Annotated in this window: 51 protein-coding genes and 2 pseudogenes (1 of these 53 only partly in view); 26 read left to right on the forward strand and 27 right to left on the reverse strand. The window is 73.6% G+C overall.

What is annotated here, in order from left to right; all coding sequences use genetic code 11:
• Positions 1–432 precede the first annotated feature (432 nt).
• Together CFP66_RS26415 and CFP66_RS26420 are read left to right on the forward strand one after the other, a co-directional pair.
• Positions 433–651, forward strand: coding sequence for a helix-turn-helix domain-containing protein (locus CFP66_RS26415; RefSeq protein WP_094927867.1), 219 nt, complete (start codon positions 433–435; stop codon positions 649–651).
• A gap of 253 nt (positions 652–904) precedes the next feature.
• Positions 905–1,492: a dihydrofolate reductase family protein gene (locus tag CFP66_RS26420; protein WP_094927868.1), complete on the forward strand. Its 588-nt coding sequence runs from the start codon at positions 905–907 to the stop codon at positions 1,490–1,492.
• Between the two features lie 116 nt (positions 1,493–1,608).
• Here the strand turns inward: CFP66_RS26420 and CFP66_RS26425 are convergent, their stop codons facing one another.
• Positions 1,609–2,616 carry an RNA polymerase subunit sigma-70 gene (locus CFP66_RS26425; RefSeq protein ID WP_094927869.1) on the reverse strand — a complete coding sequence of 336 codons (1,008 nt, stop codon included), beginning with the start codon at positions 2,614–2,616 and terminating at the stop codon, positions 1,609–1,611.
• 177 nt (positions 2,617–2,793) lie between these two features.
• On the opposite strand from CFP66_RS26425, the gene CFP66_RS26430 reads away from it, so the two are divergent.
• The 3 genes from CFP66_RS26430 (at position 2,794) to CFP66_RS26440 (ending at position 5,184) form a co-directional block, all read left to right on the forward strand.
• Complete coding sequence (locus CFP66_RS26430; RefSeq protein ID WP_143517383.1) at positions 2,794–3,150, forward strand: YciI family protein; 357 nt, start codon at positions 2,794–2,796, stop codon at positions 3,148–3,150.
• Positions 3,129–4,376 carry an RNA polymerase sigma factor gene (locus tag CFP66_RS26435; protein ID WP_233159736.1) on the forward strand — a complete coding sequence of 416 codons (1,248 nt, stop codon included), beginning with the start codon at positions 3,129–3,131 and terminating at the stop codon, positions 4,374–4,376. Before CFP66_RS26430 ends, CFP66_RS26435 begins: the two co-directional genes overlap by 22 nt.
• A 106-nt stretch (positions 4,377–4,482) precedes the next feature.
• Complete coding sequence (locus CFP66_RS26440) at positions 4,483–5,184, forward strand: dihydrofolate reductase family protein (protein WP_094927870.1); 702 nt, start codon at positions 4,483–4,485, stop codon at positions 5,182–5,184.
• A gap of 39 nt (positions 5,185–5,223) precedes the next feature.
• Here the strand turns inward: CFP66_RS26440 and CFP66_RS26445 are convergent, their stop codons facing one another.
• Positions 5,224–5,685, reverse strand: a complete 462-nt coding sequence (locus tag CFP66_RS26445; protein WP_233159745.1) for a hemerythrin domain-containing protein — start codon at positions 5,683–5,685, stop codon at positions 5,224–5,226.
• A gap of 229 nt (positions 5,686–5,914) precedes the next feature.
• Here CFP66_RS26445 and CFP66_RS26450 point away from each other — a divergent pair, with 229 nt between their 5' ends.
• The 3 genes from CFP66_RS26450 (at position 5,915) to CFP66_RS26460 (ending at position 8,020) form a co-directional block, all read left to right on the forward strand.
• Positions 5,915–6,502, forward strand: a complete 588-nt coding sequence (locus tag CFP66_RS26450; RefSeq protein WP_094927871.1) for a TIGR03086 family metal-binding protein — start codon at positions 5,915–5,917, stop codon at positions 6,500–6,502.
• Between the two features lie 377 nt (positions 6,503–6,879).
• On the forward strand, positions 6,880–7,275 hold the full coding sequence (locus tag CFP66_RS26455) for a cupin domain-containing protein (protein WP_094927872.1): 396 nt from the start codon (positions 6,880–6,882) through the stop codon (positions 7,273–7,275).
• 85 nt (positions 7,276–7,360) lie between these two features.
• A complete protein-coding gene (locus CFP66_RS26460; RefSeq protein WP_094927873.1) occupies positions 7,361–8,020 on the forward strand; it encodes an RraA family protein in 660 nt (219 codons plus the stop codon).
• A 196-nt stretch (positions 8,021–8,216) separates the two neighbouring features.
• Here the strand turns inward: CFP66_RS26460 and CFP66_RS26465 are convergent, their stop codons facing one another.
• Entirely contained in the window at positions 8,217–8,816 is a 600-nt protein-coding gene (locus CFP66_RS26465) for a TetR/AcrR family transcriptional regulator (RefSeq protein ID WP_233159737.1), read from the reverse strand.
• A gap of 98 nt (positions 8,817–8,914) precedes the next feature.
• On the opposite strand from CFP66_RS26465, the gene CFP66_RS26470 reads away from it, so the two are divergent.
• On the forward strand, positions 8,915–9,427 hold the full coding sequence (locus tag CFP66_RS26470) for a PH domain-containing protein (RefSeq protein ID WP_094927874.1): 513 nt from the start codon (positions 8,915–8,917) through the stop codon (positions 9,425–9,427).
• The gene (locus CFP66_RS26475) at positions 9,424–11,130 is read left to right on the forward strand and encodes a PH domain-containing protein (RefSeq protein WP_233159738.1); all 1,707 of its coding nucleotides are present in this window, start codon (positions 9,424–9,426) and stop codon (positions 11,128–11,130) included. The genes CFP66_RS26470 and CFP66_RS26475 overlap by 4 nt, the downstream gene beginning before the upstream one ends.
• 155 nt (positions 11,131–11,285) lie before the next feature.
• Here the strand turns inward: CFP66_RS26475 and CFP66_RS50000 are convergent.
• Positions 11,286–11,456: pseudogene (locus tag CFP66_RS50000) on the reverse strand (TetR/AcrR family transcriptional regulator); the annotation flags it as partial.
• Between the two features lie 36 nt (positions 11,457–11,492).
• Here CFP66_RS50000 and CFP66_RS26485 point away from each other — a divergent pair.
• A pseudogene (locus tag CFP66_RS26485) lies at positions 11,493–11,993 on the forward strand (GNAT family N-acetyltransferase); the annotation flags it as partial.
• A 7-nt stretch (positions 11,994–12,000) separates the two neighbouring features.
• Here CFP66_RS26485 and CFP66_RS48040 read toward each other — a convergent pair.
• Together CFP66_RS48040 and CFP66_RS26490 are read right to left on the reverse strand one after the other, a co-directional pair.
• Positions 12,001–12,153: a hypothetical protein gene (locus tag CFP66_RS48040; RefSeq protein WP_158228225.1), complete on the reverse strand. Its 153-nt coding sequence runs from the start codon at positions 12,151–12,153 to the stop codon at positions 12,001–12,003.
• A gap of 50 nt (positions 12,154–12,203) precedes the next feature.
• Positions 12,204–12,953: an HAD-IIA family hydrolase gene (locus CFP66_RS26490; RefSeq protein ID WP_233159746.1), complete on the reverse strand. Its 750-nt coding sequence runs from the start codon at positions 12,951–12,953 to the stop codon at positions 12,204–12,206.
• Between the two features lie 107 nt (positions 12,954–13,060).
• On the opposite strand from CFP66_RS26490, the gene CFP66_RS26495 reads away from it, so the two are divergent.
• Positions 13,061–13,837, forward strand: a complete 777-nt coding sequence (locus CFP66_RS26495; RefSeq protein ID WP_094927878.1) for a hypothetical protein — start codon at positions 13,061–13,063, stop codon at positions 13,835–13,837.
• A gap of 37 nt (positions 13,838–13,874) precedes the next feature.
• Here CFP66_RS26495 and CFP66_RS26500 read toward each other — a convergent pair whose 3' ends face one another.
• A complete protein-coding gene (locus tag CFP66_RS26500; RefSeq protein WP_158228226.1) occupies positions 13,875–14,960 on the reverse strand; it encodes a winged helix DNA-binding domain-containing protein in 1,086 nt (361 codons plus the stop codon).
• Positions 14,957–16,114: an epoxide hydrolase family protein gene (locus tag CFP66_RS26505; RefSeq protein ID WP_094927880.1), complete on the reverse strand. Its 1,158-nt coding sequence runs from the start codon at positions 16,112–16,114 to the stop codon at positions 14,957–14,959. Before CFP66_RS26505 ends, CFP66_RS26500 begins: the two co-directional genes overlap by 4 nt.
• A 62-nt stretch (positions 16,115–16,176) precedes the next feature.
• Here CFP66_RS26505 and CFP66_RS26510 point away from each other — a divergent pair, with 62 nt between their 5' ends.
• Positions 16,177–17,172 (forward strand): YafY family protein, encoded by a 996-nt coding sequence (locus CFP66_RS26510; RefSeq protein WP_094927881.1) that lies wholly within the window; start codon positions 16,177–16,179, stop codon positions 17,170–17,172.
• On the opposite strand, the gene CFP66_RS26515 is transcribed toward CFP66_RS26510, so the two are convergent.
• Genes CFP66_RS26515 through CFP66_RS26530 form a run of 4 tightly spaced genes read right to left on the reverse strand, consistent with a single transcriptional unit; the run spans position 17,129 to position 20,585 of the window.
• Positions 17,129–17,797: an enoyl-CoA hydratase/isomerase family protein gene (locus CFP66_RS26515; RefSeq protein WP_094927882.1), complete on the reverse strand. Its 669-nt coding sequence runs from the start codon at positions 17,795–17,797 to the stop codon at positions 17,129–17,131. The two genes, CFP66_RS26510 and CFP66_RS26515, sit on opposite strands and share 44 nt — an antisense overlap.
• A 7-nt stretch (positions 17,798–17,804) precedes the next feature.
• Positions 17,805–18,707 (reverse strand): Fpg/Nei family DNA glycosylase, encoded by a 903-nt coding sequence (locus CFP66_RS26520; RefSeq protein ID WP_094927883.1) that lies wholly within the window; start codon positions 18,705–18,707, stop codon positions 17,805–17,807.
• Positions 18,707–19,207 (reverse strand): ribose-5-phosphate isomerase, encoded by a 501-nt coding sequence (locus CFP66_RS26525; RefSeq protein WP_094927884.1) that lies wholly within the window; start codon positions 19,205–19,207, stop codon positions 18,707–18,709. The genes CFP66_RS26520 and CFP66_RS26525 overlap by 1 nt, the downstream gene beginning before the upstream one ends.
• A gap of 49 nt (positions 19,208–19,256) precedes the next feature.
• Positions 19,257–20,585, reverse strand: coding sequence for an AI-2E family transporter (locus CFP66_RS26530; protein ID WP_094927885.1), 1,329 nt, complete (start codon positions 20,583–20,585; stop codon positions 19,257–19,259).
• Positions 20,586–20,678: 93 nt separating this feature from the next.
• Between CFP66_RS26530 and CFP66_RS26535 the strand changes: the two genes are divergently transcribed.
• From CFP66_RS26535 to glp, 4 genes are all read left to right on the forward strand, one after another.
• On the forward strand, positions 20,679–21,530 hold the full coding sequence (locus CFP66_RS26535) for an NTP transferase domain-containing protein (RefSeq protein ID WP_198961683.1): 852 nt from the start codon (positions 20,679–20,681) through the stop codon (positions 21,528–21,530).
• Positions 21,531–23,221: 1,691 nt separating this feature from the next.
• Positions 23,222–25,018, forward strand: a complete 1,797-nt coding sequence (locus CFP66_RS26540) for an aldehyde ferredoxin oxidoreductase family protein (RefSeq protein WP_094927886.1) — start codon at positions 23,222–23,224, stop codon at positions 25,016–25,018.
• A 188-nt stretch (positions 25,019–25,206) separates the two neighbouring features.
• Entirely contained in the window at positions 25,207–27,096 is a 1,890-nt protein-coding gene (locus tag CFP66_RS26545) for an ABC transporter ATP-binding protein (protein ID WP_369805168.1), read from the forward strand.
• Positions 27,097–27,794: 698 nt separating this feature from the next.
• On the forward strand, positions 27,795–29,078 hold the full coding sequence (glp, locus tag CFP66_RS26550; protein WP_094927888.1) for a gephyrin-like molybdotransferase Glp: 1,284 nt from the start codon (positions 27,795–27,797) through the stop codon (positions 29,076–29,078).
• A 61-nt stretch (positions 29,079–29,139) separates the two neighbouring features.
• Here the strand turns inward: glp and lepB are convergent, their stop codons facing one another.
• From lepB to CFP66_RS26575, 5 genes are all read right to left on the reverse strand, one after another.
• Complete coding sequence (gene lepB, locus CFP66_RS26555; protein ID WP_094927889.1) at positions 29,140–29,874, reverse strand: signal peptidase I; 735 nt, start codon at positions 29,872–29,874, stop codon at positions 29,140–29,142.
• 66 nt (positions 29,875–29,940) lie between these two features.
• The gene (locus CFP66_RS26560; RefSeq protein WP_143517384.1) at positions 29,941–30,177 is read right to left on the reverse strand and encodes a hypothetical protein; all 237 of its coding nucleotides are present in this window, start codon (positions 30,175–30,177) and stop codon (positions 29,941–29,943) included.
• Between the two features lie 50 nt (positions 30,178–30,227).
• Positions 30,228–30,434, reverse strand: coding sequence for a hypothetical protein (locus CFP66_RS26565; RefSeq protein WP_094927891.1), 207 nt, complete (start codon positions 30,432–30,434; stop codon positions 30,228–30,230).
• 57 nt (positions 30,435–30,491) lie between these two features.
• Positions 30,492–30,758 carry a hypothetical protein gene (locus CFP66_RS26570; RefSeq protein ID WP_143517385.1) on the reverse strand — a complete coding sequence of 89 codons (267 nt, stop codon included), beginning with the start codon at positions 30,756–30,758 and terminating at the stop codon, positions 30,492–30,494.
• Between the two features lie 281 nt (positions 30,759–31,039).
• The gene (locus tag CFP66_RS26575) at positions 31,040–31,306 is read right to left on the reverse strand and encodes a hypothetical protein (protein ID WP_143517386.1); all 267 of its coding nucleotides are present in this window, start codon (positions 31,304–31,306) and stop codon (positions 31,040–31,042) included.
• 459 nt (positions 31,307–31,765) lie between these two features.
• On the opposite strand from CFP66_RS26575, the gene CFP66_RS26580 reads away from it, so the two are divergent.
• Genes CFP66_RS26580 through CFP66_RS26590 form a run of 3 tightly spaced genes read left to right on the forward strand, consistent with a single transcriptional unit; the run spans position 31,766 to position 35,315 of the window.
• Complete coding sequence (locus tag CFP66_RS26580; protein ID WP_094927894.1) at positions 31,766–32,527, forward strand: ABC transporter ATP-binding protein; 762 nt, start codon at positions 31,766–31,768, stop codon at positions 32,525–32,527.
• Positions 32,524–33,747 (forward strand): ABC transporter permease, encoded by a 1,224-nt coding sequence (locus tag CFP66_RS26585; protein ID WP_094927895.1) that lies wholly within the window; start codon positions 32,524–32,526, stop codon positions 33,745–33,747. The genes CFP66_RS26580 and CFP66_RS26585 overlap by 4 nt, the downstream gene beginning before the upstream one ends.
• Entirely contained in the window at positions 33,744–35,315 is a 1,572-nt protein-coding gene (locus CFP66_RS26590) for an HlyD family efflux transporter periplasmic adaptor subunit (RefSeq protein WP_094927896.1), read from the forward strand. The genes CFP66_RS26585 and CFP66_RS26590 overlap by 4 nt, the downstream gene beginning before the upstream one ends.
• A gap of 6 nt (positions 35,316–35,321) precedes the next feature.
• Here the strand turns inward: CFP66_RS26590 and CFP66_RS26595 are convergent, their stop codons facing one another.
• A complete protein-coding gene (locus CFP66_RS26595) occupies positions 35,322–36,626 on the reverse strand; it encodes an FAD-binding oxidoreductase (RefSeq protein WP_094927897.1) in 1,305 nt (434 codons plus the stop codon).
• Between the two features lie 44 nt (positions 36,627–36,670).
• On the opposite strand from CFP66_RS26595, the gene CFP66_RS26600 reads away from it, so the two are divergent.
• Entirely contained in the window at positions 36,671–37,627 is a 957-nt protein-coding gene (locus tag CFP66_RS26600) for a YafY family protein (protein ID WP_198961684.1), read from the forward strand.
• 8 nt (positions 37,628–37,635) lie between these two features.
• Here the strand turns inward: CFP66_RS26600 and CFP66_RS26605 are convergent, their stop codons facing one another.
• From CFP66_RS26605 to CFP66_RS26620, 4 genes are all read right to left on the reverse strand, one after another.
• Complete coding sequence (locus CFP66_RS26605) at positions 37,636–41,052, reverse strand: ATP-binding protein (protein ID WP_094927898.1); 3,417 nt, start codon at positions 41,050–41,052, stop codon at positions 37,636–37,638.
• Complete coding sequence (locus tag CFP66_RS26610; protein ID WP_143517387.1) at positions 41,049–42,386, reverse strand: hypothetical protein; 1,338 nt, start codon at positions 42,384–42,386, stop codon at positions 41,049–41,051. Before CFP66_RS26610 ends, CFP66_RS26605 begins: the two co-directional genes overlap by 4 nt.
• Positions 42,387–42,478: 92 nt before the next feature.
• Positions 42,479–43,144 carry a response regulator transcription factor gene (locus CFP66_RS26615; protein ID WP_094927900.1) on the reverse strand — a complete coding sequence of 222 codons (666 nt, stop codon included), beginning with the start codon at positions 43,142–43,144 and terminating at the stop codon, positions 42,479–42,481.
• Complete coding sequence (locus CFP66_RS26620) at positions 43,135–43,815, reverse strand: sensor histidine kinase (RefSeq protein WP_158228227.1); 681 nt, start codon at positions 43,813–43,815, stop codon at positions 43,135–43,137. Before CFP66_RS26620 ends, CFP66_RS26615 begins: the two co-directional genes overlap by 10 nt.
• Positions 43,816–43,967: 152 nt before the next feature.
• On the opposite strand from CFP66_RS26620, the gene CFP66_RS26625 reads away from it, so the two are divergent.
• The 5 genes from CFP66_RS26625 to CFP66_RS26645 all read left to right on the forward strand — a co-directional run bounded on the left by CFP66_RS26625 (position 43,968) and on the right by CFP66_RS26645 (position 48,845).
• Positions 43,968–46,403 (forward strand): Hsp70 family protein, encoded by a 2,436-nt coding sequence (locus CFP66_RS26625; RefSeq protein ID WP_094927902.1) that lies wholly within the window; start codon positions 43,968–43,970, stop codon positions 46,401–46,403.
• Between the two features lie 143 nt (positions 46,404–46,546).
• Positions 46,547–46,786, forward strand: coding sequence for a hypothetical protein (locus CFP66_RS26630; protein WP_094927903.1), 240 nt, complete (start codon positions 46,547–46,549; stop codon positions 46,784–46,786).
• Positions 46,783–46,971: a hypothetical protein gene (locus CFP66_RS26635; protein ID WP_094927904.1), complete on the forward strand. Its 189-nt coding sequence runs from the start codon at positions 46,783–46,785 to the stop codon at positions 46,969–46,971. Before CFP66_RS26630 ends, CFP66_RS26635 begins: the two co-directional genes overlap by 4 nt.
• A 224-nt stretch (positions 46,972–47,195) precedes the next feature.
• Positions 47,196–47,384: a hypothetical protein gene (locus tag CFP66_RS26640; protein WP_094927905.1), complete on the forward strand. Its 189-nt coding sequence runs from the start codon at positions 47,196–47,198 to the stop codon at positions 47,382–47,384.
• Positions 47,385–47,411: 27 nt separating this feature from the next.
• On the forward strand, positions 47,412–48,845 hold the full coding sequence (locus CFP66_RS26645; protein ID WP_094927906.1) for a hypothetical protein: 1,434 nt from the start codon (positions 47,412–47,414) through the stop codon (positions 48,843–48,845).
• 21 nt (positions 48,846–48,866) lie between these two features.
• On the opposite strand, the gene CFP66_RS26650 is transcribed toward CFP66_RS26645, so the two are convergent.
• The 5 genes in view from CFP66_RS26650 to CFP66_RS26670 are tightly spaced (at most 33 nt apart) and all read right to left on the reverse strand, a layout consistent with a single transcriptional unit that may run on beyond the window.
• On the reverse strand, positions 48,867–49,619 hold the full coding sequence (locus tag CFP66_RS26650; protein ID WP_094927907.1) for a DUF1775 domain-containing protein: 753 nt from the start codon (positions 49,617–49,619) through the stop codon (positions 48,867–48,869).
• Positions 49,616–50,644, reverse strand: a complete 1,029-nt coding sequence (gene sbnB / locus CFP66_RS26655) for a 2,3-diaminopropionate biosynthesis protein SbnB (protein WP_094927908.1) — start codon at positions 50,642–50,644, stop codon at positions 49,616–49,618. The genes CFP66_RS26650 and sbnB overlap by 4 nt, the downstream gene beginning before the upstream one ends.
• Positions 50,641–51,630 (reverse strand): TauD/TfdA family dioxygenase, encoded by a 990-nt coding sequence (locus CFP66_RS26660; RefSeq protein WP_094927909.1) that lies wholly within the window; start codon positions 51,628–51,630, stop codon positions 50,641–50,643. The genes sbnB and CFP66_RS26660 overlap by 4 nt, the downstream gene beginning before the upstream one ends.
• A gap of 33 nt (positions 51,631–51,663) precedes the next feature.
• A complete protein-coding gene (locus CFP66_RS26665) occupies positions 51,664–54,198 on the reverse strand; it encodes a non-ribosomal peptide synthetase (protein WP_094927910.1) in 2,535 nt (844 codons plus the stop codon).
• A 13-nt stretch (positions 54,199–54,211) separates the two neighbouring features.
• On the reverse strand, positions 54,212–56,733 hold the 3' portion of the coding sequence (locus CFP66_RS26670) for a Pls/PosA family non-ribosomal peptide synthetase (protein ID WP_198961685.1). Its footprint extends 1,726 nt past the window's final position; the window shows 2,522 of its 4,248 coding nt (coding positions 1,727–4,248); its start codon lies off the right edge, out of view; the stop codon is at positions 54,212–54,214.

The raw sequence follows: 56,733 nt of genomic DNA on the forward strand, positions 1-56,733 counted from the left end.
GCCCTGATCACGCCGACAAGTACACCAGCGTCGTCGCACCCGCACCCACGTACTGATCAGATCGATCACCGCCGGCCGGGGCCCCTACCCGCAGCTCGCGGTGCGGGCCTGACCGGTTCGGCGACCAGCCTCCGTCACGGCCTCCCATGCTTCCGGCCGGGTGTCTGCCCACCCGCTCTCATCGCCCACGCACCAATGCCATCGGTCACCATGCCTGACCACCTCGCCGCGCTCGTGCACTTCGATCATTTCGCGTGCCTGGGCCTCCGTCTCGGTCTCGCCGAACGCGACCCCGCCACCTGGGAGGTTCACCACTCACAACGCCGTCACCGACCGAGACTATCGAACATCACGTCTGTTCATAACCGTTTCCGTCCGTTCTCGGCTTGTCTCAGCCGTTCGCGGTCGACGTGGTCGGGTAACCGATCGAACATGTCGAACGTGTCCGTGCTGATCACGACCGCCGAGCTCGCGGCGGAGCTACGGGTCAGCGTCAAGACGGTCCGGGAGTGGGCACGGTCCGGGCGCGTCACGCCTGCGGCGGTGACGCCAGGCGGCCAGTACCGCTTCCGGCTGGACGACGTCCTCAAGCAGCTCGAGGTCCGTAGGGCCTCGCAGGGAGATCACCCGCGACCACGCGACGAGGACTAGCAGCGCCCGCCTGGCCACGCTCATGGCTACGAGCCCGAGCCGGCGCGCCGCTTCCCCGGCCGCGCAGTGCGGAAGGGGATGTCGCGTCCCCGCCTCCTGAAACGCTGAACGCGCGCTCCGACGACGACCGCTGGTTCAGGTGTCGACCCGGTTCGGAACGCGGGAACCACCTGCGGACACTGACCGCACACCGATCAGGTTTCCGCGCCGCCCCCGTCTGTACGTGTGAGATTTACCCACGGGAGGCTGCACGATGCGGAAACTGATCTTCGGCATGAACGTGACCCTGGACGGCTACATCGCCGCGACCGGCGACGACATCGGCTGGAGCGCCGGCGACGCCGGCGCGCACGCCGGGCCGAGCGACGAGCTGTTCCAGTGGTGGCTCGACCAGGAGCAGGCGCACGAGATGTCGCTGTACGGACGCAAGCTGTGGGAGACGATGAGCTCCTACTGGCCGACCGGCGACCAGCAGCCCGACGTCACCCCGGCGGAGATCGAGTTCGCGCGGAACTGGCGGGACACGCCGAAGGTGGCGTTCTCCTCGACGATCGACGAGGTCGACTGGAACACCCGTCTGGTCACCGGCGACGCGGTCGCCGAGATCACCCGGCTCAAGGCCGGGGACGGTGGCCCGATGGGCATCGGCGGCGCCACGCTCGCCGGCGCGGCCATGCGGGCCGGGCTGATCGACGAGTACGCGGTGGTCACCCACCCGGTCCTGGTGGGCGGCGGCACGCCGTTCTTCACGGCGCTGGACAGCTGGGTGAACTTGAACCTCGTGGAGACGCGAACGTTTCCCGACGGCGTGGTGCTGGCCCGATACCGGACGAGGCGATGAGCACGGGCCAGCTGTTCGGCTCGTGAGGCTGGGTCGCGAGCTCACCGTGACCCACGGCCATGAGGGCGTGAAGATGCCCCGCCGGCAATGCCGGCGGGGCGGTGGCGTTCAGCTGATCACGGTGTCGGGGGCAGGCCCAGCCATGGCTTTTCAGTGGCGTCGAAGCCTGTGAGCTCGGCGATCTTCCCGTCGACGACGTGCAGGACCGCGACGGCGAACAACCGGTGCTCCGGGGCGTCGGGGGTGCGGAGGTACAGCACGGCGGCAGGCATGCGGTTGACCGTCGTGGTGAGACCGCGCCAATCATCGTGGCCGCGCTGGAAGAGCCCACCGGAGACCCAGCCGTCCACCGCCTCCTCGGCCGTCATGAGCACGGTGCCCATGCCGGGCAGCATCGCGAAGCGCAGCTCGTCGCGCAGCAGGGACATCAGCCCGTCGAGGTCGTTGCGCTCATGGGCGTCGATGTAGGACTGCACCACGCCGCGCTCGTCGTCCGACAGCTCGTGGGTGGCGGGGCTCCGCCAGTCGAGGCGGCGGTCGGGCAGCTGCTCGCGCATCGTCGCACGGGCCCGCTGCAGGGCGCTGGTCACCGACGCGACGGTCAGCTCGAGGGCGTCGGCGGTCGTCGACGCCGGCCAGCCGAGGACGTCGCGCAGGATGAGCACCGCCCGCTGCCGCGGCGGCAGGTGCTGGACGGCGACGATGAACGCCAGCTCGATCGTCTCCCGCGCCACCGCCGATTCCTGCGGGTCCTCGGGGAGCATCCGGTCGGGGTAGGGCTGCAGGTACAGCACCTCGGAGCCGGGGTCCGGCAGCTCGGACGGCACGGGTGTGCGGCCGGCCCGCTTCTCCAGGAGGTCGAGGCAGGCGTTCGTCGCGATCCGGTAGAGCCAGGTCCGCAGCGCGGCGTGGCCCTTGAACGACTCCCGCTTGTTCCATGCTCGCAGGAACGTCTCCTGCGTCATGTCCTGGGCGTCCTCGTAGTTCGCGAGCATCCGGTAGCAGTGCACCTGCAGCTCACGCCGGTGGCGCTCCGTGAGGAGTGCGAACCCCGCCGTGTCGTCAGCGCGGGCCGCCGCGAGGAACGCGGCCTCGTCGGCGCCCAGCGGTCGGGCCTCGGTCATGGTCATCGATCCTTCCAGCGGTGCGAGGGGGCTACCAGAACTGACGACGTGGCCCAGGATTTCTGATCGGTGATGCCGCTCCGGTCCCCGTGGACGTGGTCGTGCACTGAGATGGGGCTCGGCGTCGATGTCTAGGTTGGGCACCGGCGGCCCCGGGCACACCGCGAAGGAGCTGACGTGAAGTACCTGATGCTGATCTACGGCAACGAGCAGATCTGGAACAGCCTGCCCGCCGGCGAGCTGGAGGCGCTGATCGCCGAGGTCGACGGGTTCAACGAGAGCCTGCGCGCCACCGGTGAGCTCGTGGACTGCCAGGGCCTGGAGACGCGGTCGCGGGCGATCCGCGCCTCCAAGGACGGGCCGCTCGTCACCGACGGGCCGTACCTGGAGGCGAAGGAGCACGTCGGCTCCTACTCCGTGTTGGACGTCGACAGCGAGGAGCGGGCGCTGGAGATCGCGCGGTCGTACCCGGCGCTCGGGTTCGGCGGGACCGATCGCGGAGGGCTGGAGATGTGGCCGCTGATGGGCCGCTGAGCCCCGAGGGCATCGCCGGCCTGCTGCGCGATCTCGCGCCGCAGGTCCTGGGGGCGGTCGTGCGCCGCTACGGCGACTTCGTCCGGGCCGAGGACGCGGTGCAGGAGGCCATGATCACGGCCGTCGAGGCATGGACGGCGGACGGGCCGCCGGAGCACCCGGCGGGCTGGCTGATCACGGTCGCCGCCCGCCGGTACGTCGACCACGTGCGGGCCGACGCGGCCCGGCGCAGGCGGGAGACCGCCACCGTCGAGGCGACCCCGCGGGACGCGCTCGTCGCGCCGTCGCCGGACACGGAGCCTGCCCGCGACGATCTGCTGGAGTTGCTGTTCCTGTGCTGCCACCCGGCGCTGGGACCGTCCGCGCAGGTCGCCCTGACGTTGCGGGCGGTCGGCGGGCTCACCACCGGGGAGATCGCCGCCGCGTTCCTCGTGCCGGAGCCGACGATGGGACAGCGCATCGTGCGGGCGAAGCAGCGGCTGCGCGAGGCGGACGCGCGGTTCGCGATGCCGGCCGGGCCCGAATGGGAACCGCGGATGGCCGCGGTCCTGCACGTGCTCTACCTGATCTTCAACGAGGGTTACAGCGCCAGCAGCGGCCCGGCCCTGCGCCGGGTCGACCTCACCCAGCAGGCGGTGCGCCTGACCCGCCGCCTGCACGAGCAGGCTCCCCGGTCCGGCGAGGTGACGGGGCTGCTCGCGCTGATGCTGCTGACCGAGGCCCGCGGTCCGGCCCGCACCGGGGACGCCGGCGAGCTCGTACCGCTCGAGGAGCAGGACCGCACCCGGTGGGACCGCACCGCGATCGCCGAGGGCACCGCGCTGATCACCCGCAGCCTCGCCGAGGAACCGATCGGGCCCTACCAGGTGCAGGCCGCCATCGCCGCGGTGCACGCGGAGGCGCCGTCGGTCACCGCCACCGACTGGCCGCAGATCCTCGCCCTGTACGACCTGCTGGAACGGCTCGCACCCGGCCCGGTCGTGACGCTCAACCGGGCGGTCGCGCTCGGCGAGGTGCACGGCCCGCAGGCCGGCCTCGACCTGCTGGCCGAACTGGGCTCCGGCCCCCTTGCGGGCAACCACCGGCTGCTCGCCGTGCGGGCGTACCTCCTGCAGCGGACCGGAGACCGTGCCGCTGCTGCCGGGGTGTGGCGGGAGGCCGCACACCTGGCCGGCAGCGGTCCCGAGCAGCGTTTCCTGCGGCAACGCGCCGCCCGGCTGGAGTGACCCAGCTCACGCACGGCGGGTGTCGAAGGCGCACCTGACGGCTCCGATCCCCCCGCGAACGGGCACCGGCCGAGGTGCCCGGCACGAGACGCAGGGGTGATCAGGGATGACGAAGGTGACCGCGCAGATGTCGGTGTCGCTGGACGGGTTCTACGCAGGTCCCGCCCACACCGGTGACGGGAGCTGGATGGAGTCGGCGGAGGCCGCCGGGTTCTTCCGCGTCACCCGCTGGGCGACCGACGCGATGGCCTGGCGCGAGCGGCAGGGCTTCGCAGGCGGGGTGGACGACGCCAACTCCGAGATCATCGCCGAGACGTTCGCCGCGGCGGGCGCGTACGTGATGGGCAGGCGGATGTTCGACGGCGGCGAGGCGCCCTGGGGAGAGGAGCCCCCGTTCCGGGCCCCGGTCTTCGTCGTGACCCACCGCCCCCGCGCAACCCTGCACCGCGACGGCGGGACCAGCTTCACCTTCGTCACCGACGGCATCGCGAGCGCGATCGAGCAGGCCCGCGCCGCAGCGGGCGGCAAGAACGTGGCGGTCGCGGGCGGTGGCACGTTCGTCCGGCAGGTCCTGCGCGCAGGCCTGCTCGACGAGCTGGAGCTCCACATCGTGCCGGTCGTGCTGGGCACCGGCATGCGCCTGCTCGACACCGACCTCGACCTGGAGGAGAAGGAGGGCATCGAACTGGTCCCGTCCCGGGTCGTCCACGCCCCCGACGTCACCCACATCCGCTACGAGGTGACCGGCCGCGCCCCCCTCCTCCTCGACGACCGGGGCAGGGGCGGCGGCCCCACGGCCATTTCTTGATCCTGGCGGACGCGGAGCCGGGCCGTCGGGCGGCGCCGTTCAGGCGAGCGGCCCGTACAGCTCGGTCGGGCTCGCCGTGTCGTCGTCGACCGTGTCGAGGACGTCGAGGAGCTTGCGTTCCTCGTAGCGGAAGTGGGTCTCCATCACGGCCTCGATACCGTCGAGGTGACGCAGCTTCTCCTCCGTGCCCGCCCCGTTCTTCGCGGCGTGCTGGAGCTCGCCGATCAGATGGTTGATCATGCTGTGGTCCTGGCGCAGCCGGCTGATCACGGGGGCGAGGTCGGGGCGCAGCTCCACGAGGCGGGGGAACAAGCCCCCGTCCTCGCTGCGGTGATGGCCATCGAGGGCCGCGCAGAAGCCCCAGCAGTACAGCAGCGGGTCTCCGGCCGACAGGTCCGCCTCGCCCTCGTCCTCCACGGCCTCGCGCGCGAGGGCCAGCGCCGCGCGCAGCTTCCGGTGCACCTCGCGCATCTCCGCGCCCCAGGCGCGTACGCGCTGCACGTTCAACGGACCCCCTCCTCACGACCGCCGGCAGATCGTGGGGAGTCAGGGATGGTGGTGTCACGAGCAGGAGCAGCAGGAATGGCTGCAACCGTCCTTACGACTTCGGCGCCTCCATGCCTGACGCAGCCCGTCACCGGCACGCGACGCTGGCAACGACCCTAACCAACACCGCCCCCGGCCGATACCTCCACCGGAATCGTCGGGGTGCGCTCGTAGCTTCCCGGGCATGACGACGGTGCTACCGGTCCGTGATCCACGTCCGCTCTTCGCCCGCGCGCTGGATCAAGCCGAGCGGCAGGTCGCCGCCGTGTCCCCCGGCGAGCTGAGCTACCGCACCCCCTGCGCCGACTACGACGTCCGCGCGCTGCTCGGGCACGTGGTCGCGGTGCTCCACAAGCTCGCCTGCGTCGGCGCCGGAGCCGACGTGCGCGGGGCACCCGACGTGGTCCACGGCATCGACGACGACGGCTGGGCCGGCGCGGTCGGCCGGGCCCGCGCCGAGGTCGAGCGGGTGTGGGCCGACGACGAGACGCTGGACCGCATGATCACCCTGCCGTGGGCCACGCTGCCCGGCCGGGCCGTCCTCGACGCCTACACGCACGAGTTCACGGTCCATTCCTGGGACCTCGCGCACGCCACCGGCCGGGTCGCCGACCTCGACCCCGACCTCGCCGCTCGGGCGCTCGAGGCGTTCCCGGAGTTCGCGCCGCCGGAGGCGCGCAGCGACGAGGGTGGATTCGGGCCGGTCGTGCCGGCGCCCGTCGACGCCGACGTCTACACCCGGCTGGCCGCCTACCTCGGCCGCAGGCCGTGACGGGCCCCGACGGGTGGCGCGTTCACCTGACGCCCGGCACCCATCACGTCCTGGACGCACTCGAGCGCGACACACGCACACCCGAACCCCGACTCGCGGGGTGGGGGAGGCACCGAACCCCGCGAGTCGGGGTTCGGGTGCGGCCGTGTCGCGGCCGTGTGCGGAAACACCGGGGCCCGGCCGACGAACCGTGAGGGGGGCGGTTCGGCGGCCGGGCCGGCGTCGCAGTGCCCGTTGCCGGAGCTCCGCGCTGAGCACTGGGTAGACAGAACCGGGTCTGTCCCAAACCCGGTTCACCCGGTTGTCGTCGACGAGCCCCGGGCGACGGGTCGATTTTCGTACAAGACGTCCCCCGCACGGACGACGACGCTGGGGCGATGGCCACCGACCCGATCAACCTCACCACCGCTCTCGCCTCGTTCGACGAGGTCTACAGCCCGCGGATCGTGGCGCGGATGAACGACTACGACGTGCGGGTGGCCCACACCCTCGGGGAGCACGTCTGGCACGTCCACGAGGACACCGACGAGTTCTTCCTGGTCCTCGACGGGCGCTTCGACGTCGCGCTCCGCGAGGCCGACGGCACCGAACGCACCGTCGTGTTGCACCGCGGCGACACGTTCGTCGTGCCGAAGGGCACCGAGCACAAGCCGTCCTCTCCCGGCGGTTCGATCCTCATGTTCGAACCGGGCGGCACCTCCACGACCGGCGACCGGCACGAGGGCGAGGTGCCCGGGCACGTCGACAGCACCACCGGGCACGCGCTGACGTAGAGCGGTGATCACCGGTACGGTCGCCGGGCGGGGCTTCCCGGTCGGAGGCGCCCGTTGCACGGTTGCGGGAAACGGAGGCCCATCGATGGAGATCGCCGAGCTGGTCCGGCGCCTGGCGCGGCTGCAGGTGTCGTCGCTGAGCGACGCGGACAAGACGTTGCCGGTCTGCGATCCGGCGATCGGTCCGCTGCTGCCCGACGTCACGCTGGTCGGCACGGCGTTCACGGTGCGCTCCGACGGCGACCTGCTCGGCATGATCGACGCCATCGGGCAGGCCGGGCCCGGCACGGTGCTCGTGGCGGCCACCGACGGCAGCCCGCTCGCGGCGTCCGGGGAGCTGTTCGCCACCGAGGGCCGTCGGCGCGGCCTCGCCGGGATCGCGGTCGACGGCTGGTGCCGGGACCTGCGCGGGCTGCGGCGCGTGGGGCTGCCGGTCTTCGCCCGGGGCACGACACCGGCCGCGGGCCCGGCGGCCGGACCGGCGGTCGTGCAGGTTCCGGTGCGGTTCGGCGGCGTCGAGGTGCAGCCCGGTGACCTCGTCTTCGGCGACGACGACGGGCTGCTCATCGCCCCGCCCGAGCGGGTCGCGGCGGCGCTGGAGCGGGCGGAGGAGATCGAGCGCGTAGAGGCCGAGGTGGCCGCGGCGGTGGGCAGCGGGCGCAGCCTGCACGAGGTCACGAACGCCGCCGAGCACCTGCGCGCGGTGGCCGCGGGCGAGCCGAGCACGTTCCGCTTCCAGCCCTGAGCCCCGCCATGATGGCCGGCACGTTCCCACGCTGAACATCCTCTCGCCGCCGGCGCCCGGGCAGCCGGCCCGCATGATCGCGGGGAAGGGCCGAGCCGCACACCAGCGCGGTTCGTAGCACCACCGCGTACGGGTCGCGGCGATCATCGCCCGGCGTGGGGTCAGGCCCGGCCGGGCACGCGTGTGAGTCCGGGGATCAGCCGCGGAAGAGCCGGTCGAGGTGGTAGTCGACGGTGTCCACGGCCTCCGCCGCGGTGCGACCACCGAGGACGATGGCGGTGGCCTGGGAGTCGATGAGCGCCCAGACGATGGTCGCCTCCTGCCGCGGGTCGACGCCGCTCGGGAGCTCGCCCGCGCTGCGCGCGCGGTCGAGGTGCTCGGCGAAGAACTCGATCAGCTTCGGCCCGCCCCCGGCCACCACCGCGGCCATCCGGGCGTCCGACATGGCGCGGATGAAGAACGCGATGCCGGCCAGCCAGGCCGCGCGGCTCTCCTCGTCGGTGGGCAGGACCTCCATGATCGTCGTACGGAGGATCTCCCGGACGGTCGGCGGGCGGCCCGCCGCGCCCAGCTTCTCGGCGATCCGCTGCCCGTGCCGCTGCGACTGGTACTCGAAGGCGAAGGCGAGCATGTCGTCCTTGCTCCGGAAGTAGTGCTGCACCGCTCCCATGGAGATCCCGGCCTCGGCCGCGACGTGTCGCAGGCTCACCGACTCCAGGCCCTCGGTGGTGGCGAGCCGCAGCAGCGCGTCGGCGATCTCCCGCCGGCGCGCATCATGGTCGACCTTCCTGGGCACGGTCCTCCTTCGCCATGCAGCCCGCCCGTTGCCATGCATCCGCATTGCAACGCCCCTCCCCACGTTATACGGTGCGATCGCATTACCAAGGGGGAGAGATGACGACGACCACGGGCCGGCCCGGTGAGCTGCGGCTACGACCGCCGCGCCACCCCGTCGACCCGAGGGCGGTGAGCTGGTGGCGCACCTCCGTGGGGCTGGTGGTCGCCGCCCCGGTGGTCGTGCTCGCCGTGCTGGGACTGCTGATCCCGCCTGCACGGTTCTGGCTGCTGCTGCCCGCCGCGATCATTCTGCTCGTCGGGCTGCCGTTGGCGCTCGCCCTGCCGCGCTGGTGGTACCGGCTGCACCGGTGGGAGGTCACCGACGTCGCGGTGTACACGCGCTCCGGCTACTTCTGGCAGGAGTGGCGGGTGGCGCCCATGTCGCGCATCCAGACCGTCGACACCCAGCGCGGCCCGCTCGAGCAGCGCTTCGGGCTCGCCACCGTCACGGTCACCACGGCGTCGGCGAAGGGAGCCCTGAAGATCGAGGGGCTCGACCACGAGGTGGCGGCCGAGCTCGCCGAGCGGCTCACCGCCACCACCCAGGCCGTCCCCGGGGACGCCACGTGAGCACCCCCGAGGAGGGCTGGCAGGAGCTGGACCGGCGGACCGTCGCCGTCACGGCGCTGCTGGCGCTCGGCGGCTCGATCGCCGCCGGACTGCCGATCGGGATCAGCATCGCCCGCAACACCTCGGCCGGCACGGCCCTGCTGTGGGTCCTACCGGCCACGGTGCTGCTGGTGGTCGGGGCGAGCGTCCTCGACCTCGTCCGGTGGCGTCGCACGCGCTACCGGATCACACCGGGCCGGGTCGAGCTGCGCACCGGCATCCTCGTCGCCACGCACCGGTCGCTGCAGCGCGACCGCATCCGCGCCGTCGACGTCACGGCCGACCCGCTGCTGCGCGCCTTCGGGCTCGTGGCCGTCCGGGTCGGCACGGGCGAGCAGTCCGGCGCGGGCGAGGGGTCGGTCGCGCTCCGACCGGTGCCGGCGGCGGCGGGTGCGGCGCTGCGCCGCGAGCTGCTGGACCGGGCGCACACGACCGCGCCCGCCGACGGCGTGCTCGCCGCGCTCGACCCGGCCTGGATCCGCTACGCGCCCATGTCGTTCCTCGCGCCCGTTCTCGGTGCGAGCGCGTTCGCCGGCGCACTGCAGGTGTCGGAGTGGTTCGGCCTGGAGGAAGGCGTCATCGCGTGGGTGGGGAGCCTGTTCCACGGAGTCCCCATCGTGGCCATGATCGCGGTCCTCACCGTGATCGCGCTGGTGGTCGGCGCGGTCGCCGCCCTCGCGCTGTGGGTCGAGATGTGGTGGAACTACCGCCTGGAGCGCCAACCGGGCACGCTGCACGTGAGCCGCGGGCTGCTGACCACCCGCTCGATCTCGGTGGAGGAGGCGCGGCTGCGCGGTGTCGAGTTCGTCGAGCCGCTGGGGGTGCGGCTGGCGGGTGCGGCCCGCGTCGACGCCGTGGCCACCGGCCTGGGATCGGCGAAGCCCGAGGAGGACAAGACCGACCGCCGCACGCTCCTGCCCGCGGCGCCGCGCGCCGTGGCCCAGGGCGTGGCCGCCACCGTCCTGCGCGAGGCGGTGTCGCCCACCGACGCCGTCCGGTTGACCGGGCATCCCACCGCCGCACGGGGCCGGCGGCTGCGGTGGGCCCTGGGCGCCGTCGTGGTGGTGGAGGCGCCACTGGTGCTCCTCGGCGCGCTGCTCACCGACGTGCTCCTGCACATCGCCTGGATCAGCGCGGTCGTGCTCGTTCCGGTCGCCGTCGTGCTGGCCCTCGACGCCTACCGCAGCCTCGGCCACGGTCTCGGCGAGCGGTACCTCGTGACACGCAGCGGCAGCGTCCGGCGGACCACGGTGGCGCTGCAACGCGGCGGCATCATCGGCTGGACGTTCCGGCAGTCGATCTTCCAGCGGCGCGCGCACCTGGTCACCGTGATCGCGACGACGGCCGCGGGAACGGGCGCCTACGCCGTGCCCGACGCGGGCTCGGACGACGGGCTCGAACTGGCGGCCGCGACCGTCCCCGGGCTGCTGGTGCCGTTCCTCGAGCCGGTCGGCGAGGCCGTGCACCGGCGGACCGCGGCCGTGGTCCGCTCGACGTCGCCGGTGGCCAGCACGTCCAGTAGCGCTCCACGCAACGTCGCGAGCACGGCCGTCGGGTCGTGGTCGGGGCCCAGCACCTCCCCGAGCAGCGCGATCCAGTCCTCCACGCCCTGGACGGCGAACCCGGCCCACGGCCCGTCCGGCTCGACGAGCGAGCGGGCGTAGCCCTCCGCCCACAGCCGCAGCAGGTCGCGCCGCTGCGGGGAGGCGAGCCACTCCCAGAGCCGGTCGACGGCTTCGGCCGGCCCGCCGCCGGCCGCACGCACGTCCGCGAGCAGCGCGAGCTCCTCGGCGCGCGAGCGGCCCAACAGCGCCCGGACCAGCCCGTCCTTGGAGCCGAACAGGTAGAGCAGCACGCGCGGGCTCGACCCGACCGCCTCGGCGAGCGGCCGCAGCGACATCCCGGCCATCCCGTGCTGCAGCACGTAGGCGTAGGCGAGCTCCAGCAGCTCCTCCCGGCGCACGGAAGGGGGTTGCGGATCGGCAGGCATGCGGACAGTGTCTACTGAAACAGTCGTTTCAGTAGAAGGGGGCCCACGATGGGCGACGTGCGGATCCGGCAGCTCGGCGAACCGGGCGACCTCGGTTGGGTGGTACTCGCGCACGGCGAGCTCTACGCCGCGGAGTTCGGCTGGGACGCCTCGTTCGAGGGCCACGTCGCGCGGATCGTGGCCGACTTCGCCACGGACCACGACCCGGCGCGCGAGCGGGCCTGGATCGCCGAGCTCGACGGCAGGCGTGTGGGCTGCGTGTTCTGCGTGACGGGCGGGGAGCCCGGCACGGCGAAGCTCCGCATCCTGCTCGTGCACCCGGACGCCCGCGGCCACGGCGTGGGCAGCCGCCTGGTCGACACCTGCGTCGCGTTCGCGCAGGAGCGCGGCTACGCCCGCATGCGGCTGTGGACGACCGACGTGCTCGCCGCCGCTCGCCGCATCTACCTCGCCGCGGGCTTCCGGCTCGTGGCCCAGGAGCCGCACCACAGCTTCGGCGCAGAGCTCCTGGGCCAGGATTACGAGCTCGAACTGTGAGGAGCGGCTACGCCGCCGCCTCCCACAGCCACTTCTCGGTCATCGGTTGCGCGCAGTCCGGGCAGGGGACCTCGCAGCCTGCCGTCGCCGTGACTGGCAGCTCGGCCTCGACGCCGCACCCGGTGCAACCCCACCAGCCGGTCGTGATCGTCGTGTCCATGTCGGAGATGCTAAATCACACCTCTGTCATTCTCGGGACACGCGCCGGACTCAGACCTCCTCGACCAGGTCGGCGATCGAGGCCACCACCCGGTTGGGCCGGTACGGGAAGCGCTCGACCTCCTCGGCCTGGGTGATCCCGGTGAGCACGAGCACGGTGCGCATCCCGGCCTCGAGACCGGCGATGATGTCGGTGTCCATCCGGTCGCCGATCATCACGGTGGTCTCGGAATGGGCCTCCAGCCGGTTCAGGGCGGCCCGCATCATCAGCGAGTTCGGCTTGCCGATGAAGTAGGGGTCCACCCCGGTGGCCCGGCTGATCAGTGCGGCCACCGCGCCGGTGGCGGGCAGCACGCCGTCGCGCGAGGGGCCCGTCGGGTCCGGGTTCGTGGCGACCCACCGCGCGCCGTTGCGGATGAGCCGGACCGCCGTGGTCACCGCCTCGAAGCTGTACGTGCGCGTCTCCCCGAGCACGACGTAGTCGGGCGCGTTGTCGGTGAGCACGTAGCCGATCTCGTGCAACGCGGTGGTGAGCCCGGCCTCCCCCACGACGTACGCGCTGCCCTGCGGGCGCTGGTCGTCCAGGAAGGTGGCGGTGGCCAGCGCCGAGGTCCAGATCGACTCGACCGGCAGATCGATGCCGCTGGTCCGCAGGCGGAACTGGAGATCCCGCGGGGTGAAGATCGAGTTGTTCGTGAGGACCAGGAACGGTCTGCCGGTCTCGCGCAGCCGCGCGATGAACACGTCCGCACCGGGGATCAACCGCCCTTCGTGGACGAGCACGCCGTCCATGTCGGTCATCCAGCACTCGATCGGCTTCGGGTCGGCCACGACCGGGGAGCCTAGCTTGGGGGAACGCCGGCCCGCTGACATGCGTTGACCCGGGTGAGTCGTAGGGAGTGGTTCGAGTGACGGGCACGGTCGTGACCATCGTGGTCCTCGCCCTCATCGTGGTGGGCGCCGTCTGGCTGGTGCGCCAGCGCACGGCGGAGCGGGCGCGGGAGCTGGAGGACGCGAAGTCCGAGGCCCGCCGCTGGGTGGAGCGCCTCGGCGGCCAGGTGCTCAACCTGGTGGGCACCGACGATGCCTCCAAGCAGGCGATCGCCGACGCCGCGGAGCGCTACAACGCCGCCGGTTCGCAGATGGAACAGGCGGCCAGCGTGGCCCAGGCGCGGCAGGTCACCGAGACCGCCCACGAAGGTCTCTACTACGTGCGCGCCGCCCGCACCGCCATGGGCATCGACCCCGGGCCCGAGCTCCCGGCGCTGCCCGGCCAGCAGCGCGCGGGCGCCGTCAGCGAGGAACGTGACGTCGAGGTGGAGGGCCACGCCTACAGCGCCTCGCCGAAGCCCTCGCAGCGCAACTCGCACTACTACCCCGGCGGCACGGTGGCCGGGCGCCCGGTGCCACAGGGCTGGTACTCCGAGCCCTGGTGGCGGCCCGCGCTCGTCGCAGGGGCCTGGGGCATCGGCTCGGCCCTGCTGTTCAGCACGATGTTCTCCGGCATGGCGGGCGTGGCCTACGCCGACGGGTTCTCCGACGGCGCCGGCTACGACGACACCGGCGTGGGCGGCGACGACGCGCAGGGCGACGTCGGCGCCGACATGGGGGACGGCATGGGCGACGGCGGGTTCGACGGCGGCGGCTTCGACGGGGGTTTCGACGGCGGGTTCGGCGACTTCTGACCACGGCCTGGTCAGGCGGCGCCGCTCGGCACACCGGTCAAGCGGGCGCCTCGAAGCGCACCGCCCGCTCCGCATCGGGCCACAGCGCGTCCAGCATCCGCTCGCCCTCGGCCACCACCTCGGCCGCGGCCGCATCGGAGAGCGGCGCCAGCGGGCGGACGACCAGCCCGTCCGGTCCGGAGGTCCACATGCCGGCCGCCATCCCGTCCACCAGCAGCGGGCGCACCGGCTTGAACAGTACCCGGGAACGGTGCTCGGCGGCGAGGATCCGGGTGCGGTCGTCGTGGCCCAGCAGCGCGTTGTCGAACTCGCCGAGGAAGCGCGGCGGTGCGGGGGTGTCGAGATCGGGCAACGGCCCGTCCGGCACGTCGTAGAGCGTGCGGCCGCGTTCGTCGGTGAAGCGGCGCAGGTCGAGCCGGTCCACCACCTCGCGGATCCCGCCGAGACCGGTGAACGTCCGCACATCGGCCGTGCCGGCCGGGCCGAACGCGCGCAGGTAGCGCAGCACCAACCGGTCGGGGGAGGCGTCGGTGGCGATCGGGCGGCCCAGCGTCGCGCCCACCTCGGCCAGCCGCGCCCGACCGGTGCGCCCCCAGACCCCGCGGGGCGGCACCTGCAGCAGCGGCGCCCCGTAGACGACGGCGGCACCGAGGTGCACGGGCTCGCGCCCCGGCCACCGGACCGCCAGCTCACGGCCCAGCTCGGTGGCCATCATCGGCCGCTCGCGCAGCCGCTCCAGCCCCGCCGCGACGACGTCGGCGAGATCCAGCCCGGCAAGCCCACGCCCGTACTCACTGGCCCGGAACACCCGCTCGTGCAGCGGCTTGACGAGCGGCGGGAGCGCGAGCGCGTCGTCCGGCGTCACGAGGTGCATGGTGGCGCGCAGCGACGGCATCCGGACCAGCGAGAGCTCCGCCACACGGCGGCCGAGGTCGTGCGGGTCGAACCCGGCCACGCGCGACCACAGGCCCGGGTACGGCGCGTCCGGCACCTGCGCCTGCACGGCCACCAGGTGCGCCACCGCGTCGGGCACGCCGACCTCGGCACGCCGGAGCAACAGCTGGCGTTCGAGCAGCGCGCGGTTCAGCGCGCGCTGCCCGAGCAGCGGGAGACCGGACGTCACCGCAGGTCCGCGAAGAACGCGCGGACGTCGTCGACCAGCAGGTCCGGCACCTCCATCGCCGGGAAGTGGCCCCCGACCGCGTGCTCGGTCCAGCGCGTGACGTTGCCGTGGTCGATCGCCGACCGGATCGAGAAGTCGGCGGCGTACACCACCACCCCGGTCGGCACCACCGGACCGTCCCACACCTGTGGCGCGTCCTCCCCGAGCGACCACGCGTGCGGCCCGTTCATGCTCTCGTAGACGAACTGCGCGGACGCCGCGCCCGCACCGTTGAGCCAGGTGGCCGTGACCGTCGTCAGCAGCTGGTCACGGTCGACCGCGTCCTCGGGGAGCCCCTTCGCCGGATCGGTCCAGGCCTGGAACTTCTCGACGATCCACGCCAGCTGCGCCACCGGCGAGTCGTGCAGCGCGACGCCGATCGTCGAGGGCTGGTTGGCCTGCAGCGTGAGGTAGCCCGAACCGTGGGCGTCGAACTCGGCTGCGCGCTGCAGACGCTGCTTCTCCACGTCGGTGAGTGTCGCCTCGTCCGGGGCGGGGCCGAAGTTCGTCGGACCGTTCATGTGGATCCCGACGACCGCGCCCGGCGCCGCACCGGCGAGCATCCCGGCGACGCCGGCGCCGATGTCGCCGCCCTGGGTGCCGTAGCGCTCGTAGCCCAGCCGGCGCATCAGCTCGGCGTAGGCGCCGACGGTGCGCGGGAGGCCCCACCCGGTGGTCGTCACGGGCGGGGAGAAGCCGAACCCGGGCAGGCTCGGCACCACGAGGTGGAACGCCTGGCGCGGGTTGCCGCCGTGCGCCCGCGGATCGGTGAGCGGGCCGATGATCTTCTCGAACTCGACGACCGAGCTCGGCCAGCCGTGGCTGACCAGCAGCGGCAGCGCGTCCGGCTCGGGTGAGCGGACGTGCAGGAAGTGGATCAGTTGGCCGTCGATCTCCGTCGTGAACTGCGGGAACTCGTTGAGCCGCCGCTCCTGGGAGCGCCAGTCGAACCCGTCGCGCCAGTACTCGGCGAGCTCACGCAGGTAACCGACCGGGGTGCCCCGCTCCCAGCCGACGCCGGGCAGCTCGCGGGGCCAGCGGGTGCGGGCCAGCCGGTCGCGGAGGTCGTCGAGCGCGGTCCGGGGGACGTCGATGCGGAACGGGGTGATCTCCATACCAGGAACGGTAGGAGGCAATGCGGAAGAGTTCGTTCCTCGTTTCCTGTCAGAATCGACCGATGTTGCCGACCTCGGCCCGGCTGCTCCGCCTCCTCTCCCTGTTGCAGGCCCATCGCGACTGGACCGGACCCGAGCTCGCGCGGCGGCTCGAGGTGAGCACGCGCACGATCCGCAACGACGTCGAGCGGCTCCGCGAGCTCGGCTACCCCGTCGACGCCACGACCGGGCGCACCGGCGGCTACCGGCTCGGCGCCGGCGCCGCGCTGCCCCCGCTGCTGCTCGACGACGACGAGGCCGTCGCGGTGGCCGTGGGTCTGCGGTCGGCCGCGAGCGGCACGGTCGGCGGGATCGAGGAGACCTCGGTGCGCGCGCTCGCGAAGCTGGAGCAGGTGCTGCCGTCGCGGTTGCGACACCGAGTGAGGACGCTGGCGCAGGCCGTGGTGCCGGTGCCGGGCGCCGGGCCCACCGTGGCGGCCGAGGTGCTCACCGCGATCGCGACCGCCATCCGCGACCACCAGCGGCTGCGCTTCGACTACGCGGACCACGGCGGCGCCGTCACCCGCCGCGACACCGAACCGCACCGGCTCGTGCACACCGGCAGGCGGTGGTACCTGGTCGCCTGGGACCTCGACCGCGACGACTGGCGCACCTTCCGCGTGGACCGCACGATCCCGCGCATCCCGACCGGGCCGCGGTTCGTGCCGCGCGAGCCTCCGGATCCCGACATCGCCGGGTACGTCACCCGCGGTGCGGGAGCGGCGATGTGGCAGCACCGGGCGCGGGTGCGGCTGCACGCACCCGCCGCGGCGGTCGCCGGGCGCATCACCCCGGCGATGGGCACCCTCACGCCGCTCGACGACGCGCACTGCGAGTTCCGGACGGGCGCCGACACGCTCCCGGTGCTCGCGGTCTACCTCGGCTTCCTCGACGTCGACTTCGACGTGCTCGACCCGCCCGAGCTCGTCGCGCACCTCCGTGCGCTGGGTGAGCGGTACCTGCGCGCGGCGGCTCCTACTCCGGTCGGGTGGACAGGGCCGTCGCCACCGCCGCCTTGACGTGCCTGTTCAGCACGGCCTTGGTGCGCTGCAGCGCCGCCGGCGGCTGCGCCGCCCATTGCCGGGCCAGGTCGCGGGCCGCCTGCAGGGCGGTGCCGTGGGGCACGGCGCGGTGCAGCAGCCCGCACTCGACGGCCTGCGCGGCCGCGAGCGTCTCCCCGTTCATCACGAGGAACTTCGCGCGGTTGACGCCCACGATCGCCGGCCACACCGCGGCGGTGTCGTCGCGGGCGGTGGGGCCGTCGCCGGCGCCGATGCGGGCCGAGGCCGCCACGTACGCGACGTCGGCGAGCGTCGCGAGCACCGCGCCCACCCCGAACGCGTCTCCGTTGACGGCCGCGATGAGCGGCTGGTCCAGATCGAGCAAGGTGTCGACGACGGCACCGATGCCCGGGGTGGCAACGCCGCTCTCCGTGCCCAGGCAGAACGACCGGCCCGCCCCGGTGAGCACAACGACCCGCACCGAGTCGTCGGCGCGGGCGAGCGCGAACACCTGCGCGAGCTCGGAGTGCAGGTCGTCGTCGACGGCGTTGCCGTGTTCGGGACGGTCCAGGGTCAGCGTCAGGATCCCGTCCTCGCGGTGGGTCCGGATGCGGGTGCAGTCATCGACGCTCGACAGGTGCACGGCCCGCTCACTCCTCTCGGTCGGCGCGCGACCCGGGCACGGGTGCGCGGGCCCGCCGGCCGCGCTTGCGCCCGGACTGGCAGGTGGGGCACCAGAACAGGTTGCGGGCGGCGTGCGCGGCGTGCGCCACCGGTGTGGCGCAGACCAGGCACGGCTCGCCGGTGCGGCGGTAGACGTAGACGCGCCGGGCGCTCCCGCCGCCCTCCTCCTCGGAACTGGAGCGCTGCGCACCCGCCGGCGCGTCGTCCGGTGCGCCGACCGGGTCGTGTTCGGGGCGCAGCGTCCGGATCAAGCCGCGGCGGTAGCCGTCGCCGAGCAGGTCCTTCAGGTCGGCCCACAGCGCGTCCCACTCGATGCGCCGCAGGTCCTGCCCGGGCAGCTGCGGGTCGAGGCGGTGCCGGAAGAGCGCCTCGGCCCGGTAGACGTTGCCGACGCCCGCGATCACGCTCTGGTCCATCAGCAACGTGGCGAGCGGGGCGCGGGAGCGGGAGATCCGGGCCCACGCGCGGTCCGGGTCGGCGTCGGGCCGCAGCGGGTCCGCGCCGAGCCGGTCGTGGATGGCCTCGGCCTCGGCGTCGGTGATCAGCTCGCACGCCGTGGCGCCGCGCAGGTCGGCGTAGTGCGTCTCCCCCACCATCCGCATCCGCACCTGCCCGCGGGGAGGCTCGACGGGTCGCGGCTCGTCGCCGAACTGCCCGTACAGCCCGAGGTGGACGTGCACGACCAGGTCGGGCCCGTAGTGGTGGAACAGGTGCTTGCCGCGCGCCTCGCTGCGCTCGAGCACGCGGCCGTCCACGAGCGCCGCACCTGCGGTGAAGCGCCCCTGCGGGCTGGACACCGCCACCGGCCGGCCCACGTACCGGCGCCGGTGCAGGTCGGCGAGCCGGTGCAGGGTGTGGCCTTCGGGCATCAGGTGGTGGTGCTGGGGGCCGGGATCTGCTCGGGCGGCAGCGCGGGCGGCACGCCGGTGCGCTCGAACTCGCCGACGGTGTCGATCCGGCGCTGGTGGCGCGGTTCGCCGGAGAACGGGGTGGCGACGAACGCGGCGACGATCGCGGCAGCCTCCTCCAGCGAGTGCATCCGGGCGCCCACCGCGACGACCTGGGCGTCGTTGTGCTCGCGGCCCAGCGTGGCCGTCTCGACGCTCCACGCCAACGCGCAGCGGATGCCCGCCACCTTGTTCGCGGCGATCTGCTCCCCGTTGCCCGAACCACCCAGCACGACGCCCAGGCTGCCGGGGTCGGCGAGGGTGCGGCGCGCGGCCTCGACGCAGAACGGCGGGTAGTCGTCGCTCGCGTCGTAGGCGGCCGGACCGACGTCGACCGCCTCGTGCCCGAGCGCGGTCAGATGGCCGACCAGGTGGGCCTTGAGCTCGAAGCCTGCGTGGTCGGAGCCGAGGTAGACGCGCACGGTGGGTCATCCTCCCCCATCACCGGCGGTGCGCAGCGCGGGCCCGGTCTCAGCCCTGCCCCCGAGGTGCTTCCCGCCGCACGTCGCGCATCTCGGGGATGTCGGGCTCGAGCGGATCGGGTGCGGACGCCGTGGCGCCGTCGGCACGAGGCCCGAGGTCCTGGCCCGCGCCGTCCGCGTCGGGGTTCGGGATGTCCGGGTCGGGGACGGTGGCGTCCGGGGTGGGGGCCCCGGGCATGCTGTCGACCACCTGCACGGTCTCCAGCGGCGGGTCGACGTGCGGCGCCGTCCCGCCGCTCGCGCGGGCGTCGATCCGCTCCCCCAGGTAGCGCACGACCACGGCCGCGGCCGCCACCACCGGAACCGAGAGGAACGCGCCTGCGATGCCGTACAGCGTGCTGCCCGCGGTGACGGCGAGCAGCACCACCGCGGCGTGCAGGCGCAGGCTGCGGCCCTGCAGCAGCGGCTGCAGCACGTTGCCCTCGAGCTGCTGCACCACGACGATGATCACGAGCACGACCATCGCCGTGGTGAAACCGTTGCTGACCAGCGCCACCAGCACCGACAGCGCCCCGGCCACCAGCGCACCCACGATCGGGATGAAGCCGCCGAGGAACGTGAGCACCGCGAGCGGGATCGCCAGCGGCACCCCGAGGAAGACCAGCCCGAGCCCGATGAGCACCGCGTCGACGAGGGCGACGAGCGCCTGCACGCGGATGAACTCACCGACGGTCTTCCAGACCCGGCGCATGACCTCGGCGATGTGCCCGCCGGCGCCGTCGCCCGCGACCGCCAGCACCCACGGCAGGAACCGCGGGCCGTCCTTCACGAACAGGAACGCGAGCACCAACGTCAGCAGGGCGGTGACCACGCCCGATGCCACGCTCCCCACACCCGTGAGCACGCTGGTGGTGATGGTGGAGACGCTCTGCTGCAGCTGCGCCGTGGCGCTCTGCAGGGCCTCGTCGAGCTGGCTGCGCGCCAGGTTGAGCGGTGGCCCGGACAACCACTCCTGGATGGCCTGGATGCCCGAGGTGGCGCTCGTCGCGATCTGCGGGATGCTGCCCGACACGGACGTGGTGATCAGCGTGACGAGCCCGGCGAGCACGACCATGCCGGCGAGCAGCACGGTGGCCGCGGCGAGCGCGGGCGGGAAGCGGTGGCGACGCAGCCAGCCGGTGGGCGGCCACAGCACCGTCGCGAGGATCACCGCCAGCACCACCGGCAGCACGATCGACCACAAGGCCCCGACGAGCAGCCAGATCAGGGTGGCGCCCGCGGCGACGAGGACCAGCCGCAGGCTCCACCGCGCAGCCCAGGTGACCCCCTCGCCGATCGCGGTGCCGCGGCCCCGCTCCGGAGTTCCGCTCGTCGTCACGACCAACTCCTCTGCTCCCCGGCAACCCCGGGTTTCCCGCACCCCAGGCTTCCAGACATCGGCGTCGAGTGGATTGCGTTTACCATCGCCCGGGTGACGCCCTCCTCGATCGCCGGCATCGTGCTCGCAGGCGGGCGCTCATCGCGCATGGGGCAGCCGAAGGCCGCGCTCGAGTGGCACGGCTCCACGCTGCTGCGCCGCACCACCGGGTTGCTCGCCCGCGCGGTGGAGGGTCCGGTCGTCGTGGTCCGCGCCCCCGGCCAGCCGCTCCCCCCGCTCCCGGACGGCGTCGCGGTCGTCGACGACCCCGTCGAGGGGCTCGGGCCGGTGCAGGGCATCGCCACCGGTCTCGCGGCCGTCGCCGACCGGGCCGAGGCCGCGTTCGTCTGCTCCACCGACATGCCCTTCCTGCACCCGGCCTACGCCCGGCGCGTGCTCCGCCTGCTGGACGCGGACACCGACGCCGTCCTCCCCCACGCCCGCGGCCACCGCCAGCCCCTCGCCGCGGTCTACCGCACCGCGCTCGCGCCGGTGCTCGCGCAGATGGCCGCGGACCGGCAGCTCAAACTCGGACAGCTCTTCGAGCGCTGCCGCACCCGGCGCACCGACGACGCGGAGCTGCTCGCCGACGCCCGGCTGCGCGGGCTCGACCCGCAGCTCGAGTCGGTCGTCAACATCAACGAGCCCGAGGACTACCGCGCCGCCCGCGAACGTCCGGCGCCCTCGATCACCGTGCAGCGCTACGGCGCCCTCGCCGCCCGCGGCCACCACGGTCCCGTCACCGTCTCCGCGGCCACCCTGGGCGCGGCGGCCGCCGCCGTCGAACTGCCGCTGGACCGGCACGTCGTCGCGGCCCTCAACGGCGACCAGATCACCCGCGACCCCGAGACCCCGCTGGTGGCGGGCGACTCGATCGCGTTCCTGTCGGCGGACGCGGGGGGTTGATCGGCAGGTTCGGGACCTGCCGTCCACATGGAGCCTGTTGCCGAACCGGTCACGACCCGCGCCGCGGGCGCTGCCGGTCGGAAGGCGGCCCGCGGTGATCGATCCGATCAGCACCTGGGTGCGGGTGCGACGACGGTGGCGTACTTCTCGGGGCGATCAAGGGCCGGGTGATCGTTCCGATCAGTACCTGCGAGCGGTCACTGCGACAGTGGCGTACTTGTCGGAGCGATCACGGCCAGCTGATCGATCCGATCAGTACCTACGAGCGGTCACTGCGACCATGGCGTACTTCTCGAGCGATCACGACCAGCTGATCAGTCCGATCAGTACCTACGAGCGGTCACTGCGACCATGGCGTACTTCTCGAGCGATCACGACCAGCTGATCAGTCCGATCAGTACCTACGAGCGGTCACTGCGACAGTGGCGTACTTCTCGGGCGATCACGCCGGGTGATCGGTCCGAGCAGTGCGTGGGTGCTGTCGCGGCGACGTCAGGTGCTTCTCGCAGCGATCACCATCGGGCATCCGAGGCCCGAGCCGGCCGCACGCTCGATCTGTCGCCCTCGCACCATTTCCGCTGATCACGGCCACCTCGGGGTTCGGAACGCGCCCGATGCATGATCAATGAGACGTGAGCGGGGTCTGCTGGAGATCAAACCCCGCTGACGTCTCGCTCGTGGCGCATCCCGCGGACGCGGACGGCCGAGGTCCCGTGCCCGTTGCACGACCACGTAGACGTGAGCGGGGTTCGGGGAAGATCCAACCCCGCTCACGTCTACGTCGTCGTGGGATCTCCTGTGGGCGGGCCGTTCCCGGCTCGCGGCCATTGCCTCACGCACCGGTCCTGGTCTTCGGCGTAGTCGGTCGGGTTTCCCTTGCTGCTGCCTGTCGGCGGGGGTGGTCGGGTTGGCAGAACTGCCGAATATCGGGGTTGGGTGGGCGGCCGTTCCCGGCGCGGGCCCAGGCCTGTTGGGGACGAGCCCGTCGCTGCTGGGTGCTCGCGCGCCTTGCGGTGGTCCCGATCCATCGCCTCACGATGATCATCGGTCCGGTTCGAGGCGCGTCCACCTCTCATGATCGGCGGGATCGGGACATGGGCTGCAGGGGGAGCCTGTTGCCGGATGGGTCAGGCCCGCAGCGCGGGCGCTGCGTCGATCACGGGCACATGGTGGTCGATCTTCGGCCATGACCGTCCGCCCGTGATCGACGCTGCCGGTCGGGACGTGGTCCGTGGTGATCGGTCTGATCAGTACCTGGGTGCGGGTGCGACGACGGTGGCGTACATGTCGGGGTGATCACCGCCGGGTGATCGATCCGAGCAGTGCGGGGGTGCAGGTGCTGCGACGGTGGCGTACTTCTCGGGGTGATCACCGCCGGGTGATCGGTCCGATCAGCACGGGGTGCGGGTGCTGCGACGGTGGCGTACTTCTCGGGGTGATCACCGCCGTGATCGGTCCGAGCAGCACGGGGTGTGGGTGTTGCGGCGGTGGCGTACTTCTCGGAGTGATCAGGGCCGGGTGATCGGCCCGAGAAGTGCGGGGGTGCTGTCGTGGCGACGTCTGGTGCTTCTCGCAGCGATCACCATCACGCGTCCGCGGGCCCCGATTCGGCAACACGCTCCATGTGGACGCGAGGTCCCGATCCCGGCGATCAGCGGCGTTCATCGGCCCGAGCGCATACAGTCGGCAACGTGACACCAGGTGGGTACTTCGGGCGGGCGCTGGTCGTCGACGTCGCGGACACGTCGGCCACCGGGAGCGCGCTGCCGCTGCCCGAGCCCGTGTTGCGCGCCTACCTCGGCGGTGTGGGGCTGGGCACCTGGCTGCTGCACCGCCTCGCGCCGCCCGGCGTCGACCCGCTGGCCCCCGAGGCGCCGCTGGCGTTCGTGTTCTCCCCGCTGGTGGGCACCCCGTTGACCACGAGCGCGAAGTTCGCCGTGCTCGCGAAATCCCCGCTCACCGGGTTGCTCACCGACGCGCTCGCCTCCTCGCAGTTCGCGATCGCGGGCAAGCTCACCGGCCACGACGCCATCGTCGTGCGCGGGCGGGCGGCGCAGCTGTCCGTCCTGCTCGTCGACGCCGACGGCGTGCGCCTCGAGCCCGCGCCCGAGCTGGCCGGGATGCCGGCGGCCGACGCCGAGACCGCAGTGCGGGAACGGTTCGGCCGCGGCTGGCGCACGGCCGCGATCGGGTCCGCGGGCGAGCGCGGTGTCCGGTACGCCACCATCAGCCACGACGGCAGGCACGCCGGGCGCGGCGGGCTGGGTGCGGTGCTGGGGGCGAAGAACGTCAAGGCCGTGCTGGTGAAATCCGGCGCCCGCGTCGACGTCGCCGATTCCGCCGCGGTGCTCGCCGCCTCGAAGGACCTGCGGCAGCGCAGCTTCGGCCCGGCCACCGCCAAGTACCGCGAGCTGGGCACGCTGGCCAACCTCCTCGCCTTCAACGCCGTCTCCACGCTCCCGACGCGCAACTTCACCGCCGCCACCTTCGCCGAGGCACCGCGCCTGGCCGCCGAGGAGCTGCACGAGATGCGCGGTGTGGCCCGCAACAGCTGCGCCTCCTGCTCCATCGGCTGCGAGCACATCTACTCGCGCAAGGGCGGCGGGTCCCAGCGCATGGAGTACGAGAACGTGTTCGCCCTCGGGCCGCTGTGCGGTGTCTCCGACCCCGACGACGTGTTCGCCGCGAGTGCCCGCTGCGACGAGCTCGGCCTCGACACGATCTCCGCGGGCGGCACGATCGCCTGGGCGATGGAGTGCGTCGAGCGCGGGCTGATCGACGAGCCGTGGCTGCGCTTCGGCGACGGGCCCGCGCTGCTGCGGGCACTGGACCTGATCGGCACGCGCGCCCCCGGCCTGGGCGAGCTGCTGTCCCGTGGCTCGCGGGCCGCCGCCGAGGTGGTGGGGCACGGCTCGATCGATTTCGCGCCGCAGGTCAAGGGCCTCGAGCTGCCCGGGTACGAGCCGCGGTCGCTGCAGTCCATGGCCCTCGGGCTCGCCGTCAACGCCCGGGGCGCCGACCACAACCGCTCCGGTGCCTACGAGGCCGACCTCTCCGGCGACCTGGACCGACTGTCGGGCGGCCCGGCGCACGTCGCCGCGGCGATCGGCACGGAGGACCGTGCCGCCGTCATGGATTCGATGATCCTCTGCAAGTTCCTGCGCGGGGTGTTCGCCGAGCCGTTCGAGGAGTGGGCGCAGCTGCTGGTGCCGGTCACCGGTTGGGACGTCACCGCGGACGAGCTGCGGACGGCGGCGCGCCGGATCGTGCTCGCCAAGCGCGTGTTCAACATGCGCGAGGGCGCCACGGCCGCGGACGACGCGCTGCCCCGGCGCATGCTCGACACCCCGCTCGAGCTGGGCTCGGGCCGCACCGCCACCCTCACCGCCGAGCGGCTGCGCTCCATGGTCGCCGGCTACTACGCCGACCGCGGCCTCGACCCCGAGGGCCGGCCGGATCCGGCCGACCTGGCCGGCCTGCTCCTCTGAGCCGACGCGCCACTTGACCTGTACCTGACTTCAGCTCTTAGCGTCTGCGTCGGAAGCCGTGAGGCGGTCGGACCCAGAACTGTCGGACCCCTCCGCCACACTGACCGCCCGCAGGGGAACCGATGAGTTCTCCCGGTCCGCGCGGTCGTACGTGCGGAGCGAGGGCCGGGGAGGAGCGCACTGTGAGCATGGAGATGGTGGCGTGGCAGTCGATGTACCAGGCTGCCCACGCCACGGAGGAGAAACGCCCGTTCTCGAGGGCCACCCTGGCGCGGATCGGGACGTTCGCGCAGCCGCACCGGCGGCGCATCGCCGCGTTCCTGGCGATCAGCGTCATCGTGGCGGCGCTCGCGGTGGCCACACCCGTCCTCGCCGGCCGGGTGTTCGACACCATCGAGGCCGGCGGGCCGCTCGGGGTCGTGGTCACGCTCGCCCTCCTCATCGCCGCCATCGCGGTGGCCGAGGCCGGCGGCGGCATCGTGTCGCGCTGGCTGTCCGCGTCGCTCGGTGAGGGGCTCATCCTCGATCTGCGGGCCGCCGTGTTCGACCACGTGCAGCGCCAGCCCGTCGCGTTCTTCACCCGCACCCGCACCGGCGCGCTGGTCAGCAGGCTCAACAACGACGTCATCGGTGCGCAGCGCGCGTTCAGCGACACGCTCTCGGGCGTGGCGGGCAACCTCGTCCAACTGGTGCTCACGCTCGTCGTGATGCTCGCCCTGTCGTGGCAGGTCACACTGCTCGCGCTCGTCCTGCTGCCGGTGTTCGTGCTGCCGGCCCGCCGGATGGGCCGCAGGCTCGCCTCCCTGGAGCGCGAGGCGGCCGAGCACAACGCCGTCATGGGCACCACCATGACCGAGCGGTTCTCGGCACCCGGCGCCACGCTGATCAAGCTCTTCGGCCGGCCCGAACACGAGACGCGCGAGTTCGTGGCGCGCGCCGCCCGCGTCCGCGACATCGGCGTGCGCACGGCGATGGTGCAGTGGGTGTTCGTCTCGGCGCTCACGCTGGTGTCGGCGCTGGCGCTGGCGCTGGTCTACGGGCTCGGCGGCTGGCTCGCCATCTCCGGTGGCGTCAGCTCCGGCGACGTCGTCGCGCTCGCCCTGCTGCTCACCCGCCTCTACGCCCCGCTCACCGCGCTCGCGAGCGCCCGCGTCGAGGTGATGAGCGCGCTGGTGAGCTTCGAGCGGGTGTTCGAGATCCTGGACCTGCCACCCCTGGTCGCCGAGCCCACCCGGCCCACACCGCTGCCCGAGGGCCCGCTGTCCGTGGAGTTCCGCTCCGTCCGGTTCGGCTACCCCTCGGCCGACAAGGTGTCGCTGGCGTCGCTGGAGGAGGTCGCCCGCCTCGATTCCCGCGGGGGCGAGGAGGTGCTGCACGACGTGTCGTTCCGCGCCGAGCCCGGGCAGATGATCGCGCTGGTCGGTTCGTCGGGAGCGGGCAAGTCCACGATCGCGCAGCTGCTCCCCCGGCTCTACGACGTCGACGAGGGCTCCGTGCGCCTCGGTGACGTCGACGTCCGCGAGCTGTCGTTCTCCGCGATCCGCGGCGGCCTGGGCCTCGTCACGCAGGACGGGCACCTGTTCCACGAGTCGATCCGCTCCAACCTGCTGCTGGCCGCCCCGGAGGCGAGCGACTCCGACATCTGGGACGCGCTGGAGCGCGCCCGGCTCGCGGACCTCGTGGCCTCCCTGCCCGACGGCCTCGAAACCGTCGTCGGGGAGCGCGGCTACCGGCTCTCCGGCGGCGAGCGCCAGCGCCTCACGATCGCCCGCCTGCTGCTCGCCAAGCCGCGGGTCGTGGTGCTCGACGAGGCCACCGCCCACCTCGACTCCACCTCCGAGGCCGCGGTGCAGGAGGCATTGGGCGAGGCGCTCGCGGGGCGCACGGCCATCGTGATCGCCCACCGGCTCTCCACCATCCGGGCCGCCGACCAGATCCTGGTCCTCGAGGCCGGCCGCGTCGTCGAGCGCGGCACGCACGCGGAGCTCCTCGCCCGTAAGGGCCGCTACGCGGAGCTGCACCACACGCAGTTCGACCAGCCCACCACCCACTCCCCGGTCGCGCTGGCCGGGAGCTGACGTCCCGCCCGGCCGGAGAGGGGTCCGGCCGGGCGGGGTAGGTCCGGTGGCCGGGATGGTGATCGCTGCGAGAAGCACATGACGTCGCCGCGACAGCACTCACGCACTGCTCGGACCGAGCATCAGACCGTGATCACTCCGGCAAGTACACCACCGTCGCAGCACCCGCACCCAGGTACTGATCAGACCGATCACCCCGCAAAGCGCCACGGTGCGGGCCTGACGACTCGGCAGCCGGCTCCCGGTGCGGCGCGTGTCCCGATCCCGCCGAGCGCGAGAGGTGGGCAGGCTTCGAACCGGCCCGATGATCACCGGTGAGGGGTGGAGCGGGCCACCGCAAGGTGCGCGGCCACCGGCACAGGGACCAGAAGGCCGTCGTCTCCTTCCCGCCCCTGGCACCCGTTGACCGCCGAACTGGTGCGCCGGCGGCAACATGTCGCCGATCCTGCACCGAACTGGCGATCACGGGCCCGCCACGGCCGCCGGGGCGCAGGCCGCGCGCGGTCGGAGGCTCGCGCGTCATCAACTAGTCTCGGTTTCCTCGCACCGTCGCTGAATCGGGGGATCTCGATGACCGCCCTCCACGACCCACCCGCAGCGGTCGGGACCGTCACCACGATGGTCGGCATGGCGGGGGTGCGGCGGTGCGCTCCAGGTGGAGGAACTGTGGTGCGAGCGTGGGCGGGGCGGGACGACCGATGACCCCGCAGCCCCCGGCACGCGCGCACTCATCGCGCGACACGCACCAGGCCGGGCCCCGGCTCGCGGGGCGGGAGTTCTTCACGGCGCGGACGGTCGCGGACGCGCTCGCGGGCTTCCGGCCCGCGCGGCGCACCCCGCGCGAGGAGGTTCCGCTGGCCGAGGCCCTCCACCGGGTGCCGGCCGCCGACGTCTCCGCTGCCGCGTCCCTGCCCGGCTTCGCCCGCTCCACGGTGGACGGGTACGCGGTGCGCGCCGCCGACACCTACGGCGCCTCCGAGGGCCTGCCCTCGTACCTGGACCTGGTCGGGGCCGTGCGGATGGGCGCCGCGCCGGAGGTGGGTGTGCGCCCCGGCGGGGCGGTGGGTATGCCGACGGGCGGGGTGCTGCCCGAGGGTGCCGATGCCGTCGTGATGGTCGAGCACACGGCCGAGACGATGCCGGGCACGATCGAGGTCACCCGGCCCGTCGCGCCCGGCGAGGGGGTCGTGCGTGCGGACGAGGACGTCGCGGCGGGCGCCGCGCTCGTCCCCGGCGGGCGCCCGCTGCGCGCGCCCGATCTCGGCCTGCTGGCTGCGGCCGGCGTCACGGCGGTGGTGGTGCGTGCGCGTCCGCGGGTCGTGATCGTCTCCACCGGTGACGAGGTGGTGCCGCCGGAGACCGCGCAGCTGCGTCCGGGCCAGGTCCGGGACGCCACGGCGTCGGCGCTGGCGGGCCTCGTGCGGGACGCGGGCGGCGAACCCGTGATCGCCGGCATCGTCTCCGACGAGCCGGGCGCGCTGCAGGAACGGCTCGGTGCGCTGCTTCCCGGGGCCGACCTGGTGATCGTTTCGGCCGGCTCGTCGGTGGGCGCCCGCGACGAGACGGCGGGGGCGGTGGCCGCGCTGGGCGAGGTCTGGTGCCACGGCCTGGCTATCAAGCCCGGCAAGCCGACGCTGCTCGCCGAGTGCGCAGGCGTCCCGGTCGTCGGGCTGCCCGGCAACCCGCTCTCGGCGCTGGTGGTGTTCCGGCTGGTCGGGCTGCCGTTGGTGTGGCGGCTGGCCGGCTGCGACACGCCCCCACCGGAGCCGTCGACGCGGGCTCGCCTGTCCCGCGACCTGCCCTCGGCGGCGGGCCGGCTGGACGTCGTGCAGGTGGCGGTGCGCGACGGCGTCGCCGAGCCGGTCTTCGGCCCGTCCGCGCTGCTGTCGGTGCTCACCCGGGCCGACGGGTTCCTGGTGGTGCCGGAACCCGCCACGGGCCTGGACGCCGGTGCCGAGGTCGCGGTCACGCTCTACCGGTGAAGAGCGGACCGGCGAAGAGCGGACCGGCGAAGAGCGGACCGGCCCCGCGCGGCAGGCTGGGTCAGTCGATGCCGCCGATGCGGTCGAACGGCCACACGACGAACCGCGCCTTGCCGATGACCTGTGAGACGGAGACCGGGCCGTTGCCCTCGGCGCGCGAGTCGACCGAGTCGTTGCGGCTGTCCCCCATCACCCACATCTCGCCCTCGGGAACCCGGACGGGCCCGAACTCCGCCTGCTGCGCGGGCCCGGCTCCGGGCAGGTAGTAGAGGAAGGGCTCGTCCACGCCGGCGCCGTCGACGATGATCCGGTTGCGATCGTCGCAGCACTGCACCGTCTGGCCGCCGACGGCGATCACGCGCTTGATGTACTCGGTCTCGTCGGTGGCGTGGATCCCCACGAGGGCGCCGATCTGGTGCAACCCCTCCATGACGGGGTTCCCGCTGCCGTGCGGGATCTGCAGCTCGCTGCTGGTCCAGCTGCGCGGGAGCGTGAACACCACGACGTCCCCGGGTTCCGGTGCGCCGAAGCGGTGGGCGAGCTTGTCGACCAGCACGCGGTCGTTGGTGCAGCCGGAGCAGCCGTGCAACGTCCGTTCCATCGAGCCGGACGGGATGACGTAGATCCGCGCGACGAACACCGGGACGAGTGCCAGCACCAGCAGTGCGACGGCGACCAGCACCGGGCCCCGCCGGAACCGCGGGCCGTCCGTCTCCTTCTCCCGTGGCGCTGCGGCACCGCCCGGACCGGGCGCCTCCGCCGCGTCCCGGTCTTCCACCGGCTGCTTGCGGAACACGGCTTGCTCCCCTCGTCGGACCGGCGGCCCCGGACGCGACGCGCGCGTCCGGGGCCGCCGGTGCGATCAGTAGTCGACGGCCGAACCACCAGCACCCGACGCTCCGCGGGAGGCCGTGCACTGGATGATGGCGTCGTCCTCCATCGGCGGCAGCCACCGGCAGGTGGCAGTGGCCGTGCCCGACTCACCGGGCGGACCGTCCTGGTCCTTCGGATCGCCGGCCTGGGCCGCGCCGGCGCACAGTGCCGCCGAGACGGCCGCCGCGGCGGTCGCGGCGGCGATGCGGCACACGATCCGTGTCACGCAGACACCTCCTGGTTCGAGGTCGGTGGCGGCGGGGGGCTGCGGCACCCTCATCGCTGCACCCCCGTCGCCCCGTCGCCACCGTCGTCGCCCACCACGTTGCAGATCGGCATGTTCACCGGTGGCATGTACGCGGTACAGGTGACGTCCTGACCGTCCTCGCCGGGGGCCCCCACGTTGTCCGGGTCGTCACCGGCGTGCGCAAGCCCGGCCGAGGCCACGAACCCGCCTCCGACCAGGAACGCTGCCGCGATCATGACGACCGGCCGACGGGCCGGACGTCCGCTGCGCCCTCGCACGTCCGACGCCACGACTCAGTAGTCGGCGCCGGTGCCGCCAGCACCGCCGACGCCACCGGTCGCGTTGCACTGGGACACGTCGCCGCCCTGGCCCAGGAGACCGAGGGAGATTCCGATCGGGATCAGGCAGTTCGCGTTGGCGTCACCGCCCGAACCCCCCGGGCCGCCGACGTTCTCGGTGTCGCCGTAGCCGTGACCACCGGCGAGCGCGGCACCGCCGAACAGCGTCGAGCCGACCGTCGCGAATGCCGCCACGGCGATTGCAGCCTTACGTGCGCCCATGTTCATCTAGCGTTCTCCATTCATTGTTCTGGTGTCCGGGCGACCCATCGAGGGCCCGACATGAATATGACCCGGTCACCGATTCCCGCGCCGATCTCGAGCTGTTCGAGAAGACTGGGAGAATCGTGCCGGGAATGGCCGTTCCGATTGAAGCCGTGCAGTGACGGATACCGCACCGATGGATCAGGGCGGACGCCGCCGTCGAGAGCTATCCTGAGGGTGGTGCAGGCCCCCGACGAGCCCGGGGGCCTGCACCACCTTTACTCAGGAGGGAATGGAGATCAGTAGTCGGCGCCCGTACCGCCGGCGCCGCCGGCCCCACCGCCCGCGTTGCACTGCGAGACGTCCCCGCCCTGGCCGAGCAGGAGTCCAGCCGAAACACCGACCGGGATCAGGCAGTTCGCGTTGGCGTCGCCACCGGAACCGCCGGGACCACCAGAGTTCTCGTGGTCGCCGTGGCCTCCCGCCATTGCCGCACCACCGAACAGCGCGGCTCCCGCCAGAGCGAAAGCAGCTGCAGCAGACACGACAGAGGTCTTACGAAGCATCCTTGCTCTCCTTGGTGATTGACGGAACGCCAGTCGCTCCGCGCAGACCAATGAGTAGTCCTCTCCCGTAGACCTGTCCAGCGCAAGGACCCCCACTCCCGCAGATCCCACCCGGTCGGGTTGCGCGCCCTGTTGTGAACCACCACGAGTTATTTCCGGATCGCAACCGAGTCCGTCCCCAGAATGCTAGCTCACACGCGTGTCATTCACCGCCCCATGCCACCACAACCGAGCGATGGAGTGACAGTGCGCACGCAGCGTAATTGTTGATCGCCGTGCCGACCCGGCTGAGTGAAGAGTCGCCGAATGACGTAACAGGACAGACCGGCCTTCGTTGTGCTGCACGGATCGACGCCGACGTCCGCGGGCGTAACGGGTGGCGATTGATCGGCACGGCTCGGCAACGCGGGACCCGGCCGGTGCGTCCACGCGCCCTGGGGGAGGGTGACCAGGAATCCGATGATCAGACTCGAAGGTGTCGGCAAGAGCTACCGCGCCGGTGACGCGGAGGTTCGCGCGCTCCAGGGAGTCGCGCTCACCGTCGACGAGGGCGACTTCGTGGCGATCATGGGCCCGTCCGGCTCCGGCAAGAGCACGATGATGAACATCCTCGGCTGCCTCGACGTGCCGACCGAGGGCCAGTACCTCCTCGACGGCGTCGACGTCTCCGGGATGACCGACGACGAGCTGGCCGACATCCGCAACCGCAAGATCGGTCTCGTCTTCCAGTCCTACAACCTGCTCCCCCGCACGACCGCGCTGGCCAACGTCGAGCTGCCGCTGCTCTACGGCAAGCAGCGGGCACGCCGCACGCGGGCCCTGCGCGCGCTGGAGGAGGTCGGCCTCGTCAACCGCGCCACGCACCTGCCCAACCAGCTCTCCGGCGGGCAGCAGCAGCGGGTCGCCATCGCGCGCGCCCTGGTGACCCGCCCGACGATGATCCTGGCCGACGAGCCGACCGGGAACCTGGACAGCGAGGCCAGCCGCGAGATCGCCGAGATGCTCGGGCGGCTCTCCGACGCCGGCCGGACCGTCGTCCTCATCACGCACGAGGAGGAGATCGCGGCACACGCGCGCCGCGTCGTGCGGCTGCGCGACGGGCGCATCGTGAGCGATGTCCGCAACGACGGAACGGGGACCGCCCCCGTTGAGAACGACACCGCTGAGAACGTGACGCGCGAGATCCCCCTGTTCGAGGAGCGGGCGGAGGCCGGCGCATGACGCTGCGGCTCGCGCTCGTCATGGCGTGGCGTGGTCTGCGCGCCAACCGCCTGCGGTCGCTGCTGACGATGCTCGGGATCATGATCGGGGTCGCCTCGGTGATCCTGCTCGTCGCGCTGGGCAACGGCACGTCCGCGCGCCTGAACGCGCAGCTGGAGGCGCTGGGCACGAACCTGATCGGCGTCTTCCAGGCCCGCGGCAGCGTGTCGGAGGGCGGTCGCAGCCAGCCGCTGACCGACCGCGACGTCGAGGCGCTGCGCGACTCCACGGAGGCTCCGCGGATCGTGACGGTCACGCCGGTCAAGCAGGCGAGCGCCGTGCTGAAGGGCGACTACGGCACCTGGCGCACCAGCATCGTGGGCTCGTCGCAGGACTATCCGGTGGCGCTCAACCGCACGCTGGACGCCGGCAAGTTCTTCACCGACTCCCAGGTCCGGACGGGTGCGCGCGTGGTGGTGCTCGGTCCCCGCCCGATCCAGGAGCTCTTCGGCGGCATCCCCGCGGCGGCGCTCGGCCAGCAGCTGCGCATCGGCTCGCAGATGTTCGAGGTCATCGGCGTCCTGGAGCCCAACGGGCAGCAGGACGACATCGCCGTCATGCCGATCACGACCACCCGTACCTACCTGGTCGGCGGCGGTGCCGACGACCAGGTGGACCAGCTCGTGGTGCAGGCCAGCGGGCAGGACGCCGTGCCCGCGACGATGGCCAAGGTCAACCGGGTCCTCATGCAGGCGCACCGGATCGACGACCCCACGCAGAAGGACTTCGAGGTCCGGTCGAACCTCGACCTGCTCGAGCAGTACGGCGAGGTCACGGCCGTCTTCACGCTCTTCCTCGGCGCCATCGCCGCGATCTCGCTGCTCGTCGGGGGGATCGGCGTCATGAACATCATGCTGGTCACGGTCACCGAGCGGACGCGGGAGATCGGTCTCCGCAAGGCGATCGGCGCCCGCCGCCGGACGGTGCTCGAGCAGTTCCTGGTCGAGTCGACCGTGTTGTCGGGCATCGGCGGCCTGGTCGGTGTGGCCCTCGGGGTCGGGCTGTGCCTGCTGGGCCAGCGGCTCGGTGCCGCGCTCGGCGACTTCGCCCCGCCCCAGCTGTCCATCCCCTCGGTGATCCTCGCGTTCACCGTCAGCCTGTGCATCGGCCTGTTCTTCGGCGCGTATCCCGCGAAGCGCGCCGCCCGGCTCCGCCCCATCGAAGCGTTGAGGTACGAATGATCACCCGATCCACCGTCCGCCGCCTCGGCGCCGTGACGCTCGTGCTGCTGCTGGCCGGGTGCACCAGCCAGGAGTCCGAACCGCTGACGGTGAAGGTGACCCGGACCAGCGTGACGTCGACCGTCACCGCAACCGGGTCCCTGCAGGCCATCACCGAGCAGAACCTCGGGTTCCCCGACGGCGGCAAGCTCGTGGAGCTGAACGTCGCCGTCGGGCAGCAGGTCGAGCCCGGGCAGATCCTCGCCCGCGTCGACGACTTCGCGGCCCGTCAGGAGCTGGAGGGCGCGCGGGCGCAGCTGGCGCAGGAGCAGGCGGCGCTGGCCCGGACCCGCGGCGGCAACCAGGTGGACGCCGCCGAGGACGACCTCGCGCGGGCGAGCGAGGTCCTCGACGCCACGAAGGAGCAGGCCGAGGCCGTCGACGACGCGAACTCCTCTGCCGTCGAGCAGGCCGAGAAGCAGCTGAAGCTCGACGAGGAGGTCCTCGACGACACCGAGGACCGGACCCGGGCGGGCCGGCGCTCGTGCACCGCGGCGGACCGCAGGGAGGCCGAGGAGGCCGCGGAGGACGACGAGGACGAGGACTCGCCGCAGGGGCTGCTCTTCTCACGGTCCGGGCAGTCGGGGCAGTCCGGGCAGTCCAGTGACTGCGAGAACGCCGCGCAGAAGGAGGCCGAGGTCGAGGCGGCGCAGCGCCAGGTCCGCTCCAGCAAGGCCGCGCTCGAGCAGGCTGAGAAGCAGCGGCGGGTCGAGAAGACCCAGCAGGAACTGGCCATCGAGAACGCCCGGCGCGACCTGGCGGCCGCCAAGAACGAGGCCGAAGCCGCCCGGGGCGAGCGCCCGCACAACATCGACGAGCAGGCCGCGGTCGTCTCGCAGCTGCAGGTCGACGTCGAGACGGCGCAGCGTGCCGTGGAGGACACGGTCCTGCGTGCGACCGTCGCCGGCAAGATCGCGAGCATCAACGGCGTGATCGGCGAGTTCCTCGGCAGCGGTTCGGGAACGACCGCGCTCGCGCCCGGCGGCACCGTCCCGCTGCCGGACCGCAGCACCGGGGTGTCGTCGGGCGAGGAGCTCGGCGGCGGCGAGGAGCGGCCCGGCGGTTCGGCGTTCATCGTGCTCGACGACGTCCGCACGTTCCAGATCGTGGCGCCGTTCGCCGAGTCCGACGCGGCCCGCATCGAGCCGAACCAGGAGGTCGAGGTGACCTTCGACGCCGTCCCCGACCTGACCCGCACCGGCACCGTCGCGAGCATCGCGCCCACCGGGACCGACATCCAGGGCGTGACGAGCTACTACGCCGTGATCGTGCTCAACGAGCTCGACCCCCGGTTGATGGACGGCCAGACGGCGTCGGCCAGCGTGGTGGTGGACCACCGCGACGACGCCCTCGCCGTGCCGAACGCCGCGATCCTGCAGGGCGGGCAGACCGGTGTGGTCACGGTGCTCGGACCGGACGGCGCGCAGGAGCAGGTGCAGGTCGAGCTCGGCCTCTCCGGTGACAGCGTCACGCAGGTCCTCGCCGGTCTCGAGGAAGGCCAGCAGATCGTCGTGGCGCCCGGGGAGTAGTGGCCGCTACGGCAGGAACAGGCCCTTCGGGTCCAGCTCCGCGACGAGCGCGGCGCGGCCCGGGACGTCCAGCGGCCGGTCCCGGGCCGCCTGCGCGCCGAAGCGGAAGTTCGGGGTGTCACCTGCGGTCCACGGGGCGACCCGCTGCATCAGCTCGCCGTGCAGGCGGCCGGGGACCTCGGTGCCGTCGACCAGGGACAGCACGCTCAGCAGGTACGCCGCATCCCGGTGCGCGACCGCGTCCGGCACGGCGGGCGGGCGGGCCAGCGCGCCGCCGAGGTGGCGCAGGCCCAGCACGCACATGACCGGCGCATCGGGACCGGCGACGTCCAGCGCGGCGTGCAGCACGGCCGGGTCGAGCGCGTGCAGCATCGCGTTCGTGCCGGTGTAGGCGTGTGGCTCCGTCGGATCGTCGAAGATCGTGCCCGCCGCGGTGTAGGGCAGCTCGCCGAGCGTGTCCGCCAGCAGCGGCACTGCTGCGCGCAGGGGCGCCACCAGCCGCTCCCCCTCGGCCACCGATCCCGTGCAGGCGATGTGGACCTTCGCGGCGTAGCGGCCGCGCAGGTGGTCGGGCACGGCCGCCACGTCGGGGAAGGGCAGCATCGTGATCGAGGACGTGACGTCGTGCGACAGGTCGGCCGTCCACTCCCGGTAGGCGTCGAGCAGCGCAGGTACGTGCGGCCCGTCCACGAGCAGCGCACCGCCGAACAGACGGCCGACCGGAACCAGCCCGACCTCCATGGCCGTCACCACCCCGAGGCCCGCGCCCGCGCCGCGCAGTACGCGGAACAGCTCCGGATCCGCCGCGGCGGTGACGTGGCGCTGTTGCCCGTCGGCGGTGACGAGGTCGACGCTGCGGACGCGGTCGCTGGCCCAGCCGAACGTGCGGGCGAGCACGCCGATCCCGCCGCCGAGGGTGTAGCCGACGGCGCCGACCGCCGGCGACGAGCCGGACAGCGGCGCGAGGCCGTGTGCCGCGGCGGCCTCGGCCACCTGCGTCCAGCGCGTCCCCGCCTCGACCCGCGCGGTGCGCGCCACCGGATCGACGCGCACGCCTGCCATCCGCCGGGTGCTGATCAGCACGCCGCCCTCCAGTGGTGTCCCGCGCCCGTGCCCGCTGGTCTGCACGGCCACCGGCAGCCCCCGGTCGGCGGCGTGGCGGACCGCCCGCGCCACGTCCTGCGGGCTCGTGGCCCCGACGACCACGTCCGGCCGGTGCGGATGCGCCAGCTGGTACCCGCCGACCTCGGCGCGGTATCCCTCGTCGTCGGAGCGCCACACCGGACCGTTGATCTGTGCGATCTCGTTCATGGCGCCGACCGTAGGAGGCCTTCCGGACAGGATCGGTCCGTAAGGTGGACGGCGTGACGACGCCCGCTCGCCTGCTGCGCCTGCTGTCCCTGCTGCAGAGCAGGCGCGAGTGGTCGGGCGCCGAGCTCGCCGAGCGGCTCGCGGTCACCGACCGCACCGTGCGCAGGGACGTCGGGCGGCTGCGGGAGCTGGGCTACCCGATCGAGGGCACCACCGGCACGGCGGGCGGCTACCGCCTGACCTCGGGGAAGGACCTGCCGCCGCTGCTGCTCGACGACGAGGAGGCGATCGCGGTGGCCACCGGGCTGCTCACCGCCACCGGCACCGAGGGCGTCGAGGAGACCGCGGTCCGCGCGCTGAGCAAGCTCTCCCAGGTGCTGCCCGACCGGCTGCGCCGCCGGCTCGCGGCCGTGGGTGAGGCCACGGTCCGGTTCCCGCAGCGGGGCGGCGCCCGGGTCGACCCCACCGTGCTCGGCGTGCTCGCCGGCGCGGCGCGCGACCGCGAGATCGTCGGCTTCTCCTACCGGCGTCGCGACGGCGAGGTCGCGGCCCGCCGGATCGAGCCCTACCAGCTCCTCGCCGGGTACGGCCTGTGGTGGCTGCTGGCCTTCGACCTGCACCGCGACGACTGGCGCACGTTCCGCGTCGACCGCATCACCGCGCCGCAGCCCGTGCGGCACCGGTTCGCCCCGCGCCCGCTCCCCGCCGAGGACACCGTGGCCTACCTGCGGGAGAGCATCGGACGCGCGGCCAGCCGGCACGTCGTACGGGCCGTCGTGCGGGCCCCGGCCGACGTCGTGGCGGCCCGGCTGCCGATGGCGATCCCGGGGCGGGTGCAGGCGCTCGACGCGCAACGTTGCCTGGTGCACCTGGGCTCCGACTCGCTCGACCGGATCGCCCAGGACATCGTCGCGCTCGGGCCCGAGGTCGAGAGCCTGGACGCCCCGGAGGAGGTGCGCGAGCACCTGCACGCGCTGGGCCGCCGCCTGCTGGGGGCCTGAGCGCCCCGTCAGCAGTTCGCGACGAGCACCCGCTCGCAGGCCCGCACGACCACGTCGGCCGTCCGGCGCACATCGACGCCCGGGAGCGGGTGCTCGGCCAGGCGGCGCCAGCGGGCCAGCTCCTCGCCCGCCGCCTGCGCGACCTCCCGCTGCGTCGCACCCGCCACCAGCCCGAGCCGGGTCCGGGGATCGGTGCCCGCGGCTCCGAGCAGGCGTTCGACGGTGTCACGCTCGGCGTCCGGCACGTCCAGCTCCCCCGCCCGCAGCGCGTCCACCACGTCGAGCTCGGCGAGCTCGTGGGCCCGGGCGCGGGTGCGGTCCAGCCGGTATCGCAGCCCCTCGCCCCCCGCCGGCGGCGGCACGCGACGGACGAGGTCCTCCAGCGCCATCAGCACCGCGCGGGCCTTGAGCCCCTCCGCGCGGCAGGCCAGCCGCTGTGCGAGCAGCTCACGCAGGCGGGGCACGCCGCCGGCCTCGACGAGTGCGGCGGCGAGCGCCTCCCGGCTCGGGGCCCGGCCGGACCGGATCTCCGCGACCGCGAACCGCACCACGGCCTGCCCGAACGGGACGGGCCGCGAAGGCACACCGGTCGGCGTCGCGCTCGCTGCCGGCATGACGGGACGCGCCCCGTCGCCTGCGACCACCGCGACCGCCAGCGCCCCGGCCGGGACATCCTGCGGGTCGAGGCCGTCGGCCCCGGCGAGGCTCTGCAGGATCCGGTACTGCTCGTCGGACAGCCGGGCGCCCGCTTTCGCGAACTCGGGCGCCACGGGCACCACGACGTGGCAGAGCCGCCGCACCTCGCGCCGCGCCGCGGACGCGACCGCCGCCCGCTGCCCCGGCTCGTCCACCGGGTCGTCGACCACGAGCGCACCGATCGCGTGCGCCGGGCGGTGCCGTGCCGGAACGCCGGAGCGGTCGGGCGGTTCCACCTCACCGTCACGCCGCGGCAGCACCACGACGAACGCGTCGCCGGGCGGGGACGCCGCGGCATCGACCAGTACCGCCGCGCCGGGCTGCCCGTCCTCGTCGGGCGCGGCCAGCACCGGCACCAGCGCGGCCGAGCCGTCGCCGTACACCCCGACCCGCAGTGGCGCGTCGAGCCGCTCCGCGAGCGCCCGCACGGCGCCGAGGTGCTCCGTCCCGCCGTAGCGCTCCCGCGCCTCCCGCACGGCCTCGCGCACCTGGTCGACCAGCCCTGCGGTGGCCTCCCCCGCCGCGTCGGGCGCGGCCCGTGGACGGAGGGCACCGGCGTCGGCGACCGGCACGGAGCCGGCCACCGCCGTGCCGCGCCCGGGAGCGGAGCGGACCTCGATCCGGCCACCGACGGCGGAGACGCGGGTGGTGACGTTGCGCAGACCCCGGCCCGGGGACGCGACCGCGCGGCCGGCGTCCCAGCCCGGGCCGTCGTCCTGCACCGAGAAGCACAGGCGGCCCGGCTCCGTGTGCAGCCGCACCCGGATCGGGGCCCCGGGTGCGTGCTTGCGCGCGTTGTTGACCGCCTCCAGGCAGCAGAAGTACACGGCCGACTCGACGTCCTGCGGGAACCGGCCGTCGTGGTCGATCGCGCTCGCGTCGACCGCGACCGGTGGCTGCCCGCCCGCCAGCTCCTTCTCCAGCGCCCCGACCAGCCCCACCTGGGCCAGCAGCGGTGACGACACCCCGGTGGCCGTCTCCGCGAGAACCGACTCGGCCACGTCGATCTGGCCGGCGACCTGCTCCAGCCGCTCGCGCGCCTCGTCGAACCGGGCCGTGGACACCTGGTGCTCCACCAGGCCGAGGGACAGGCGCAACGACACCAGGTGGTGCTGCGCGCCGTCGTGCAGATCCCGCTCGATGCGCCGCCGCTCCCGGTCCATCTCCGCCACGACGGCCCGCCGCGACGCCGCGATCTCGCTCGCGTGCGCCAGCGCGGCCCGCAACTGGCGCTCCAGCTCGATGCCGTACCGGCTGGCCTGCAGCACGGCGCCGAGGCTCTCGGCGACGTCCTCCAGCAGGTGCCGGCGCTGCCACTCCAACCCGGCGACGGCGGCGTAGTCCACCGCGAGCGTGCCGATGGCCTCGGTCCCGTGCCGGACCACGACCTCGACGAGCTCGTCCGGGCCGGGTTGCGCGCCGTCGGTCCAGGTGTAGCTGCGATCGCGCAGTCCGGGCCGGGTGACCGTCAGCCTGCAGGTGGCGGCCCCGAGCCCGCGCCCGACGGCCTCCGCCACGCGCGCCAGGTCGGGGGCGTCGCTCGTCGCGGTCACCCGGGAGAGCGCCGTGACCCCGGCGAGCACGCTGTACGGGGTGGGCCGGCTGCCGAACAGGAGCTGGTCGGTCCACCGTTCGGCCCGCACGTAGGCGGGCCGCAGGGCCAGCGCCGCCAGCACGGTGGCGACGAGCGCACCGTCGCCGACCAGCAGTCCCGCCGCGCTGCGCACGAGGACGTAGCCGCCGCCGACCAGCGCCGCGGTGAGCCCCGCCGCCAGGCCGCGGCTGAACAGCCGCTCCGCGTTCCACAGGCCCGCCCGCCGGGTGGCGACGAACGCCGCTGCCGCGATCGCGATGCTGGCGACCCGGGAGAACCAGTACAGCAGCGCGGTCGGCTCGCCGTGCGCCCCGATCGTCGGGTGCTCCAGGAGGAGCAGGCCGCCCCACCCGGTCGACCACATCAGGAGGGTGATCACCGCCAGCACGATCGCGATGGCGGACGCGACCGCGACGACGCTGAACAGCAGCCGGGCCTGCGTGCGCGCCGTCGCCGTCGGGGCCTCCCTGATCTGGCGCGGCAGGACCAGCACCCCGACGACCGGCCCGAGGAACCCGAGCAGCAGCACGCCGCTCACGGCGTGCGGCAGCGGGGACGTGAGCCCGACGAGCAGGAGCGTGCCGGCGCAGGCGAGGACGAGCAGGACGCGCGCCGACCGGGCGGGCCGGGGCTCCCGCTCCGGCGGGAACAGCAGCAGCGCGAGGATGTACGCGACGCCCGGGACCCCTTGGAACACCAGCTGGTGCAGCAGGCCGATCTGCAGGCCGAGCGCGGTCTCGACCCCCATTGCGGCGGCGTGCGCCTGCAGGTCGAAGGCGCCCGCCGAGCCGACCATCGCGAGCGCCAGCAGGCGGGTCGACCAGGTCCCGTCCTTCCCCGCGAACAGCGCTCCCGCGACGACGAGCGAGAGCACGCTCAGCCCGAGGTCGAGCGCGCGCTGGACGGCGGGCCCGCCGGTCTGCGCCGCCGCGAGGACGCCATGGGCCCACGGGTCGCCCGCCGCGGCCGCCGCGGCGACGCCGGACGGGTCCGCGCTCAGGATCCACCCGACGACTCCCAGGACGAGCGCCGCCAGCGACAGCACGGCGCTCACCAGCAGGCACACCGCGTACGCGAGGGCGGCCGGCATCCCGGCCGGGACGACCGCACCGATCCGGCCCGCCGCGGTGGTCACGGCGCCCTCAGCTCCGCGCCGACGCTGCCCTCGACAACCGGTTCGAGCCGGTCGGGGAGCCGGACGCACACCCGGACCGGGGCGGGCGGGACGGACGCAGCGGGGTCGGTGGTGACCGTGAGCTCGCCACCGAGGGCGGCCAGGCGTTCGGTCTCGTCCGCGAGCGCGGTGCGGAGCTCGTCGGGGCCCCCGGTTCCGGCCGGGTCCTCGACGACCACGCAGACCTGGGCGTCGGCGTGCTCCAGGTGCACGAGCAGCTCGCCGTCACCGGGGCGGGCGGACAGGGCGTTCAGGGCAGCGACGACGACGTAGTAGACGCCGGACTCGATCTCGTAGTCCAAGCGGGCGCCGAGGTCGCCGGTCAGCCGCACCGGCCGCAGCAGGTCGGCCGCCACCTCGTCGAGCGCCGCGGCGGGCCCCTGGTCGCGCAGCACCGCAGGGTAGACGCCGCGGGCGATCAGGCGGAAGCGGTCGAGGAGCTCGTCGAGGGTGGTCCGGGCCCGGGCGAGCGCCACCTGTGCCGATCCGGCGTCCTCCGGGCTGCGGCGCAGCTCGGCACCCGCCGCAGCCACGTCGGCGCGCAGGACCGCCAGCCGTCCGCTCGTCGCACCGCCCAGCTCCATCACGAGGCGCCTGCGCTCCACCTCGCGCGCTCGGGCGAGGCGCTGCCGGGAGGCGCGCAGCTCCTCGGCGAGGCCGTCGGCTCGGCGTACCCGCTCCGCGAGCTCCGCGTTGAGCGCCACACCGCGCAGCAGCAGCGCTGCCCCGTTGGCGACGTCCCGGACGAGCTCCTGGTCGCCGGGCGTGATGGGCGCTCCCGGCTTGGCGATGGTGAGCACCGCGCGCAGGAGCGTGCCCTCCAGCACCGGGACGGCGTGGTCGACGTCCCGGTCGACGAGCAGCACCGCGAGGTTCTCCGCCTCGCCGCCGCCGTCGTCGTCGGGCGGCGGGTGCTCCGCCGCGGCGACCAGGCGGTCACCGACGGCGAGCCACACACCCGCGCGGCTGGCGCCCGTGCCGTCGGCGAGCACCTGCGCGAGCCCCGGCAGCGCCTGCTCCAGCGCGCCCGCCCGGATGCGCGTCGCGGCCGCCGCGAGCGACGAGTAGGGCGTGACGTCGCGATGGTGGGTGAGCCGTTCGACGACGTCGTCGATCCACGGCTGCACGGACCCGAGCGCGAGCGCGGCGAGGACCACCGCCACGAACGGCAGCAGCACGTCGACGGCGCCGGCCCCCACAGCGCTACCGCCTTCGACGACGACCACGAGCACGCCGACGACGCCGCAGGCGACGAGGAGCACCCGCAGCAGCCGCGCCAGGATCGTCCGCTTCATCGCGCCACCGGCCCCGATTCCGGTCGCCACGCTATTCGCCGCGGCGTCCGGAGCCAAGGGGGCGGACGGGCGAGTGCGGGACATCGCCTGAGTCAGTCGCCGTCGCGCTGGGAACGCAGGTAGGTGAGCACGGCCAGCACCCTGCGGTGGTGCTCGGTGGTGTCGGGGTGCAGGTTCAGCTTCCCGAAGATGTTGGCGATGTGCTTCTCGACGGCCTTCGGCGTGACGAACAGCTGACCGGCGATGCCGTTGTTCGACCGCCCCTCCGCCATGAGCCGCAGCACGTCGAGCTCGCGCTCCGACAACGTCGAGATGATGCCCTTGCGCTCGCCGCGCGGCCGCTCGACCAGCCGCCGGGCCAGTACCGGCTCGATGACGATCTCACCGCTGCCGATCCGCGCCAGCGTGTCGCTGAGGACGTCGACGCTCCCGACCTTCTCCTTGAGGCGGTAGCCGATGGCCTCGGTGCCGATCTGCAGGATCCGCATCAGGTAGTGCGACTCCGCGTAGTGGGACAGGAACAGCAGGCCCATCCCCGGGTGCGCGGCGCGCAGCTTCTCGGCGGTGACCAGCCCGCCGTCCGGCTCGGGCGGCATCCGGATGTCGAGGACCGCGATGTCGGCCTGTTCGTGGGTGAGCAGGCGGACGAGGGAGTCGCCGTCGGCGGTGGAGCCCACGACCTCGTGCCCCGCCGCCTCCAGCAACATGAGCAGCCCCTCGCGGAAGAGGGCACCGTCCTCGGCAAGCGCTACTCGCATGGGATCCTCATCGTGATCGTGCCGGCCTGCGGCTCGCCCGTCAGGTCGATCGCGCCGTCGAGGCGCCGGACCGCGCCCAGCATCGCGTCCGCGTGCCGCAGATCGATCCCCGCGACGTCCACGGCCAGCGTGCGCCCCTCCCGCCGCACGACGACGTCGAGACCGGCCCCGCCGACGGCCGCGGACTCCAGGCACCCCGCCACGGCGAAGTACGCGGCGCCCTCCGCCGCCGGCCCGAAGCGGTCGGGCGGGGCGTCCACCCGCACCGTCACGTCCATCCGCTCGGCCACCTCCCTCATGGCCGGGCCGAGTCCGGCCTCGTCCAGCAGCGGGGGGTAGATCTTGCCCGCGACGTCGCGCAGCTCCTGCAGCACGGCGTGCAGCTCGTCCTGCAGGGAGTCGATGGTGGCGTGCAGGTCCGGCCCGGCCGCGGACACGCGGTGCCGGACGAGCCCGAGCTGCAGGGTGAGCGCGGAGATCCGCAGCGCAGCGCCGTCGTGCAGCTGCCGTTCGAGGCTGCGGCGCAGCAGCCACTGTTCGCGCTCGACGCGGAGCCGGACCTCCGGTGCGGGGTCCGCGAGGCGCGTGACCTCGGAACGCCGATCGGGCGGGCCCTGGCCGGAGGCGGTGCGGGGAGCGTCGCCGGCGCGCTGCGCTGGCTCGAGCATCATGCGACCCATCGTCCGGCGCCCCGACGCGTGCGGGAATGGGGTGCGCCCCACCACAGGTAGGGCTGTCCCCCTTGTTGTGCGCGGATCTGCCCACAACCGTAATGACCGACCCTCGAACAGCGACGTGCGTTCGAGACTCCCAGGGAGGAGACGTGGGCTATCACCTCGGGGTGGACCTCGGAACGACGTTCGTCGCCGCCGCGCTCGCCACCGACGCTCGTGTCGAGATGTTCACCCTCGGCGACCGGACGGTGGTCACCCCTGCCGTCGTGTACCTGCGCGAGGACGGCACCCTCGCCTCCGGCGACGCCGCCGCGCGCCGGGCCGTCGGCAGCCCCGACCGGGTCGGGCGCGAGTTCAAGCGCCGCCTCGGCGATCCGACGCCCGTGGTGCTCGGGGGCGAGCCCTACGCGGTCACCGCCCTGCTCGGCACCCTGCTGCACGACGTCCTGACCCGGATCGCCGAGACCGAGGGCACGAAACCGGACAGCGTCGTGCTCACCCACCCGGCCAACTGGGGGCCCTTCCGCAGGGAGCTGTTCGACGAGGTCCCGCACGTCGCGGGCCTCACGGCGCCGCGCACGGTCACCGAACCCGAGGCGGCGGCGGCGCACTACGCGGCGTCGCGCGACCTGCCCGACGGCGAGACGGTCGCCGTGTACGACCTGGGCGGCGGCACGTTCGACGCCACCGTGCTGCGCAAGCACGCAAGCGGCATCGAGATCCTGGGCGTCCCGGAGGGCATCGAGCGCCTCGGCGGCGTCGACTTCGACGAGTCGATCCTGTCGTTCGTCAACTACGCGGCGGGCGGCGCGCTCAGCGAGCTCGACATGGGCGACCCGCAGACCGCCATCGCACTCGCCCGGCTGAACCAGGACTGCGTGCTGGCCAAGGAGGCGCTCTCGGTCGACACCGAGACCACCATCCCGGTCTTCCTGCCCAACCGGCACTTCGAGGTCCGGCTCACCAGGGCCGAGTTCGAAGACATGATCCGGGCCCAGGTCGAGTCGACGATCGGCACCCTGGTGCGCGCGCTCCGTTCGGCCCAGGTCGAGCCGAGCCGGCTGTCCGCCGTGCTGCTGGTCGGTGGATCCTCCCGGATCCCCCTCGTGTCGCGGATGATCTCCGAGGAGCTCGGCAGGCCCACGGTCGTCGACGCGCACCCCAAGTACGCCGTGGCGCTCGGTGCCGCGACCCTCGCGCTCGCGGGTGCGGGCACGGCGCGCGGCGACGCGGGCGGCCGGGCCGCGGCCGCACCGGCGGGCGCGGTCGCGCAGATCGCGGCGGGCGACGCGGCGCCCGAGCCGGGAGCTCGCGGTGCCGGCGCAGGGGCGACGGTCACGGCCGGCCCTCCACCGGCCGAACCCGTCGCTGCGCCGCGCGCCACCGCGCCGTCCGCCGCGCAGCCTGCCTCCGCCCCTCCGGACGTGCGACCGCCTCGGCCCGCAGGCCCGCCACCGCCTCCCGATTCCCGGGACGACCGTCCCGACAGGCGCCGGGCGCTGCTCGTCGTGGCCGCGGTGGCCGCGCTGCTCGCCATGGTGGGCGGGGTGGGCTACGTCGCGGTCAACCGGTTCTGGTCCGGGCCCGAGGTGCCCACCGCGCAACCACTGCCCCCACCGGAGCCCTCGCCGGAGCCCGGACCCGAGGCCACGCAACCCCCGGCGCCCGCGTCGAGCGTGCCCGTGCCGTCGCTGGGCCCGACGGTCCCGGTCGGTCCCACCGCGGGCTTCGTCGTCGTCGCACCCAACGGGCGGCAGGCCTACATCGCGAACCGCGCCGCGGGCGTGGTCACGGTCCTGGACACGGCGGTGGACCGCGTGACGGCCACGATCCCGGTGGAGGCGGGACCGCCGCAGTTCCTGTCGTTCTCCCCGGACGGCCGGACGATCTTCGTCAGCATCTGGGACGAGGCGCGCACGATCGCCGCCGTCGGCGTGCTCGACACCACCCGCAACGCGATGGTCGCGACGATCCCCGTGCGCACCAGGCCCTTCCTCGCCGCCGTCACCCGCGACGGGAAGTGGCTGTACGTGCCCAACCACGACTCGGGCACGGTCTCGGTCATCGACATCGCCGCCCGGGAGGTGACGACCGAGATCGAGGTGGCGCCCAACCCGCACTGGATCGAGTTCTCGACCGACGGCACGCGCGGCTACATCGCCAACCACGAGTCGAACCTCGTGTCCGTGCTCGACACGGCCACCGACACGGTGCTCGCGGAGATCCCGGTCGACCGGAGCCCGCACAGCGTGGCGATGCACCCCACGCGGCCGCTGGTGGCCAACGTGAACTACGACGCCAGCACCGTCACGATGATCGACACGAACACCGAGCGGGTCGTCGCCACGATCCCGGTCGGCCGCAACCCGCAGGACATCACGTGGGCGCCCGACGGGCGTTTCGCCTACACCGCCGACGTCGAGAGCGACACCGTCTCGGTGATCGACGCCGAGACGATGACCGTGACGGCCACGCTCCCGACCGGTCCGTCCCCCACCTCGGTCGCGGTGCATCCCGACGGGACCACCGGCTACGTCACCAACCTCGGGGACGGCACGCTCACGCTGTTGAACCTCGCCGGCTGAGCCGCGGTGCGGGGTGCCCACCCCACCCGGGATCGGCGGGCCCTCCCCCGGCTCGGTAGGGCGAGCCTCATGTGCCGCCGAAGCGCGGGAGCGCATCCTTCCAGGAGTCACCGGAAACGCCGGGCCCGGAAGGAGAAACGACGATGAGCACCACCGCCGCAACTCTCAGCAATCGCGACAACGCAGTTCTCCGGGCCGTTGCCGCCGGCCGTTGCGAGATCTCCGGTGCCGGCGCCGTACTGGTCGTCGACGGCCTCTGCTTCGCCGACCAGTTCACCGGCTCCCGGCTCACCGCAGCCGGCCTGATCGCGTCAGCAGCCGGTACCGGACGGGCACTGCTCACCGCGTCCGGTCGCGCGCAGCTCGGCGGGGTGGCGTCGTGACGACCACCAGCGCCACCCCCGCCGTCCACGTCCCGCTCGTCCGGCACGACCGCTGCGACCGGTGCACCGCATCGGCACAGGTCAGAGCCGTGTTGCCGAGCGGCGGAGAGCTCCTGTTCTGCGGCCACCACGCCCGCGCGCACGGGCCGCGGTTGCGAGAGGTCGGTGCCGTCCTCGGCCCCTGAGAACGCCCACTGGTCCACCCGAGCCCGGTCGCCTCCCGCGCGGCCGGGCTCGTCGCACGTCCGGGCCCGACGGGTGGGGTCGACCCCACCCGTCCGCGGGTGCCGGCTCCCCGCGCGGTGGGGCCTGCTCGATGTTCTCGATCACCGTTCCCCGCCATTCTCGACACGGGTCAAGAACTGCGGGAATTCGTTCCGCGACCCGTTCCCACACAGAGGTGGAGAGAATGTCGGACCACAGCGATGAGCACTACGACGAGCAGTACGACGACGAGCAGTACGACGACGAGCACTACGACGACCACGAGGACTGGGAGTGGGAGGAGGACACCGAGGAGGCCTCGGAGGACGAGGACTTCGAGGAGGCCGACTGGGAGGACGAGGAGTCCGACTGCGAGGACTACGAGTACGCCTGACCCTCCCACCGGGACGGATCGAGGACGATGAGCGTGCAGCCCGTTGCGCACACCGCGACCAGGACCCCGCAGGAAGTCCTGGACGCGGCTGTCGCGGCTGCGCACGCCGGGGGCCGGCCGGACCTGGCCGACCGGCTCTCGGCGACTCGTCGGCTCCTCGGCACCGCCCCGGTCACCGTGCAGGTGGCCGGTGGCGCGCAGCAGGACCGGACCGCGCTGGTCACAGCCCTGCTGCGCGCCGGGTCCACCCGCCCCTCGTTCACCTTCGCCGACCCCGCCGGCGCGCTGGGCACCGCGGTCGACGCGGTCGTGCTCGCCGTCTCCGCGGCGCGGGTGCTCGGGCCCGCCGACCTCGACCTGGTGCGCGCGCTGCGCCACCGCTCCCCCCGAATCCTGCTCGCCCTGACCGCGATCGACCGGTACCCGGCCTGGCCGGGGGTGCTCGAGGCCGACCTGGCACGGCTGCGCGCCGCCGGCGTCACCGCCGCGCCGTTCGCCGTGTCGCTCGACCAGCACGGCCTCGCCCTCGCCTCCGGCAACCCCTCGCTCGCCGCGTCCTCCGGCATCCCGGCCCTCGCCCGTCGCCTCGACGACATCGCGGAGCAGGCCGTCCTCGGCACCGCGTGGACCGCGGCCCAGGAGGCGCTGGAGGCCGTCGCCGAGCTGGCGGCCGCGCCCCGACCCGGTGGGCGCCGCAGGCGCACCGCGTCCGACCGCGACGAGCCCGACCCCGGACGCGCTCGCCGGCAGCAGGTGCTGGCCGACGGCATGGCCGCCGCGTCGTCCGACGTGGAGTTCGACCTCCGCAGCCGCGTGCGCGGCGCCGTCGCCGACGCCGAGCGCGTCGTGGAGGCGAGCGACCCGACGCGGAACTGGGACGAGCTCGACGCCTGGCTGCGCGCCCGGCTCACCTACGAGGGCGAGCAGACCTGCGCGCTGCTGGGCGCGCGCGCCGCGGCGATCACCGCGGCACTCGAGCGTGACCTCGGCGGCGCACCGCTGCCGCGGCAGGAGCCCGCCGAGCTCTCCGACCCCTTCGACGGCCAGCCGACCCGCAACGCACCCCTCGGGCGCCGCAAGCCACTCGCGGCCCGCAGCCGCGGCCTCGTGATGTCCGCGTACGGGGGCCTGATGATGACGCTGGTCCTGCCTCGCATCGCGGGCGTGCAGCTCCCGCTGTGGGCCGTGGTGGCGGCAGCGCTCGGCACCGCCGTCCTGCTCGGCGCCGCCACCCTGAGCGGCGAGCGCGGGCGGCGGCTCGAGACGAGCCGCACCCGGGCGCGAGCGCTCATCCGCCACCGGGCCGACGGCTTCCTCCTGGTGGCCGGCAAGCACAACCGCGACACCCTCCGCCGCATCCAGCAGGACCTGCGCGACGAGTGCGCGGCGCGGGAGCGGGCCCACCCGCCCCTGGCCCGCTCGCACACCCCTGCCCGTTCCGGGCGCCCCGTCGACGGGTAGCGCCGGGCGGCAGCGGTTGCGTCAGCGGCCACGGGGGGCCGGGTCCAGGTGCCGGCGCTGCCGGCGCGACAGCGGGACGAGCAGCGCGACCAGCGCGACGACCGCCGCCAGCACCACCGCCAGCAGCGTCGCGACGCCCGACGGGGTGACCGCCCCCGTCGGCGGAACGCCGGTCGCGGGCCCGTGGTGGTGGCCGTGCCCGCCCGCGGCCACCGGTGGGCCGGGCGTCGCGCCGAGGGGCAGCTCCAGCGCGCGGTGCGCAGGCTCGGGCCCGCCGTCGGCCCAGCTGTCCGTCCACTCGACCGTGCCGCCGCCGGCGTCCGTGCAGGCCGCCCGGAAGCGGACCGGGCCCGCGCCCTCCGGCATCAGTTCGACGTGCACGGTGAAGTCGACCGTTCCGGGCTCCCGCGGCCCGGTCGCCGTCCAGGCGACGGCCGAGACGGCCTCCTGCACGGGGCCGTCCGCGCTCGGCGCGGGGACCGGGAGCGTGGTCGTGGTGAGCTCCGCCGTCCACCCCTGTGGTGGCGGGGCGGTGACGCCGACCAGCGGCCGCCCGGTGGGCAGGAGCAGCCGGAGGTCGACGGTGGGGGCCGCGCCGTCGGTCATGCGGAAGACCAGCGTGACGTCGCGGGCGCCGGGCTCGACGCGGTCGGGTTCGACGACGAGCCCGGCGCCGTCCGGCGGGCCGGGCCGGGCCGCCCCCAGCAGCAGCGCCAGGAGCGGCAGCAGGACCGCGGCCACCGCCCGGGCCGCCGGTGGTCGCCGCCCGGTCATCCGTGGCGGCTCAGGTCGTGGAAGAAGTCGTCGACGACCTGCAGGTCGCCGGCGCGGACGACCTCGTCGTAGACGTACTTGCCCACCGCGAGGTCGAGCACCCCGAGCCCGAACGGTGAGAACACCACCGGCCGGTCCGGCGCGACGGTGAGGCGGCCGGTGAGGACGTCGTCCAGCGTGCCGTCGAGGAAGTCGCGGTTCCCGGTGAGCTGCTCGACCAGGTGCGGCGACGTGCCCACCTTGAGGCAGTGCTCGACGTCGTCGACGACGTTGGTGGCCGCGAGCAGCACCTCCGGCGCGAGGTCGCGCAGCGACACGTGCAGCACCACCGGGGCGTGCGCGAACCACGACACGTCGTGGACGTGCGGCGAGCTCGCCACGGTGGCGAAGACGACCAGGTCGGACGACCGGACCAGCTCCTCGACGCTGTCGTGGACGGTGATCCGCCCCGCCACCCCGGACCGCTCCAGGTGACCGCTGAACCCCGCGGCGCTGCCGGCGGCGAGGTCGAAGACGCCGATCTCGTCGAACGACCACCCGGTGCCGGTCAGGAACGTGTGGATGTAGCGGGCGATCAGCCCCGTCCCCACGAATCCCACGCGCGTCGGTCGGGCCCGCCCCTGCGTGAGCCGGTCGGCGCCCAGCGCCGCCGACGCCGCGGTCCGGGTGGCGCTGATGATCGAGCTCTCCAGGCAGGCGAACGGGTAGCCGGTGTCGTGGTCGTTGAGGATCAGCACGGCCGAGGCCCGCGGGATCCCGGCCGCGACGTTCTCCGGGAAGCTGGAGATCCACTTGATCCCGTCCACCCGCACCTGCCCGCCGAGTGAGGCGGGCAGCGCGATGATCCGGGACGACGGGCGATCCGGGAAGCGCAGGAAGTACGACGGCGGGTTCACCGAGTGGCCCGCGCCGTGCAGCCGGTAGGTGGCCTCGACGAGCTCCACCACCTGCTTCTCCCGGCCGTGCAGCGCCCGCTGCACCTGGGAGCCGGAGATCACCGCGAAGGGCGGCGGCGCGGCGGTCACGGGCGCAACCCTGACACCGGCATGCGCATCGGACCGCTCATCCCGACAAGCACCTGGCGTTCCCCCTCGTAGGGCTCCCGGCTGTGCGCCGTGCGCAGGTTGTCGACAACCATCAGGTCGCCCGCCTGCCACGGCTCGCGCAGGGTGTGCGCCTCGTAGGCCCGGTTGAGCAGGTCGACGACGTCCTGGCCGATCGGGTCGCCGCCGCCGAACCGCGTGGTGAACGGGAGGCCGTCGGCGCCGTAGGCGTCCACGAGGTACTCGTGCACGTCCGGGTCCATCGTCCACTCGTTGAGGAACGCGATCTGGTTGAACCAGCAGCCCTGCCCGGTCTCCGGGTGCCCGACGACGGCGCGGCGGCGCTGCCGGGTGCGCAGCCCGCCCCCGGGCTGCCACTCGAACTCGATCGCGTTCGCCCGGCAGTACGCTTCGACGGCACCGCGGTCCTGCGTGCCGAACGCCTCGGCCCAGGACGCCCCGATCTCCTCGTTGTAGTTGCGGACGAGCATCCAGCCCTCGATGTTGAACCGGTGCGCCAGCTCCAGCGGCAGCTCCTGCATGACGGCTGTCGAGTCGGCCACCCCGGTCACACCGCCCGCGGCCGGCGGGGTCAAGCAGGCGAACATCATCTGCGACGGGGCCTCGAGGGCGTAGCTCAGCTCGTGGTGCATGCACATCGGCTGGTTGGCGGGCCACGTCGTCGAGGAGTAGACGCCCTCGGTGTACGCCCGCCGCGGCGCGAACGCCTCCCGCTCGGTCGTCAGGCCGGGGCCGAGGGTCCGGAACACCGCCGCGGTGTCGGCCACGTCCCGCAGCCCGAGGCCGCGGACGAGGACGGCACCGTGCTGCAGCACGGCCGCCCGCAGCCCGTCGCGGTGCTGCGCCGCCCAGCCGGGGGCGTCGGCGGTCGGGGTGACCTGCAGGAGCGGGGTGCGCCCGGGACGCAGCTCGACGTCGAGCGGTGGTGCCAGGTGGGAGGACGACATCACGATCTCCTTCGGTCGGCTTCTTCTCGGTGGTCAGGCGGAGCGGCGAGTGGCGGGGTGCAGGCGGGTCCCGTCGGTCGGTCGGTCGGCGGCGGGCCTGCGGTCGACCACCTCGGCGAGGTCTGCCAGCACCGGGTGCGCGATCACGTCCTTGAGGGACACGACCCGGTCCAGCGCGACGGCGAGCTTCACCGCGGTCAGCGACGAGCCGCCGAGGTCGAAGAACTGGTCGTGGCGCCCGATCCGGTCGCTCGCGACACCGAGCAGCTGCGCCCAGACGGCCGCGAGCCGGCGCTCGGTGGGCGTGACCGGCGGGGTGGAGTCGTCGGCGTCGAGCTGCGCGAGCTCGGCGGCCAGCGCGGTGAGCGCCTTGGCGTCGATCTTGCTGTTGGCCGTCAGCGGGAGGTTGTCGCGCCGGTGGAACGCCACCGGGACCATGTAGTGCGGCAGCGACTCCCCGAGCCGGTCCCGCAGGACCTCCACGTCGACCGGCCGCGGCCCGGAGTAGAAGGCCACCAGGTGCTTGCCCCGGTCGGGCCGCTCGGCCACGACGACCGCACCGTCGCGGACGCCCGGCACGCGCAGCAGGGCGTTGGCGATCTCGCCGATCTCGATGCGGAAGCCGGAGATCTTCACCTGGTCGTCGCGGCGGCCGAGGAACTCGAGCTTGCCGTCCGGGCGCCAGCGGCCGTAGTCGCCGCCCTTGTACAGCCGCTGCCCGGGGCGGTGCGGGTCGCCCAGGTAGACCGCGCGGGTGCGCTCCGGGTCGTTGACGTACCCGCGGCCCACGCACACGCCGGAGAAGGCGATCAGGCCCGGCGCCCCGAGCGGTACCGGCTCCAGGTGCTCGTCGACGACGTAGACGCGGACGTTCTGCACCACCGGGCCGAGCGGCATCCGGTCGGTGTCCGGAGCGGCGTGCATGACCTCGTGGTTGGTGTCGTCGGAGGTCTCGGTGAGCCCGTAGGCGTTCACCAGGACCGATCCGGGCCGGGCGGCGAAGTAGCGCTGGGCGAGCTCGGTCTTGAGGGCCTCCCCGGTGGCCGAGACGCAGCGCAGGTCCGGCAGGGCGCGCGGGTACTGCTCCAGGTAGGACAGGACCACCTCGAGGTAGGACGGCACGACCTGCACGACCGCCACGCGCCGGCGCTCCAGCGTGTCGACGAAGCGCGCGACGTCCAGCACGACGTCCTGCTCGACCAGCACGGTCCGCCCGCCGACGAGCAGTGCAGATACCAGCTGCCACAGCGAGATGTCGAAGCACTGCGGCGCGACCTGCGCGACGACCTCCCGCTCGCGCATGCCGAGGTCGGCGACCTTGGCGAGGAGGTGGTTGAGCAGCCCGGCGTGCTCGCACATCGCGCCCTTCGGCTCGCCCGTCGAGCCGGAGGTGAAGTAGATGTAGGCCAGCTGGTCGGGCCCGACCTCGATCCCGAGGTCGGTGTCGGCGTGGTCCTCGGCGTAAGCCGTGTCGATGAACACCCGCTGCACTCCCGAGAGCGTCTCCAGGGCATCGTCCAACGTGGTCGTGCTGCCGGGTTCGGTCAGCACCAGCGTGCAGTCCGCCCGGGACAGGGTCCTCGCGATGCGGTCGGCTGGGAAGTGCGGCTCGACGGGCAGGTACACCCCTCCGGCCTTGAACACCGCGAGGACCGCGGCCATCCAGTCCAGGTTCCGCTCGGTCACCACGGCGACCACGCCCTCGCGGCGCAGACCGCGCGCCCGCAGCGCCCGCCCCAGCCGGTTGGCCCGCGCGTCCAGCTCCCGGTAGGTCCACTGCCGGTCGCCGTGCACCGCGGCGACGGCGTCCGGGTGCCTCCGCACGCGGTCCTCGAACAGCTCGTGGAACCGGCGGTCGGGCAGCTCGCGGTGCGGCCCGGCGAGCCCGTCGAGCTGGAATCGCCGCTCCTGCGCCGACAGCAGGGACCGCAGGCCGTGCTCCGCGTCCGGCCCGGCGACCATCCGCTCGAGGGCGGTGCGGTGGTAGCCCGCGATCCGCTCGACGCTGCCGGCGTCCAGCGCGTCGGTGCGGTAGGTCAGCCGCAGCGCGCCGCCGCCGTTCGTCAACCCCACCCGCAGCACGACGCCGTCGGCGAGGTCCCGCCCGGCGTCGGCGGTGGCGACCGGGTCGAACTCGGTCTCGAAGCCCGGTCCGGCGACGTCCAGCTCGCCCGCCAGCGCGGGCACGTCGACGGCCCGGTACCGCACCACGTCCAGCTCCACGGCCGCGGCGGACCGCAGCAGCTCCCGCCACGAGGCGGGCTCGGTGCTGAGCGGGCAGGGCAACGCCCGCCCACCCGGGCCGGCCGCGTAGCCGGTCACCACCACCGCTTCGCCGGCCAGCGCGGCCAGCACCTTCGCGTGCGCGGCCAGCGCGAGCGAGTGCAGCGGCAGCTCGACCTCCCCGGCCAGCCCCCGCATCGCGGCGACGAGGCCGGGGGCCAGCGGCGCGACGTGCTCGGCGGTGCCCGCGACCGGCTCGCGCGTCCACCGCGGGATCGCCGTCGCGCCGCCCGCGAGCAGGACGCCCTGCCAGAACTGCCGGCCCTTCTCGACGTGCCTGCTCATCGGATTCCCCTTCTCATTCGCCGCGCACGAGCGCGGCGGACCGGTCGATGTCGATGGTGATCCGGCGGACCCGCAGATCAGCGGAATCCCCGCGCATCTCCTTGGCGGGATTGCCGCCCCACCGCGCGTTCGCGGGTACGTCCTCGCCCTTCATGAGGAACGAGTCGGCGGCGAGCACCGCGTTCTCGCCCATCGTCACGCCGTAATGCACGAACGCGCCGACGCCGAGGGTGGAGCCCGGGCCGATGGCGGTGCGGTCGGACTTGAACGCGCCGTCCTCCTGGGAATGGCACTGCACGATGCTGCCGGCGTTGAGCGTGCACCCGTCCCCGACGCTGACGAACGTCTTCTCGACGAACGCGCAACCGTCGTCGAACACCCGCCTGCCGAGCCGGACGCCCAGCAGTCGCGAGAGGACGTTCTTCAGCGGTGTGCCGTGGAAAGCGGTCAGGTACGCCTGCGTCGGCACCTTCCAGAACCGCTCGTGCCGCCAGAAGGCGCGGTCGTAGATGGAGCAGCCCGTGGGCCGCAGCGCCTGCAGGTGCATGACGGCCCGTTCGACCAGCACGAACCAGGTCACCGTGACCAGCAGGACGAGGGCCTCCGCGGGCACGACCACCGCGGCGCCCCACGCGTGGTGCAGGTCCGCGGCGAGGATCCCGATGAGCGTCAGCGCGAAGACGGCGAACCACCGGACGAACAGGAACAGCGCCATCGTCACGAGGTTGTGCCGGTTCTTGGCGCGCAGCCGGCGATGTTGTTCGCCGCTGTCCAGGTCGAACCCGATGTCCCGCTGCACCGAGCGCGGGATCTCGAAGCTGGGCGAACCCAGCAGGCCGACACCTTCGCGGACCGGCCCGTCGATCGGCACCATGACCTTCGTCGCGAGAAGGCAGTCGTCGCCGGTCCGGCCCTGCGACGGATAGGCGATGTTGTTGCCGAGGAAGTTGTGGGCTCCGATCGAGGTGCGGGACACCCGGAACGAGGTGCTCGAGAAGTCCGCGTTGACGATGGACAGCCCGTCCGCGACCACGGTCCCGGTGCCGACCGAGCTGAGGAACGGCGAGTCGTGCTTCACCCGCTGGCCGAAGTTCGACCCGGTCTGCTCGACCTCGGACAGGTCGTAGCCGACCCCGCGCAGGTAGCCGACGATGTAGGAGCTGTCGCCGAAGAGGAACGCGAAGAACTTGACGTTCGTGGTGCGCGCGATCGCCCGCAGGGCCCAGTAGTGGAAGCCGTACAGGGGGTAGACGCGGTCCGCGCGGATCGCGAGGGAGAGGACCCGCGGCACGGTGCACACGAGCAGCAGCCCGACGACCAGGTAGCCGACCACCAGCGCGGCCGAGAAGGCCACCGCGTACAGGGAGAAGGTCCAGTCGCGCAACGCCAGCGGGCCGGGGCCCAGCAGCGCCACGAGCTGCGGGACCTCCGCGAGCAGCAGGATCATCCCGCCCACGCCCAGCGGCAGGCCCACCACCAGCAGGTTCAGCAGCTGCACGGCCGAGAAGGCCACCCGGCGGGCCGTGCCGCAGGCCGCGGTGCCGACGCCGCGGTAGTCGACGTCGGTGCGCTGCGCCGGGGAGCCGTGGCGCCGTTCGCCGTCGGGGACGGTCTGGCCGGCGTGCAGGGCCGAGGAGTGTCCGAGCTGGGCACCGGCGCCCAGCGACGTCCAGATGTCGAGCACCGTCTGATCCCCGACGAGCGCGTCGGCGCCGATGGTGACCGCGCCGGTCTGGATCACGCCGTTGTGGGCGCGGTAGCCGGTGAAGAACGAGTCCTTCCTGATGACGGCACCGGCACCGATCGTGAGCATGTCGGTGCAGACGGGCACGTTCTTCGAGAAGATCGCGGCGCCGCGCCCGATCCGCGCGCCCAGGGCCCTGAGGTAGAACGGGTAGAGGGGCGACCCGGCGAACAAGGCCATCGGGTTGCGCTGCACCAGCGTCCGGACCACCCAGAAGCGGAAGTACGCGAGGCTCCACACCGGGATCTCCTGCGGCGTCCACCGGCCCACGAGCACCCACTTGACCAGGACGGGGAGGGCGCTCAACCCCACGAACGCGGCGGTCCCGACCACGACCGACCGCAGGTAGACCTCGACCACGCCGGGGCCGGCCGCGATCCACTCGACGCCGCTCAGCACCGCATAACCGGTCACGCTCGGATAGGCGACGAGGAACAGCAGTTGCAGCGCTCCGCAGAGGGCGTACCGCTGCCTGCCGGTCGGCGCCTGGCGGTGACGGGGCGCGCGCACCGCGCGGACCGCCCGGACGGCGCGCAGGATCTGCGTGCCGAGCACCGGTGGTTCCGACCCCTCGTCGGCGTCGGCGGCAGCAGCGGGGGTGCCGAACGCCGTGGCCAGGGCCGTGATCGTGGGGTGCGCGTACACGTCGCGCATCCCGATCGTGGGAAGGTCGTCGCGCTTGCGGAGCCGGGCGCAGAACCGCGCCATCACCATCGAGTCGGCACCGAGGTCCTCGAAGAAGTGCGCGTCGACCCCGACCTCCTCGACGCCCAAGCCGTCGGCCAGCAGCC

Source organism: Pseudonocardia sp. MH-G8 (assembly GCF_002262885.1).
GTDB lineage: Bacteria > Actinomycetota > Actinomycetes > Mycobacteriales > Pseudonocardiaceae > Pseudonocardia.

Bases quoted from the DNA above. Each gene is read 5' to 3' on its own strand.
- CFP66_RS26415 (WP_094927867.1), top strand. From the start codon at position 433: ATGTCGAACGTGTCCGTGCTGATCACGACCGCCGAGCTCGCGGCGGAG.
- CFP66_RS26420 (WP_094927868.1), top strand. From the start codon at position 905: ATGCGGAAACTGATCTTCGGCATGAACGTGACCCTGGACGGCTACATC.
- CFP66_RS26425 (WP_094927869.1), bottom strand. From the start codon at position 2,616: ATGACCGAGGCCCGACCGCTGGGCGCCGACGAGGCCGCGTTCCTCGCG.
- CFP66_RS26440 (WP_094927870.1), top strand. From the start codon at position 4,483: ATGACGAAGGTGACCGCGCAGATGTCGGTGTCGCTGGACGGGTTCTAC.
- CFP66_RS26450 (WP_094927871.1), top strand. From the start codon at position 5,915: ATGACGACGGTGCTACCGGTCCGTGATCCACGTCCGCTCTTCGCCCGC.
- CFP66_RS26455 (WP_094927872.1), top strand. From the start codon at position 6,880: ATGGCCACCGACCCGATCAACCTCACCACCGCTCTCGCCTCGTTCGAC.
- CFP66_RS26460 (WP_094927873.1), top strand. From the start codon at position 7,361: ATGGAGATCGCCGAGCTGGTCCGGCGCCTGGCGCGGCTGCAGGTGTCG.
- CFP66_RS26470 (WP_094927874.1), top strand. From the start codon at position 8,915: ATGACGACGACCACGGGCCGGCCCGGTGAGCTGCGGCTACGACCGCCG.
- CFP66_RS48040 (WP_158228225.1), bottom strand. From the start codon at position 12,153: ATGGACACGACGATCACGACCGGCTGGTGGGGTTGCACCGGGTGCGGC.
- CFP66_RS26490 (WP_233159746.1), bottom strand. From the start codon at position 12,953: ATGACCGACATGGACGGCGTGCTCGTCCACGAAGGGCGGTTGATCCCC.
- CFP66_RS26505 (WP_094927880.1), bottom strand. From the start codon at position 16,114: ATGGAGATCACCCCGTTCCGCATCGACGTCCCCCGGACCGCGCTCGAC.
- CFP66_RS26510 (WP_094927881.1), top strand. From the start codon at position 16,177: ATGTTGCCGACCTCGGCCCGGCTGCTCCGCCTCCTCTCCCTGTTGCAG.
- CFP66_RS26520 (WP_094927883.1), bottom strand. From the start codon at position 18,707: ATGCCCGAAGGCCACACCCTGCACCGGCTCGCCGACCTGCACCGGCGC.
- CFP66_RS26545 (WP_369805168.1), top strand. From the start codon at position 25,207: ATGGAGATGGTGGCGTGGCAGTCGATGTACCAGGCTGCCCACGCCACG.
- glp (WP_094927888.1), top strand. From the start codon at position 27,795: ATGACCCCGCAGCCCCCGGCACGCGCGCACTCATCGCGCGACACGCAC.
- CFP66_RS26565 (WP_094927891.1), bottom strand. From the start codon at position 30,434: ATGATCGCGGCAGCGTTCCTGGTCGGAGGCGGGTTCGTGGCCTCGGCC.
- CFP66_RS26570 (WP_143517385.1), bottom strand. From the start codon at position 30,758: ATGGGCGCACGTAAGGCTGCAATCGCCGTGGCGGCATTCGCGACGGTC.
- CFP66_RS26575 (WP_143517386.1), bottom strand. From the start codon at position 31,306: ATGCTTCGTAAGACCTCTGTCGTGTCTGCTGCAGCTGCTTTCGCTCTG.
- CFP66_RS26580 (WP_094927894.1), top strand. From the start codon at position 31,766: ATGATCAGACTCGAAGGTGTCGGCAAGAGCTACCGCGCCGGTGACGCG.
- CFP66_RS26585 (WP_094927895.1), top strand. From the start codon at position 32,524: ATGACGCTGCGGCTCGCGCTCGTCATGGCGTGGCGTGGTCTGCGCGCC.
- CFP66_RS26590 (WP_094927896.1), top strand. From the start codon at position 33,744: ATGATCACCCGATCCACCGTCCGCCGCCTCGGCGCCGTGACGCTCGTG.
- CFP66_RS26595 (WP_094927897.1), bottom strand. From the start codon at position 36,626: ATGAACGAGATCGCACAGATCAACGGTCCGGTGTGGCGCTCCGACGAC.
- CFP66_RS26610 (WP_143517387.1), bottom strand. From the start codon at position 42,386: ATGAAGCGGACGATCCTGGCGCGGCTGCTGCGGGTGCTCCTCGTCGCC.
- CFP66_RS26615 (WP_094927900.1), bottom strand. From the start codon at position 43,144: ATGCGAGTAGCGCTTGCCGAGGACGGTGCCCTCTTCCGCGAGGGGCTG.
- CFP66_RS26620 (WP_158228227.1), bottom strand. From the start codon at position 43,815: ATGATGCTCGAGCCAGCGCAGCGCGCCGGCGACGCTCCCCGCACCGCC.
- CFP66_RS26630 (WP_094927903.1), top strand. From the start codon at position 46,547: ATGAGCACCACCGCCGCAACTCTCAGCAATCGCGACAACGCAGTTCTC.
- CFP66_RS26640 (WP_094927905.1), top strand. From the start codon at position 47,196: ATGTCGGACCACAGCGATGAGCACTACGACGAGCAGTACGACGACGAG.
- CFP66_RS26645 (WP_094927906.1), top strand. From the start codon at position 47,412: ATGAGCGTGCAGCCCGTTGCGCACACCGCGACCAGGACCCCGCAGGAA.
- CFP66_RS26650 (WP_094927907.1), bottom strand. From the start codon at position 49,619: ATGACCGGGCGGCGACCACCGGCGGCCCGGGCGGTGGCCGCGGTCCTG.
- CFP66_RS26660 (WP_094927909.1), bottom strand. From the start codon at position 51,630: ATGTCGTCCTCCCACCTGGCACCACCGCTCGACGTCGAGCTGCGTCCC.
- CFP66_RS26665 (WP_094927910.1), bottom strand. From the start codon at position 54,198: ATGAGCAGGCACGTCGAGAAGGGCCGGCAGTTCTGGCAGGGCGTCCTG.